This is a genomic window from Mesorhizobium sp. M0293 (assembly GCF_040321735.1).
GTDB lineage: Bacteria > Pseudomonadota > Alphaproteobacteria > Rhizobiales > Rhizobiaceae > Mesorhizobium.
The window spans coordinates 1-40,384 of the sequence record NZ_JAMYSA010000060.1; the positions used below are offsets into that span (position 1 = coordinate 1).

A 40,384-nucleotide genomic window follows, 5' to 3' on the forward strand; every position below is an offset into this window, starting at 1 on the left:
CAGCCCGGACTATCTCGAGCACCATGGCCGCCCCGAGCGCCTCGAGGATCTGCGCCACCATGCCTGCCTGCGCTTGCGCCGCTCGAACGGCGCCATCGCGCCCTGGTCCTTCGTCGACGGCAACGAGGCAATCGAGGCGATGGTCTCAGGCCCGCTGATCGCGCACGACTATCCGACGTTGCTCGGTGCGGCGATACAGGGCATCGGGCTGGCCCAGACGCCCCGACCCGTCGCCGAAGGTCCGATAGAACAGGGAAAACTCAAATCGGTGCTGGACGGCTTCGCCGCGACGACGCCGGGCGTCTTCCTTTATCATCCCGGTAAGCGCCAGGTCCTGCCGAAGCTGCGCGCCTTTATCGATCACCTCAAATCCGCAGCGTGAGGCTATGAGGGATGTCGCACCCTGCCCCCTCACGCCGTCTTCTGCGTCACCAATAGCAGCCGCCTCATTCGTGCAGTAATTGCCCGCTCGAACCAAAGCCTTCATGGTACAAATATAAGAAATAAATAAGTAAAAAATACCACGATATGAACCGTACCCGTCAAGAATGTTGTTCTTTCAGTACTAAAACTCACGTTGCATATGAAGAGCGCTAAAATCAAAAGCACTGTGTCAGTCGCTGGAAGCCCCAGGGTTAACCCTCTTCCCGTCAGCAGGCTGGCGGCTGCGACCGCCGGTATTGTCAAACCAATTGTAGCGCAAGCCGAACCCATCGCGACATTCAAACCGCGTTGCAGCTCATTGTTGAGGGAAGCGCGAACCGCCGAAATGGCCTCCGGCATCAAAACCAGCCCCGCGATCAACGCCCCCACAATACTGTCAGCCTGTGTCACCTCGTAGGTAACGAGCGTATTTTCAACACTTGCGGCGACTTGCTCGGCGAGCATTACAATGCCAATCAGCCCGATTAACAGGAGCAGAGTGCTGGCAGAGATGCTTTCGTGAGGGGCAGTCCGCAGCGAAACGCCGTGCGTCTGCCCTTCGACAAAGTCGTCTCGGTGCCGGACAGTTTGCGCGAACACAAAACTTGCATAGAGCAGCACCGAAAGCACGCTCACGAAACCAAGTTGAGCTGCTGAAAATGTGCCAGGATCGGTAGTTCGTGTGTAGGTCGGCAGAATAAGCGTCATGATGGTCAGCGCGGCCAGAACCGCCAGATATGCGCTGGTCCCTTGCCGAACGATTGCCTGCTTGCGATGGCGCCAGCCGCCAAGCGTGAGACACGTACCGACAACGCCGGTAGATGTAATCATCACCGTCGAGAAGACGGACTCACGTGCAAGCGTAGGGTTGTTTTCTCCATGCAGCATCATGGAAACGATGATCGACACTTCGATTGCCGTCACGGCAAAAGTCAGCACCAACGTACCGTAAGGCTCCCCTACACGCCGAGCTACCGCTTCGGCGTGGTCGAGCACCACGAAAATGGTGATAAACATGATCGCACTCGAAAGCGTTCCGACGAGGATCCTGACGCTCGGCGAACCTTCGTCTACCGACAGCCCGCTGGCTCTGACTGCGACAGCCATCACCAAGGCGGCCAACGGCATCGCATAAGAAGTCACCGATCGCGCGAAACCACTCATTTCAAGCCCCGTGCGTTTCTGCGAACCTTGCGGAAAGCCTATACTCACGCCGTCTTCTGCGTCACCAATCCCAGTTCCTCGACCATCGCCTGACGCATCAGGAACTTCTGCGGCTTGCCGGTCACCGTCATCGGCAATTCGCTGCGGAAGCGGATATGGCGGGGGATCTTGTAGTGGGCGATCTGGCCGGCGCAGAAGTTTTTGATTTCCTGCTCGGTGACGATCTGGCCGGGCTTGAGCACGATCCAGGCACACAGCTCCTCACCATATTTGGCGTCGGGAATGCCGAACACCTGCACCTCCTTGACCTTGGGATGGCGGTAGAGGAATTCCTCGACCTCGCGCGGGTAGACGTTCTCGCCGCCGCGGATGACCATGTCCTTGACCCGGCCGACGATGTTGCAATAGCCCTCGGCGTCGATGGTGGCGAGATCGCCGGTGTGCATCCAGCCGTCGCTGTCGATCGCCTCGCGGGTCTTCTCCTCGTCGTCCCAGTAGCCCTTCATCACGGAATAGCCGCGTGTGCAAAGCTCGCCCGGCGCGCCGACGGCGACGGTGGCGCCATCGGCATCGACCGCCTTGACCTCGACATGGGGGTGGATGCGCCCGACGGTCGAGACGCGCTTTTCCAGCGGGTCGTCGACGCCGCTCTGGAACGAGACCGGGCTGGTCTCGGTCATGCCATAGGCGATGGTCACCTCTTCCATGTGCATCAGCGACACCACCTTCTTCATCACCTCGATCGGGCATGGCGAGCCGGCCATGATGCCGGTGCGCAGGCTGGAGAGATCGAAGGACGGGAAATCCGGGTGATCGAGGAGGGCTACGAACATCGTCGGCACGCCGTAGAGCCCGGTGCAGCGTTCCTGCGCCACCGCCTTCAGCGTGGCGCCGGCATCGAAGCCCTCGCCCGGAAAAACCATGGTGGCGCCCTTCGACACGCAGCCCATCGTGCCCATCGACATGCCGAAGCAGTGGTAGAGCGGCACCGGGATGCAGAGCCGGTCGTCGACGGTCAGTTTGATCGCCGAGGTGACGAAATTGCCGTTGTTGACGATGTTGTTGTGGGTCAGCGTCGCGCCCTTGGGCGCCCCTGTCGTGCCTGACGTGAACTGGATGTTGATGGCCTCGCTCGGTTTCAGCCCCTCCGAGATGCGGTCGAGGCTGTCATGCTCGTCGCGTCCGGCCATGGCCAATACATCGCCAAAATTGAACATGCCGGGTGAGTTGTCCTCGCCCATGCGGATGACGATCTTCAGCGCCGGCAGTTTTTGCGCCTTGAGCTTGCCCGGCGTGGCCTTGGCAATCTCCGGCGCCAGCGTCTCGATCATGCCCAGATAGTCGGAGGTCTTGAACTTGGCCGCCGTGACCAGCGCCTTGCAGCCGACCTTGTTCAGCGCGTAGTCCAGCTCGGTCAGCCGGTAGGCCGGGTTGATGTTGACCAGGATCAGGCCGATGCGGGCGGTGGCGAATTGCGTCACCAGCCATTCCCATCGGTTGGGCGACCAGATGCCGACGCGATCGCCTTTTACCAACCCCAGCGCCAGGAAGCCGGCGGCCAGCGCATCGACGGTGTCCGACAGTTCGCTCCAGGTGAAGCGCTTGTCCTGATCGACGAAAACGGCGGCATCTTGCGTACCGTACTTGCTGACGGTGTCGGAAAGTAGCGCGGGAATCGTCTTGTCGAGCAGCGGCACGCTGCGCTCACCCGAGACATGCGCCTTGCCGTCGACGGGTGCCACGAAAACACCGCCATTGCGCGCTCCGCGTCCACGCAAATTGCTGGCGTTCTTTAGCTCGTCGAGATTGACTGGCATCGCTCTCTCCTCCCGGGACTGGCCGAGCCTATCAGCCCGAGGGGGTGGTGAAAATCCCGCCGATAGTCGTGGCAGAGCACCGATCCGGTCAACGATGCTTCGGAGACTCGCGTTGGCTGGCGAAGCATCAAAACGCAAAAACCCGCCTGGGCGGCGGGTCGCTGGCGCAAATCAGCACCATGGACAAATATGTACCATAGCTGAGGGCACGGAGTCAAGAAAAAATTCCTATCGCGAAGAAACTAACGGCACAAAAGCTGCTAACACTGGTCGCCGTCAGCTTTTTGTTAATCTGAGTTCGGAGCCCTGTGCCGCCGGGCTGGCCGCCGTCAGCTTTTTGTCAAGCTGGGTTCGAAGCCCGGGGGTAGTGGAGGTGTGGGAAGGCCCCGCCGCTATCCGACCGCTGCCGCTACCTTCGCAGCAATATCGCGCAGGATCGCTTCATCCGCCGCCGCCCGTGTCTTCCTCGACGCCACCAGACAGGCCTGCGAGCGCAGGACAAGGCCGTCGCCCAGCACCTTGAGATGATTGGCGCGCAGCGTCGAGCCAGTGGTGGTGATGTCGACGATGACATCGGCCAGCCCCGCCGCCGGCGCGCCTTCGGTGGCGCCGAGGCTCTCGACGATGCGGTAGACCTGGATGCCGTGTTTTTGCGAGAAGAATTGCTGGGTCAATCGCCAGTATTTGGTGGCAATGCGCAGCCGCCTGCCGTGGCGCTGGCGAAAGTCGGCGGCGACGTCGTCGAGGTCGGCCATGGTGTCGACGTCGAGCCAGATGTCGGGCACGGCCACCACGACATCGGCACTGCCGAAGCCGAGACGGGCGATGATTTCAGCGCGGGTTTCCCAGTCGGCGAGGTTTTCACGCACCAAATCCTCGCCGGTGATGCCGAGATCGATCGCGCCCTGGCCGATCTCGCCTGATATTTCGGAAGCCGACAGGAACACCACTTCGACATTGTCCAGGCCCTCGACGCGGGCGTGGTACTTGCGCTCATCACCTGGCAGGCTGACGGTGAGGCCGGCTTTGGCCAGCACGTGCAGCGCCTGCTCTTTCAGGCGGCCTTTCGACGGGATCGCCAGCGTGATCATGGCGCCATCTCGCGCAACGCCTCGATGCGGTCGAGCCAGACGGAAAAGCCGACGCCTGGGATCGGCGTTTTCGCGCCGAGCAAGGTCAGCAGCCGGTCATAGCGGCCGCCACCGACCAGCGGCCGGTCGCCCCGGTCGCCATTGTCAGCCGCGATTTCGAAAACCAGGCCGGTGTAGTAATCGAGCGGCCGGCCGAAAGCGGCATCGTAGCGGATTTTTCCGGCCGGCAGGCCGTGCGCCTCGATCGCCTGGGCACGGGCGGCGAACTTCTCCAGCGCAGTATCAAGCGAAAGCCCGGCAGCGCTGGCGAAGGAGGCCAGCGCCTCGGCCGCGCCGGCGAGCGGCACGTCGATCGCCAGAAAACCCTTCAGCGCCGCGAAGGCTTCATTCGACAGCCTCACGCTGCGCAGTTCGGCTTTCTCGATCAGCCGCCGCGCAATGTCGGATGGCGGGCGTCCGGCGGATGCCGACAGGCCGGCCTCTTCCATGCCACTGGCGATGTGAGCGGAAAGACCGTCCAGATCACCGTCGAGAACGAGAGCAGCGACCGCGCCGGGGAGCTGGCCGTTGCGCGGCGGATTGGCGAGATCGGCGAGTGCCGCCTCAAGCATCGGCGCTGAGCCGAAGGCGCGGGCAAGACGCATGCGCCAGCCGCGCGGCAGGCCAAGGGCTGCCAGCACCGCCTCGAAAATGGTCTGGTCGCCGAGCGTGATCGCCAGCGCCTGGCCGGGCAGCACCAAGGCAAGCAGCGCATGCGCATCGGCCAGCGAGCGAGCATCGGCTTGCGCCGTATCACGATCGCCAAGATCCTCGATGCCAGCCTGGAAGAACTCGTTGCCGCCTTCACGGCGCTGGCGGAAGACCTCGCCGAGATAGGAATAGCGGCGCGGCGTGCCGGCTTGCGAATGGATGTGGTCGAGGCAGACCGGAATGGTGAATTCCGGCCGCAGGCACAATGTCTGGCCCGTTTCGCTTTCGGTCAGGAAGATACGGCGGCGCAAATCCTCGCCGGCCATGTCGAGGAACGGGTCGGCCGGCTGCAATATGGCGACCTCGACGGCGTGCGTGTTGCGCGTGGCGAAGAGGTTGGTGATATCGGCTGCGATGGCGGGGTAGCGGGAGGTCATGAAGCGCCACCTTCCCTTCTCCCCTTGTGGGAGAAGGTGGGTTGGCGCGTAGCGCCAAGACGGATGAGGGGTGCTGGACGGAATAAGGCGTTGGTGTTCCCTGGAACACCCCTCATCCGACCTCGCTTCGCGAGGCCACCTTCTCCCACAAGGGGAGAAGGACAAGAGAGGCCGGCGCTCGTCACTTAGACCGTTCCTCGGCCTGCGCCGCCAAAATCTTCTTCACCTCCGCGACCAGCTCGCTTTCCGCCACCGTCACCTGCGCCGGGCGGGCGGCGCGCCATTCGGCGTTGTCGGTGATCTCGGCCGACATGCGCGCGCCTTCGATCAGGTCCTTGATCTGCAGCTCGCCCTTGGCGCGCTCGTCGCCGCCCTGGATGATTGCAACCGGGCAGCCGCGGCGATCCGCATATTTGAGCTGTGCTTTCATGCCGGCGCCGCCGAGGTACATTTCCGAGCGGATGCCGGCGGCACGCAGTTCCGAAACCATCTTCTGGTAGCGGCCGAGGCTGTCGGTATCCTTGTCCATCACCAACACCACGACCGGCGCGATTACATCCGCGCTGTCGAGCTTGCCGAGGTTCTTCAGCGCGGTCATCAGCCTGGAGACGCCGATGGAGAAACCGGTCGCCGGCACCGGCTCGCCGCGAAAGCGCGAGACGAGGCCATCATAGCGGCCACCGCCGCCGACCGAGCCGAAGCGCACGATCTGGCCGTCCTCGTTGGGGATTTCGGCCAGAAGCTCGGCCTCGAAGACCGGGCCGGTGTAGTATTCGAGGCCGCGAACGACCGAGCGGTCCATGGCAATACGGTCTTCGCCATATCCCGCCGCCCTGACCAGGGCCTCAATCGTCGACAGTTCGCCGACACCTTCCTGGTAGACCGCGTTCGAACTGACCATGGTATCCTGGCCGGCATGTGCATTCCTCGCTGTCGCGAGAAGAACCGCCTCGGCTTGTCCGCTGTTCAACCCGGCGCCCTTGGCGAAGTCGCCCTCGCCTTCCTTGCCGCCATCCCAGCGCCCCGGCCCAAGCAAAAGCTTCACCCCTTCCGGCCCGAGCTTGTCCAGCTTGTCGATCGCCCGCAGCACCGTCAGCCGGCGGCCGGTATTCTCCTCGCCGCCAAGGCCGATCGCCTCCAGAACGCCGTCCAGAACCTTGCGGTTGTTGACGCGGATGATGTAGTCGCCGCGCTTGATACCCAGCGCTTCCATGACGTCGGCCATCATCATCGCCATCTCGGCGTCGGCGGCCACGCCAGGCGTGCCGATCGTGTCGGCGTCGAACTGCATGAACTGGCGGAAGCGGCCAGGACCAGGCTTCTCGTTGCGGAACACCCAGCCGGAGCGATAGCTGCGATAGGGTTTTGGCAGGCGCTCGTAATTCTCGGCGACGAAGCGCGCCGTCGGCGCGGTCAGGTCATAGCGCAGCGACAGCCACTGGTCGTCGTCATCCTGGAAGGAGAATACCCCTTCGTTCGGCCGGTCCTGGTCGGGCAGGAATTTTCCGAGCGCGTCCGTGTATTCGATCAACGGCTGGTCGGCCGGTTCAAAACCATAAAGCTCATAGACCGAGCGGATCGTCACCATCATCTTCTCGACGGCGCGGATGTCCTCGGCGCTGCGGTCGGCAAAACCGCGCGGCAGTCGCGCTTTCGTCTTTTCCGATTTATCGGCCATGAGATGGGTACTCGGTGTTTCGTGGCGCTGTGCGATAGGAAATTTCCTATTTCCGCAGCGCGCGTGTCCTAACCGATGCAGCTTTGTGCGGCAAGGGTTTGCAGCCTTGCCTCTCCCTGCCGAGAGAAGGCGGAACCGAAGCACCCTGAAACAGAACCGCATCGAAAATGAAACAATCACGCCATGCGCGCGGCATCGTGCCGACACAATCGCCAGGGATAAACGCGCCGAAATGAGGGGGTCGCGGCGATGACCAGCACAGCAAGATTCCATGCCATCGACAGCGATGCAGGCGAATTGCCCGCACGCTTGCGCCCGGCCGACATTCATGCCCCGAAAATGGTCAGCCAGGCTGCCGGCCCGTTCGAAGTCCCGGCCGACACCGGCAAGGGTCCATCCATGCGCGACGCGTTGATGACCGGCCTGCTGGTGATCTATCCGACCGTGGCCACGGTGGTGGCGATTGTCGCCGGCCTGGTGCTGGCCAGCGCCAACGGCACCTGAAGTTACCCCCACCCGCCCCTTCGGCGCGACCTACCCACAAGGGCGAGGTGGGGAGCCCTATTTTGGTCTTTTGAAAGCCTTCCGCTGCTTCTCGACCTCTTTGCGGCAGACGCAGCCCTCGAGGTGGTCGTTGACCAAACCCATCGCCTGCATGAAGGCGTAGACGGTGGTCGGGCCGACGAAGCTCCAGCCGCGCTTCTTCAACTCCTTCGAAATCCGCACCGAGACGGCCGTGGTCGGGTTGGCGCGCAGGTGCGCGAGATCGACCGTCTCTGGCCGCTCATCCTTGCCGGGTTCGAACTTCCAGAACCAGGCGGCCAGCGAGCCGAATTCATCTGCCATTTCGCGGGCGCGCTTGGCGTTGTTGATGGTCGAGACGATCTTGCCGCGATGACGGATGATGCCGGCATTGCCAAGCAGGCGCTCGACATCCTTGTCGGTGAAGGCAGCGACCTTGTCGAATTCGAAATTGGCGAAGGCTTGCCGAAAATTCTCCCGCTTGCGCAGGATGGTCAGCCACGACAGGCCCGACTGAAAGCCTTCGAGGCAGATCTTTTCGAACAGCCTGCGGTCATCCGCCACCGGCCGTCCCCACTCATGGTCGTGGTAGTGCAGATAGTCGGGCAGATTGCCGTGCCAGAAGCAGCGCGCGACGCCGTCGGGGCCGGCGAGCAGGCCGGTGTCTTCCTTGTCCATAAGCCAAAATCCGTCCGTTAATGCGCTTTTGCGCTGCATTTACTGCGGCTTTACCAGATTCCTGAACCCGGCGGTAACCACACCAAAAGGTTTACCGACACTTGCGCATTTTACGCATTCCGATTCATGTTTCGGTTGCTGCTTGCGCGCCAATGATCGCCGAACCGGGAGGACGTTTCCACCCGTTTTGTATCAGACGATCAAGGTGCGTTCCGATGAAGACAGTACTGTTTCCCGTGCTCGGCGCCGTGGCTGTGTTTGCCGCCGGCGTCACGCCCTCAACCGCCGGCGATCGCTACGCCGACAGGCCGCCGGTGATGGTGAGCCCCGACCTTTCCGCCCCCTGGGTGCTGCAGCTTGGCCAGGCGCCCGGCATCGTGCGCCAGAACCGCCAGGTGGTGCAGCAACAGCCGCGCCTGCGCGCGGCGCAGCCCGACCGGGTGCGGACGGCAGCGGTGCAGGCACCGGCCAAACGCATGGCCATGCGCCCGCAGATCAACCCGATCTTCCTGCCGCAGGAGGTCGACTATGACGGCGCGCAGAAGCCGGGCACGATCGTCATCGACACCACGCAGAATTTCCTCTTCCTGATCGAGAAGAACGGCAAGGCGCGGCGCTACGGCGTCGGCACCGGCAAGCCGGGCTTCGAATGGTCGGGCACGCACAAGATCACCAACAAACGCGAGTGGCCGGACTGGCGCCCGCCGGCGCAGATGATCAAGCGCGAAGCCGCCAAGGGCCGCTATTTGCCGACCTATCTGGCCGGAGGCATGGAGAACCCGCTCGGCGCCCGCGCGCTCTATCTCGGCACGACCGAGTACCGCATCCACGGCACCAACCAGCCGTGGACGATCGGCGGCGCGGTGTCGTCGGGTTGCATCCGCATGCGCAACGAGGACGTGGTCGATCTCTATGAACGGGTCAATGTTGGAACCACGGTCGAGGTGATATAATTCCTGCGAATCACTTGGCCGGCAAAGCAGACCGCTTTTCGAGGTCAGTTTAGGGATAACGGGGGACGGGTCGTATGGGGATGCGGCCGGTCAGGAAGGGCAGCACGGGAAACCGCGCTGCCCTTTCCGTTTTGACCACGGCCTGAGGCGTAACGAAACACTGTTTCCCGGCGCGTCGCGCAAAAATCATGGTGGTTCGCTTTCGCGCTGCCATTGGCGATGTTCTTTTGCTATGTGGGCGGCAACCAGCAAAAGAGTTCACCCATGTCCCTGTCCGAAGACAGCCGTTATCTCAGAGGTGGCCCGGTCGCCCAGCGCATCATCGCCGCCGTCCGCGAGGATGCCGCGATTGCCAAAGCTGAGGGTTTTCCGCCCAAGCTGATCTCGATCACCGTCGGCGACACCGATGCGGTCGACGTCTATGTGCGCAACCAGCGCGCCAAGGCACAATTGGCCGGTATCGATTTCGAGGAAAGGCGCTTTCCTGCAACCATCACATCAGGCGAACTGGAAGCGGCGATCCACGGCCTGAATGCCGACCCGCGTGTCACCGGCATCATCATCCAGCGGCCGGTTCCCGCGCATATCCCGATCAGGACGCTGCAGGCGGCGGTGCATCCGCTGAAAGATGTCGAAGGCATGCATCCGTCCTCGATCGGCAACATCGTCTACAATCAGCTCGACCTCGCCCCCTGCACGGCGGCCGCTTCGGTCGAGCTGCTCAAGGAGACCGGCCTCGACCTCAAGGGGCTGGAAGTCGTGATCGTCGGCCATTCGGAAATCGTCGGCAAGCCTATCGCCTTCCTGTTGATGAGCGAAGGCGCGACAGTGACGGTCTGCCACCACATGACGCGATCGGTCGCCGCCCATGCGCGGCGCGCCGACGCGCTGTTCGTCGCCGTCGGCAAGCCGCGGCTGATCAAGGCCGACATGGTCAAGCCGGGTGCGGCCGTCATCGACATCGGCATCAATTCCGAGATCGGCCCTGACGGCTCCAGCCGCATCGTCGGCGATGTCGACACCGACAGCGTGCGCGAGGTCGCCTCCTGGATCACGCCGGTACCGGGCGGCGTCGGCCCGATCACGGTCGCCATCCTGCTGCGTAACACGATGGTGGCGCTCAGCCGCCAGCGCGCGCTCTACGAGGCGACCTACGGCACGGCGGACAGGCTGGCGGCGGAGTAACGCCGCGACAGGCAGGCTATTCCGCGGCGATCAGACTCTCGTCCAGAACACCTTCCGGCTTTGGCCCGCCATAGGCCCAGTCGAGCAGCTTGATCGTGTGCACGACCGGCAGCTTCGCGGCGGAAGCAATCTGCGTGATGCAGCCGATGTTGCCGGTAGCAACGATCGAGGCACCCGTCGCCTCGATGTTTTTCACCTTGCGGTCGCGCAGCTTGGCCGAAATCTCGGACTGCAGAATGTTGTAGGTGCCGGCCGAACCGCAGCACAGATGGCCCTCGCGCGGCTCGCGCACAATGAAGCCGGCCTTGGCCAGCAGTTCCTTCGGCTGGCGGGTGATCTTCTGGCCGTGCTGCATCGAGCAGGCCGAGTGATAGGCGACGATGGTGCCCGGCTTGCGCACCGGTTCGGGCAGCTCGAGACCAGCTAGATACTCGGTGATGTCCTTGGCCAGCGCCGACACGCGCGCGGCCTTGTCGGCATAGGCCGGATCGAGCCGCAGCATGAAGCCATAATCCTTGATGGTGGTGCCGCAGCCGGACGCGGTGATGACGATGGCATCGAGCCCACCCTGCTCGATGGCTTGTGTCCAGGCGTCGACATTTTGTCTGGCCGACGCAAGGGCAGCTTGCTCCCGCCCCATATGATGCACCAGCGCGCCGCAGCAGCCCTCGCCCGGCGGCACCACGACCTCGATGCCTAACCGGGTCAGCAGCGAAATCGTGGTCTTGTTGATGGCGGGATCAAGCACGGATTGCGCACAGCCGGTGAGGATGGCGACGCGACCCTTTTTCGCCCCCTGCCCGGCATGGATGCCTGGTGAGGCCATCGGCGAAGCCGTGGGGATCGAGGCCGGCGCGAGCTTGAGCATCGCGCCGAGCGGCTTCAGCGCCGGGACCTTTTCGAACACGCGAATGAACGGCTTGCCCAGCTTGGCCAGCCTGAGCGCGGCGCGAAAGCGCGCGGGATAGGGCAGCACCAAGGCCAGCATGACGCGGGTCAGGCGGTCGAGCAGCGGTCGCTTGTAGGTCTCCTGGATATGGGCGCGGGCATGGTCGACCAGATGCATGTAGTTGACGCCCGACGGGCAGGTGGTCATGCAGGCGAGGCACGACAGGCAGCGATCGATATGGGTGACGATCTGCTTGTCGGCCGGACGGCCGTTCTCCAGCATGTCCTTGATCAGGTAGATGCGCCCGCGCGGTGAATCGAGTTCGTTGCCGAGTGTCACATAGGTCGGACAGGTCGCGGTGCAGAAGCCGCAATGCACGCATTTGCGCAGGATCTTCTCCGATTCCGCGACATGCGGATCGGCAAGCTGGGCAAGCGAAAAATTGGTCTGCATCGCGTCGGATCCTAGGCCATTCGGCTGGGATTGAGGATGTTCTTGGGGTCGAATTCCTGTTTCAGCCGTGCCGACAGTTCCGCCAGCGCCGGTGCCTGCGGCTCGAAAACGGGCAAGGCAGCACGATGCGAAGGCGCCGCGCGCACCAGCGTCGCATGGCCGCCGCCATGTTTCCTCAACAGCCCGCGCAGCAGAACGGCTTCCGGGTCGCCCTGTTCCATGCGCAACCACACCAGCCCGCCCTGCCAGTCATAGAAGGCGCTGACGGCTGCCTGCATGCGCAGCGTCAGGACCATCTGGTGACCCTCTCCCGGCGTCATCGACACGCGCCAGACCGGTTTCTCGCTGTTGTCGGCGAAAGGCATGCAATCACGCACATCGCGCCAGATCAGCCGTGAAGCCTCACCGGCAATCTCCTCCAGCGGCCCGGCCTCGCCGAGCAGCGTTTTCAGCGCGGCGATGCGATAGGCGACGGAGGGGCCGAAGCCCTCGACACGCAGCAGCGTGGCGGCCTCGTTGCCAAGCGCACCCTCGGCGACGCGCGCGGCGATGCGCTCCGGCAGATGGGCGGCACTCGACACTTCAGCGCTCGAACCCAGCGCCATGGCCATGGCGGCGGCAGCCGCATCGTCGAGCAGGCCACGAATGGCGAACGTGACCTCGGTCTCGGCGGCCGGCAGCACCTTGAAGGTGACGTCGGTGAATACGGCCAGCGTGCCCCAGCTGTTGGCCATCAGCTTCGACATGTCATAGCCGGTGACGTTCTTGACCACGCGGCCGCCCGACTTGAAGGCCTCGCCACGGCCGGACACCACATTGATCCCCAGAACATGATCGCGTGCCGCGCCCGCCTTCAACCGGCGCGGGCCGGAGAGGTTCGCGGCAAGCACACCGCCGATCGTGCCTTTTCCAGGCTCGCCGCCGAGCAGCGGACCGTAATCCATCGGTTCGAAGGCGAGTTGCTGGCCGTTTTCCGCCAGCAGCTTCTCGATGTCGGCCAGCGGTGTGCCTGCCTTGGCCGACAGCACCAGCTCGGCCGGTTCGTATAGCGTGACGCTGGTGAGCCTCGACAGGTCAAGCGTGTGTTCGGTTTGCAGCGGACGGCCGATGCCGCGCTTGGACCCATGGCCAAGGATTTCGAGCGGCGTCTCTTCCGCCACCGCCCAGGCGACGGTGGACAGGACTTCGGCTGACGTGGTTGGCGTGAAAGTGGTCATGAGGAGCACGCGCCAGTCGCGAGTACCGAGATGCCGCGATCCTTGGCGCCCCCCTCTGTCCTGCCGGACATCTCCCCCTCAAGGGGGGAGATTTGCTGACGGCTTTGCTTTCGCCAATCCCCAACCGAGGCGGAAGAGCGAGACGTCGAAGCTGCCGATCTCCCCCCTTGCGGGCCTTGCGGGGGAGATGTCCGGCAGGACAGAGGGGGGTGTTCAAGCGCCGACATGTCCCTCAAAACCTCGGAATGTCCGGGAACGGCAGCTTGCCGCCGGAAATGTGCATGCGGCCGAGCTCTGCGCAGCGGCGGAGCTGCGGGAAGACCTTGCCGGGGTTGAGCAGATGGTTGGGATCGAAGGCGCATTTGACGCGCATCTGCTGGTCGAGGTCGATCTGGGTGAACATTTCCGGCATCAGGTCGCGTTTTTCCACGCCCACCCCGTGTTCGCCGGTCAAGACGCCGCCGACCTTGACGCAGAGCCGCAATATGTCGGCACCGAAGCTTTCCGCCTTGTCGAGTTCGCCCGGCACATTGGCGTCATAGAGGATCAGCGGGTGCAGATTGCCGTCGCCGGCGTGAAAGACATTGGCGACGCCGAGGCCGTATTTCTCCGACAGTTCGCGCATGCCGGCGAGCACGCGCGGCAGTTCCTTGCGCGGGATGGTGCCGTCCATGCAGTAATAGTCGGGCGAGATGCGGCCGACCGCCGGGAATGCCGCCTTGCGGCCGGCCCAGAAGCTTAGCCGCTCCTGCTCGGACTGCGAGATGCGGCAGGTGGTCGAGCCGTTCTTGTAGGCGATGGCCTCGACAAGGCCGATCAGATGATCCACCTCGACGCCCGGCCCGTCGAGTTCGACGATCAGCAGCGCCTCGACATCGAGGGGATAGCCCGCATGGACGAAATCTTCGGCCGCGTGGATCGCCGGCCGGTCCATCATCTCCATGCCGCCCGGAATGATGCCGGCGCCGATGATGTCGGCGACGCACTGGCCGCCCTGCTCGCTGGTCGGGAAGCCGATCAGCAAAGCGCGCGCCGTCTCCGGCTTCTTCAGGATGCGCACGGTGACCTCGGTGACGACCCCGAGCAGCCCTTCCGAGCCGGTCATGATACCAAGCAGATCATACCCTTCCGCATCAAGGTGACTGCCGCCCAGCCGCACCACCTCGCCGTTCATCAGCACCATTTCGATGCCGAGCACATTGTTGGCGGTGAGGCCGTATTTCAGGCAGTGCACGCCGCCGGAATTTTCAGCGACGTTGCCGCCGATCGTGCAGGCGATCTGGGAGGATGGATCGGGGGCGTAGTAGAAGCCCTCCTGCTCGACGGCGGTGGTGATGCCGAGATTGGTGACGCCCGGCTGGGCGACGACGACACGATTGGGAAAATCGATCGCAAGGATGCGGTTGAAGCGGCTCATGACCAGCAGCACCGCGTCTTCCAGCGGCAGCGCGCCGCCCGACAGCGAAGTGCCGGAGCCGCGCGGCACGACGCGGATGTTGCGGTCGTTGCAGTACTTCAGCACGCGGGAAACCTGCGCCACCGTTTGCGGCAAAACGACAACCAATGGCAGCTGCCGATAGGCGGTCAGGCCGTCGCTCTCGAAGGCACGCATGGAATTGGCGGCGTCGACGACGCCCTCGCCCGGCACGATGATGCGCATGTCGGCGACGATCTCGTCGCGCCGGCGCATCGTGGCGTCGTCTGGTTTCGGCATTGCCAGGCCGGACATCAACAGCCTCTTTTCGCTTGACTGGTCAAAATCTTTTACCAGTGAAGCGAGCTGGTTGCAAATGCTGTGGTGGTGGAGACCGTCACTCTACGGCCAGGACAAGCTTCCGCAGCGGCAATCTGCCGCTGTCTTACCCTCCCCCTTGTGGGGAGGGTCGCGAACGAAGTGAGCGGGGTGGGGGTGCGGCGCAAGGCCAGCACTCTATGAGCACCCCCACCCCGTTTCGCAGGTTTCGCTTCGCTCAACCTGCTCACCGACCCTCCCCACAAGGGCAGGGCTATCGCATATGGAATTCCTGAGATGTCTGCCCGGCACGGACCCCCACCCCTAACCCCTCCCCACAAGGGGGAGGGAGACTTCCGTTGGCGCTGACCCAGGAGAATCGCCTGTCTTTTCGGCGCCAAGAAGAATTAAACGCACGCGGCAGCGTTCCCTCCCCCTTGTGGGGAGGGTTAGGGTGGGGGTTCTTCTTCGCAAGAATTCATATGCGATAGCCCTGCCCACAAGGGGGAGGGTGAAGGCGCTACTCCCCAGCCAGCTTGCCGGGTTCGGAATGCAGCCGGCGTACGCGGCGCACGCCCCACCAGACCAGCAGGATGGCGACAGGCACCGAAGCAGCCGTGATGACCTCCGGCGCGAAGGCATGGCCGAAGATCGAGGCGCCCTTGGCGACATAGCCTATGAGGCCGACCACATAGTAGGAGACGGCGGCGACCGACAGGCCTTCGACGGTCTGCTGCAGGCGCAGCTGCAGGCGAGCGCGGTTGTTCATCGAGGCGAGCAGGTCGCGGTTCTGCTTCTCGACCTCGACATCGACCCATGTGCGCAGCAGCGTCGTGGCGCGGGTCAGTTTTCGCGACAGATTGGCCTGCCGCTCCTCGACCGAGCGACAGGTGCGCATGGCTGGTGCGACGCGGCGCTGCAGGAACCCGCCCCAGGTGTCGTACCCAGGCACGGCTTCTTCCTCGAGCGCTTCCAGCCGCTCGACGACAATGCCATCATAGGCGCGGCTGGCGCCGAAACGGTAGAGGCTCGACGCGGCGTCGGCTTCCAGTTCCGCGGCGAGTTCGGTGAGATCGGCCAGCAAGGTCTGGCTGTCACGAGTCTGAGCGACCTTCATCTCCAGCGTGGTCTGCGCCAGCCGGTCCTCGATGCGGCGGGCGCGGCCGGACAGGTTCAGCGCCAACGGCAGGCCGAGCATGGCCAGCGTGCGATAGGTTTCGATGTCGATCAGCCGTTGCGAAAGCGCGCCGGTGCGGGCCGGGGTCAGGCCGCGGTCGAGCACCAGCATGCGCGTCATGCCGTCACCGTCCTGGCGAAAGTCGGTGACGATGGCAGCATTGCCGCGCTCGACCAGCGAGTAGCACAGGCTGGTCGGATCGAAGCCGGCGATCAATCTTTCGCTGACCTGCGTCCATCTGCGGATTTCGAGCCGGATGCCCGAAATGACGGTTCCCGGCGGCGAAAACCCGTTGCCGAACGGCGAATCTTCCTGTGCCCTGCCGCTTTCGGAGAGCGGCCCTTCCCACAGATAGGTCGAGAATTCGGTGTGCCGTTCCCAGCGCAGCGAACCTTTGCCCCATTTCATGGCATGATGGCGAGCCTGTCGATCGGGCGCGGCGATGCCGAGGCGTCGCGACAGTTCGGAAAGCACCGCGTGGTCGACGCCGGAACCGCCTTCGGTCATGAAAGCGAGTTGCACCAGCACGCGCGGCTTTTCGATCAGCGGATGCGGCCGGGCATGGACCTCGCCGAGCGCGCCGGGCCGGCCCTCATGCGCGGGAAACCCCATGACGCTGCCTTTGGCGCGCGGCTGGAATTCGAGATTGGACGGGTCGTCTGACACGGCTTGTTCCCCGGGCTTCTTTGAACCCTCTTGCACTCGCGTCCCTCTAGACCAATAGCCTGATGACGCAAACAGCAAAGTTTAGCCCAAGACGATATGGCGCCGGGCGGCAAAATCGACACGCTTCGACCAATTGGATAAATAATTTGACCAGTTGACGACGCAGGCTTTATCCTGCGCGACACCGGTTCACCTTCCAGGCATTGAGTTGAGCGACATTTTTTCCAGGATCGAGCATTCGCGCACCGCCGACGAGGTGGTGCAGCAGATCGAAAGCCTCATCCTCGAAGGCGTCCTGCGCACCGGCGACCGGCTGCCGGGCGAGCGCGAGCTTGCACGCCAGTTCAACGTGTCGCGGCCGATCCTGCGCGACGCACTGAAGGGGCTCGAAGGGCGTGGCCTTTTGACGACAAGGCCCGGCGGCGGCACGCATGTCGCCGATGTCATCGGCCAGCTGTTCACCAAGCCGGTGACGGACCTGATCTCGATGCACCGCAAGGCTGTGACCGACTATCTAGAATACCGCCGTGAGATCGAAGGCGTAGCGGCCGAATACGCGGCGCGGCGGGCCACACCAGACGACATGGCGCTGCTCGACAAGATCATGGCACGCATGGACGATGCGCACCGGACCGGCGACTTCGACGACGAGGCTGAAATCGACGTCGAGTTCCACCACGCGATCTGTGAGTGCGCGCATAACATCATCCTTTTGCACACCCTGCGCTCCTGCTACCGGCTGTTGTCGGAAGGCGTTTTCCAGAACCGGCTCCTGGTGTTCAGCGTGCCCGGCGCGCGCGAGGCGCTGCTTGCACAGCATCGGGCGATCCATGCGGCGGTGAAGGCCGGCGACCCGGCTGCGGCCCGGCAAGCGGCGATGGACCACATCACCTATGTCGAACGGTCGATGGCAGAGGCCGAGCGCAGCGGCGACTGGCAGCGCGTCTCGCGGCTGAGGCTGAAACAGCGTGTCGACGCCACCGACACCGAACCTGCACGCAAACGCTCCTAGCAATCGAAAACGGGAACCCATGAGCCAGATCCTGACCATCGCCGATCTCAAGGACCTCGCGCGCCGGCGCGTGCCGAAGATGTTCTTCGACTATGCAGATTCCGGTTCGTGGACCGAAAGCACGTATCGGGCCAACGAAGAGGATTTCCATAAGATCAAGTTCCGCCAGCGCGTCCTCGTCGACATGGACAACCGTTCGCTCGCATCGACGATGGTGGGCGAGAAGGTATCGATGCCGGTGGCATTGGCGCCAACCGGCATGACCGGGATGCAGCATGCGAATGGCGAGATGCTGGCGGCGCAGGCGGCGGAAGAGTTCGGCGTGCCGTTCACCCTGTCGACGATGAGCATCTGCTCGATCGAGGATGTTGCCTCCGTCACCACCAAGCCGTTCTGGTTCCAGCTCTATGTGCTGCGCGACAAGGATTTCGTGCTCAACCTCATCGACAGGGCGAAGGCAGCGAAATGCTCGGCGCTGGTGCTGACGCTTGACCTGCAGATTCTCGGCCAGCGCCACAAGGACATCCGCAACGGGCTTTCGGCGCCGCCGAAGCTGACGCTGACGAACATCGTCGACATGGCCATCCGCCCGCGCTGGTGCGCCGCCATGGCCGGCACCAAGCGGCGGACCTTCCGCAACATCGTTGGCCACGCCAAGGGCGTCGGCAACATGTCCTCACTGGCATCGTGGACGACGGAGCAGTTCGATCCGCATCTGTCGTGGAAGGACGTCGCCTGGATCAAGGAACGCTGGGGCGGCAAGCTGATCCTCAAAGGCATTCTCGACAAGGAAGACGCGCTGATGGCGGCCAAGACCGGTGCCGACGCGATCATCGTTTCCAACCATGGCGGGCGCCAGCTCGATGGTGCATCGTCGTCGATCGGCGTGCTGGAAGAGATTGCCGATGCGGTCGGCGACACGATCGAAGTGCATATGGACGGCGGCATCCGTTCCGGCCAGGACGTGCTGAAGGCGCTCTGCCTCGGCGCCAAGGGAACCTATATCGGCCGGCCATTTCTTTACGGCCTGGGTGCGCTCGGCAAGGAAGGAGTTACCAAGGCATTGGAAATCATCCGCAAGGAGATGGACATCACGCTGGCACTGTGCGGAAAGCGTCTGGTCACCGACATGGGCAAGGACCAACTCCGGCGCTAGAGTTCCGTGACAGCCTGACCACGGAGACGACGAGACCTTGGCGGAACCCGGTATCCATTTTCTCGACGCGCAGGGGCCGGACGGTGTGCGTCTCTACGCGATTGGCGACGTGCATGGCCGGCTCGACCTGCTGGCTGCCATGCATCAGCGCATCAGGACCGAGATCGAGCAGCAGGCGCCAGCCGACTGGCGTGTCATCCATCTTGGCGACTATGTCGACCGCGGGCCGGACTCAAAGGGCGTCATCGACTTCCTGATCGAAGCGCGCGAGCGCGACCCGCGCCATCTGATGCTGGCCGGTAACCACGACATCGGTTTTCTCGATTTTCTCAAGGCCCCCGACCCGGACGGACTTTTCATCCGCTTTGGCGGTATCCAGACGGCGCAGTCCTACGGCGTGACGATCAATGACGGCACAAGCGTGTGGTTCGGCAAGGCCGAGTCCGCCGTGCGCAAAGGACATCAGGCCCTGGTCGAGGCCGTGCCGCAGGACCACATCGATTTCCTTCGGTCGCTGCCGTTTTCGGTGACACTGGGCGATTTCTACTTCTGCCATGCCGGCATCAGGCCGGGCATCCCCCTGGACAGGCAAAACCCGCAGGATCTGATCTGGATCCGCGACGTCTTCCACAATCACACCGGCCTCTATCCGAAGATCGTGGTGCACGGCCACACGCCGGTACCGGAGGCGGAAGTGATGGCCAACCGCGTCAATGTCGACACGCTTGCCTGGCAATCGGGCATGCTGACCGCGCTCGTCGTCGACGGTCCGGACAAACGCATCCTGACAATGACGATCAAGGAACCTTGGACAATTAAGGAAGCTTGAGCGCTGTGCGTCCGAGGACGCTCCGGCTCGTGGCGCAGCCCGGCTCTAGCGTAGCGAGGCGGTGACGCCGTAACCGTCGACGGCGTTGTGGTTGTTGGCTGCGTCGGCGGCATAGATGCCGAGTCCGCACAGCACGATGGCGGATACCATGGCAAAGGACAGAAGCGCTGCTTTCACGGACGTCATCTCTTGTTGAGCTTTCTGCATCTGTGCACGAGGCGGTTACCAATGCGTTGAAACGGAGAATTCGCTTCAAAGTTTCGACGATTTCGCGCTTCTAGGCATGTTCTGTATCAACGGTGTGTCGCGCGGGTCACACAAAAGGTTCATCGCGGTTGCACGGAAGATGCAGAGCGCGCGCCTTCTAGGATGGCGGGCGGACACAAGCCAAGGATGAAAGGTGTTTTCCCCAGGCGGATTCCCCGCCGCGTGCCAATTATGTCACGCGGCAGCGCACCGAGGGACGCTTAGATTGTCGCTACCCACGCACGTGCGATGGCCAGGCCCGCGGCATCCGCATCAGGCCCGTTGCGGGCCATTTCGCGATCGAGCTTGCCGGCCCAATCGGGATGGCGCACGGCGATGGTCGGGGCGAAGGACGTGCTCCAGTCCTGCACCATCGGCCGGTCGGCCTCGAAATGGAACTGGAAGCCGTAGACGGCGCGGCCGACGCGAAATGCCTGGTTCTCGGCGACATCGTTGCCTGCGAGCCGGACGGCGCTCTCAGGCAGCACGAAGGTGTCATCGTGCCACTGGAAGATCGGAAACTTTTCCGGCAGTGCGCCCAGCACCGGATCGGCCTTGGCATCCGGCGTCAGCGACACGCCGCGCCAGCCGAACTCGTTGGCGCCGCCGATGCGGTTCTCGCCACCGAAGGCACGAGCAACGAGCTGACTGCCGAGGCAGATGCCGAGCACGGCGCGGTCGTTGCCGGCGAAATCGCGCGTCAGTTCGAGCAGTGCCGGGAAATAGGGGTACTCATCGTCGGCCAGTGCATTCTGGCCACCGCCAAGCACCACCATGGCATCATGCCCGGCCGCGTCATCCGGCAGCAGATCGCCCTTGTAAGGGAGGCGTATATCGAGATCGGCGCCCGCCTCCGCAAGAGCGGCGCCGACCTGGCCAAGGCCGGTATTGTCGTAGTTCTGGACCACCAGCACCCGCATGAAAAACCCTGCTGACATGAAAATGATACGACGAGCGATATCATGCCGTCCGCATTGCAGCCAAGATGCGTATTCCGGGAGAAAACTATGCCACTGCAGAACCGGGTCGATCCGTTCGGCGCCATCCACGCCGTGTCCGAGCGCGGGCTGTTGACCGGCAATCGCGGCATCATCCACGATCCCGAGACGAAGACGCTGCTGAAAAAGCGCTGGGCGCTTCAGGCCTGGATCATCTGCGTCTGCCAATTCCGGGATGTGCGGCGCGAACCGATGGGCCGCAACCGGAAGGGCGGTAAAGCGGGCTGGACCGAGCTGTTCTTCCTCGACGAGGTCACGGCACTGGCGGCCGGCCATCGCCCCTGCTTCTTTTGCCAGCGCGAACGGGCCAAGGATTTTGTCGGCCGCTTCGGCGAAGCCTTCGGCATTGCCGAGCCGCGCGCGCCGCAAGTCGACAAGCGGCTGCACAAGGAGCGGCTGGCGTCGGGCGGCAAGCCGGTGACGGTGGCCTTTGACGAGCTTGCCGGCCTGCCGGACGGCGCCATGGTTGGGGATGGCGGCAACGCTTATGCTTTGCGCGGCGGCAGAGCATTGCGCTGGTCCTTTGCTGGATATGGCCCACCAGCTGATTTCGGCATGCTCAAAAGCAAGACGCTCTCGCTGCTGACGCCGGCCACGACGCTCGCCGTGCTGCGTCACGGCTTTCGCCCCGTATGGCATCCGTCCGCCGAGACTTGACGCCGGCGGTCGGCTCGCTCATTCCTCCGCAATGCGCGCCAATTACAAGATGCAACGTCTGTTCGTGCCCGACGATCTGCGGCCAGACATCGAGTTCGACGCCGGCCAACAGCAGAGCCACTATCTCCTGCATGTGCTACGGCTCGGCGAAGGCGCCGAAATCCTGGTGTTCAATGGCCGCGACGGCGAATGGTCGGCGGCCATCACGGCGAAGACAAAAAGGGCGGTGCGGCTGAAGGTGTCGGTGCTGCAACGGCCACAGCCGCCGCTGCCCGACCTTGTCTACTGCTTTGCGCCGCTGAAGCAGGGCCGGCTCGACTATCTCGTGCAGAAGGCGGTCGAGATGGGCGCCGGCATCCTGCAGCCGGTCATCACCCAGCACACGCAAGTGGCCAAGCCGTCGATCGATCGCCTGCGCGCCAATGTTGTCGAAGCCGCCGAGCAATGCGGCATCCTGGCGGTGCCTCAAGTGCTCGAAGCGGAAAAATTCGAGCGTTTGCTGACCGGTTGGGACAAGGAACGGCGGCTGATCTTCTGTGACGAGGACGCCTCGACCAACAATCCGCTGCCCGCGCTGCAGGCGGTGAAGGAAAACAGGCTTGGGCTGCTGGTCGGGCCGGAGGGCGGCTTTTCCGACGACGAGCGCAAGATGCTGCGCGCCCTGCCCTTCGTGACAGCCATTCCGCTCGGGCCGCGCATCCTGCGCGCCGACACGGCGGCGGTGGCCGCGCTCGCGGTGATGCAGGCAACTGTCGGAGACTGGTGAGACGTCATCCCTTGCAAGCGATGACAGGGCGGTAACGTTCAATTCCTGTTGACCTGTGGCTCAGGATTTTTCGCTTGCTCGTCTGCTGACATTTCGTCCATCTAGCGCCGGCGATCGTCCGATCGTCCTACAGCGTCCTTTGCGCATCCTTTCGGGCGCGCAAAGGACGCTGTAGCATTCCATTGGGCACATGATCCCCCAGCGAAAATCGAAAGCCGATTTTCGGGGTGATGTGCAGAGGGCTTACAAATGGCGCGCGATACTACCGATTTCCGCCCGATCGAAGGTGTCGACGAACTCGTCGAGCATCTGGCCGAAGGCAACAAGCCGCGCGACAAGTGGCGCATCGGCACCGAGCACGAGAAATTTCCCTTCTATGTCGACGGCAATGCACCGGTCCCCTATGGCGGCGAGCGCGGCATCCGCGCCATCCTCGAAGGCATGCAGTCAAAGCTGGGCTGGGATCCGATCATCGATGGCGGCCGCATCATCGGCCTGGTCGAACCGACCGGCCAGGGTGCGATTTCTCTGGAACCCGGCGGCCAGTTCGAGCTTTCCGGCGCACCGCTGGAGACCATTCATCAGACCTGCCGCGAGGGCAATGCCCATCTGGCGCAGGTGCGCGAGATCGCCGAACCGATGGGCATCCGCTTCCTTGGCCTCGGCGGCAGCCCGAAATGGTCGCTGGCCGAGACGCCGAAAATGCCGAAGTCGCGCTATGAGATCATGACGCGCTACATGCCCAAGGTCGGCACCAAGGGCCTCGACATGATGTACCGCACCTGCACGATCCAGGTGAATCTCGACTTCGAGAGCGAGGCCGACATGCGCCGCAAGATGCAGGTGTCGCTGAAGCTGCAGCCGCTGTCGACGGCATTGTTCGCCAATTCGCCTTTCACCGAAAGCCATCCGAACGGTTTGCAGAGCTGGCGCGGCGACATCTGGCGCGACACCGATAACCAGCGCTCGGGCCTGCTCGAATTCTGTTTCTCGCCCGATTTCGGTTTCGCCGACTATGTCGAATGGGCGCTCGACGTGCCGATGTATTTCGTCATCCGCGACGGCCACTATCATGACATGACGCACATCACCTTCCGCCAGTTCATGGCGGGCGCCGCACGGCATGAAATTCCCGACGGGCTGCCGACGATGGGCGACTGGGCAAACCATCTGTCGACACTGTTCCCGGACGTGCGGCTGAAGCGTTTCCTCGAGATGCGCGGCGCCGACGGCGGGCCATGGCGGCGCATCTGCGCGCTGCCGGCCTTCTGGGTCGGGTTGCTTTATGATGAGGCGGCGCTCGACGCCGCCGAGGCGCTGACCTCGAGCTGGACGTATGAAGAAACGCTGGCGATGCGCAATGCCGTGCCGGAACAAGGCATTTCCGCACCCTTCCGCAACACCACGCTGCGCGAAATCGCGCGCGACGTGATGGTCATTTCGCGTATGGGGCTGAAGAACCGTGGCCGCAAGAACCGCGACGGCTACGACGAGACCTCCTTCCTCAACACGCTCGACGAGGTCGTGGCACGCGGCACCACCAGCGCCGAGGAGATGCTGTCGGCCTACCACACGCGTTGGGGCGGCTCGATCGAGCCGGTATTCATGGAATATGCCTATTAACCCTCGGATTTGACGCGGCTGATCGATCGGCAAAAGCCGCTTCAATCGGAAGTCGAAACAAACTAGGCTTCTTCGGCGAGGATTTCCGGAGGAGACGCCGATGCCTACCTTGTTCGACATGCTGACGCAGGCCCAGAACGGCAACGGAATGCAAGCCCTTGCCCAGCAATACGGGCTTTCGATGCAGCAGACCCAGGCGGCGGTTGCCGCATTGCTGCCGGCCTTTTCGCAGGGGCTGCAACGCAACACCGCCGACCCCTATGGGCTCGGCGCCTTCATGACGGCGATGGCCAGCGGCCAGCATGCCAAGTATTTCGAGGACGCAACTAGAGCCTTCTCGCCGCAGGGCGTCGATGAGGGCAACGGCATTCTCGGACATTTGTTCGGCTCGAAGGATCTGTCGCGCGCCGTCGCCAGCCAGGCGGCGCAAGCGAGCGGCGTTAGTCAACAGATCCTCCAGCAGATGCTGCCGGCGATCGCCTCGATGGTCATGGGCGGGCTGTTCAAGCAAACGACAAATCAGATGCAAGCCGCCGGCGGCTTTGGCGGTGGCGGCAACAATCCGCTCGGCGAGATCATCGAGCAGATGATGCGGCAAGGTGGCGGCATGCAGGCCCCGGCGCCGCAGCCACGTCAGACGCCGCAGCCCCAGAACCCGATGGACAACCCGCTCGGCAAGGTCTTGCAGGACATGTTCGGGGGTGGAACGCCCCAACCGCAAAGCCAGCCGCAGCCGGCACCCAATCCCTATGGCGACAACCCGCTCGGCAAGGTGCTGCAGGACATGTTCGGCGGCGGTACGCCTCAGCCGCAGCCGCAAGGCCGGGCGCAGCCTCAGCAGACGCAGAGCCCCTATGGCGACAATCCGTTGGGAAAGATCTTCGAGGAAATGCTGCGACAAGGCGGCGGTGGCGGCTTCGGCGTCCCGGGCGGCCAGCCGGCGCCGCAACAGCCTCAAGCGCCCCCACAGCAACGTCAGGCACCTCAGCCACAGACCAATCCGAGCGGTCGGCCGAAGAATCCGTTCGACGACCTGTTCGGCAAGATGTTCGAGACCGGCGCCCAGCAGCGTGACGACTACCAGAAGGGCGTGGAAACGATCTTCGACCAGTTCAAGCGCGATATGGACCGGCGGTAGGTCGACATCCGTGGGTAAGAGACTGGAGCAGATGCGCCGCAACCCGCGCGGCGACTGGTCGATAGCCGATGTAAAGGCGGTTTGTGACGAGGCTGGTGTCCAATGCGTGCCGCCAAGGTCAGGCGGCTCACACTACAAGGTCTATCATTCGGCAATAACCGATATTTTGACCGTGCCTTTCAAACGGCCGATCAAACCCGTATATATTCGAAAGCTCGTGGCATTTATTGACGAGGCAAAGACACATAATGGACAGACTTGAATATCCGGTCGTCATAGCGCCACTTTCTGCAGAGGACGGAGGGGGGTTTTCGGCTTTGGTGCCTGATCTGCCAGGCTGCGTGAGTGACGGCGACACCCCTGAAGAGGCCATCGCGAATGTCCAGGACGCCATAGCGTCTTGGATAGAGGCCGCGCATGAGCTCGGCAGATCGATACCAAGGCCATCGCGAAAGCTGGCATTCGCCTGACTGCCAAAAGAAAAGCCCGGTCCTGGGAGGACCGGGCAGAGTGCAGGCGGGCCGGCGGGGATCCGGCAGGGAGTGGAGCCTGCATACTTTTCAGTCGCGCCGAACCTCTAAAAGGTTCAAAGCAACCTGAACAACAAGCGGCCGATCAAGCGACCTTGCGGGCGAAATCCTCAATCGTCTCGATGCGATCGCTGGCGATTTCGCGCAACATCGCCGTCGGGTCGCGGCCAAACGGCACGTCGATGGCGACATGGAGGTCGGCGCGCGTCAGACCGATATCGGCGAGTTCGGCATCCGACATCTCGCCAAGGCGGTAAAAGGCGCGGCGGTTTTTCCAGGCGCGGTAGATGTTGGAGACGGTATTTGCCACGCGCGTCGCAACGGCCGGACGCGAGGTGATGCGCGAGGTCTCGGTGGCGAAATCAAACGTGGTCATGTCGGTCTCCTTCAGACTCGAACGAGCAAGGCCAGCAATCGGCGCTGACAACAGCGACGGTTCCGGTCCCAATTCACATGCTTTCATGTGGACAATGCGAATTTGACATGATGCGATTGATTAATCCAACGAATGTTTCTAATCTTAAGCATCAACACTAGTGATGGATCAAATCGATGAAATCGCCTCTCGATCTCGATCAGTTGCAGACCTTCATCTCGATTGCCGACACGGGCAGCTTCACCAGAGCGGCCGAAGAGGTGCACCGGACCCAGTCGGCGGTGTCGATGCAGATGCGCCGGCTGGAAGAGCGGATCGGCAAGCCGCTGTTCGAAAAGGACGGGCGCACCAACAGGCTGACCGAGGAAGGCGACAAGCTGCTCTCCTACGCGCGGCGGCTGCTCTATCTCAACCGCGAGACGCTGGCCGCCTTCGACGACCGGCGGCTCGAAGGCACGATCCGCATCGGCACGCCTGACGACTATGCCGACCGTTTCCTGCCCGAGATCATGGCGCGGTTCACGCGCTCCAATCCGCGTGTCGAACTGACCGTCATCTGCGAGCCGACACCGGGGCTGGTCGAGCATATCAAACGCGGCAATCTCGACCTGGCGCTGGTGACGCACAACGACGTACGCGGCCAGTCGGAGGTGGTGAGGCGCGAACCGCTGCTGTGGGTCACCTCGGCCAACCATGCAACGCATGAGCAGGAAACGCTGCCGATGGCCTTTGGCCGGCCGAATTGCATCTGGCGGCGCGCCGCGGTCGATGTGCTCGACCAGCAGAACCGCGACTATCGCATCCTGTTCACCAGCTTCTCGGCCACCGTCATCACCGCCGCCGTACTTTCCGGCCTGGCGATCTCGGTGCTGCCCGAATGCGCGCTGCGGCCCGGCATGCGGGTGCTGGGCGAAGCCGACGGCTTCGGCGCCCTGCCCGATTGCCGCATCGGCATCATGCGCGGCCAGACGTCGCGACCCGAGATCGTCGATGCGCTTGCCCGCCATATTTCGGAAAGCCTGGACAATATTTCCGTGCCGATCAGCGAAGACACCGGGAGCTTCGATTTCGCAGCGCTCGCCTTCACCAAGCTGCGGCGAACCAAGCCGAACCAGATCCTGCCCGGCTGGTAGGCAGGGTCAGGCATGCGGGTTATGAACGGCTGGCCTGACTCGGCCACCTTGACGCGGGCGCCCAACCGTCCCCCAATCGGCCGATGAGCGACGCAGCATCCGAATCACGTACCAACGCCACCGAATACACGGTCAGCGAGATTTCCGGCGCGCTGAAACGCACGGTCGAGGACGTCTTCGGCAATGTGCGGGTGCGCGGCGAAATATCAGGCTATCGCGGGCCGCATTCCTCCGGTCATGCCTATTTCGCGCTGAAGGACGACCGCGCCCGGCTCGACGCCGTGGTGTGGAAAGGCACGATGAGCCGGCTGAAGTTCCGCCCCGAAGAGGGGATGGAGGTGATCGCCACCGGCAAGCTCACCACCTATCCCGGCAAGTCCAACTACCAGATCGTCATCGACAATCTGGAGCCGGCCGGCGCCGGCGCGCTGATGGCACTGCTGGAAGAGCGCAAACGGCGGCTGCAGACCGAGGGCCTGTTCGACACCGGCCGCAAGCGGTTGCTGCCGTTCATGCCGCGCGTCATCGGCGTCGTCACCTCGCCGACAGGGTCCGTCATCCGCGACATCATCCACCGCATCAAGGACCGGTTTCCACTGCACATCCTGGTCTGGCCGGTGCGCGTGCAAGGCGAGACGTCAGGCGCGGAAGTGACTGCCGCGGTCAACGGCTTCAACACGCTGGCCTGGGATGGCGCCATTCAGCGCCCCGATCTGCTGATCGTGGCGCGTGGCGGCGGCAGCCTCGAAGACCTCTGGGGGTTCAACGACGAGGCGCTCGCCCGCGCGGTTGCCGCCTCCGGCATTCCGGTGATCTCGGCTGTCGGTCACGAGACGGACTGGACGCTGATCGACCTCGTCGCGGATGTGCGGGCACCGACCCCGACCGGTGCGGCCGAGATTGCAGTGCCGGTGAAGGCGGACCTTGAAGCCACGCTTGCCAGCCTCGGCGCGCGGCTCAAGGCGGCGGTCTTGCGCAATTTCGAACGCAAGCGGCAGGCCGCTCGGGCAGCCGCCCGCGCGCTGCCCTCGCCCGATCAATTGCTGGCGCTGCCGCGCCGACGCCTCGATGATGCGACATCTAGGCTCGGCCGCGGCTTGATGGTCTCCACCGAACGAAAGCGGGCACGGTTCTTCGCTGTAAAGCTGACGCCGGCGATGCTGTCCCAGCGCATTGCCGAGGCGCGGCGCACCAACGAACGCAATCTTTTGCGCGCACAAGGGGCGCTACGCGCGTTGGCAAGAGCCCGGCGTGCGGAATTAAATCGTGCGGCGGACCAGTTGCCGAAATTCGCCAACGCATCGCTGCAGCGGCACAGGCAACAACTGGCTTTGCTGCAAGGCCGCATCACGATCGAGCCCACAGCGCGGCGGCAACGCGTGCAGAGGGATTTGCTGACAGCATTAACCAGACGCGGAACGCAAGCCGTGGTGCTCAGGCTGGAGCGTTTGCGCGACCGCGTTGTCCAAGCCGAAAGGCTGATGGCGACACTGTCGCACAAGGCGGTGCTGGCGCGCGGCTTTGCTCTGGTGAAGGACGCCGATGGCGCGGTAATCAAGCAGGCGGCCGATGTGTCATCGGGAATGGCGCTTTCGCTGGAATTCGCCGACGGCACCGCCGATGCCATTGCAACCAGCGGCACGGCAAAACCGAAAGCGGTGACCAAGCCGGCGGCCAAGACCAAAGAGCCTGGCAACCAGGGATCCCTGTTCTGAGATCATGACTGACAATCCGAACCATCTGGCAACGCCTTCCGGCAAGCCGCGTGCGCGAAGTTTTGGCATCGGCTTCGACGGGACACCCGGGCCATTCAACGCAATCACCGATGTGTCCGGTGTAGCGGTCGGTTATGCGACGCTGATTTCGGGCGATGGCGCGCTCGTCGTCGGCCAGGGACCGGTGCGGACCGGCGTGACAGCGATCCTGCCCAGGCCGCGCGCCGATCTTGCCACGCCGGTCTTCGCCGGCATCTTCAGCCAGAACGGCAATGGCGAACTGACCGGCTCGCACATCGTCGAGGAAACCGGCGCTTTCAACTTCCCGATCACCATCACCAACACGCATTCCTGCGGTGTCTCACGCGACGGCACGCTGCGCTGGATGCAAAGCGTGCTGCCGGCGGCACTCGACAGCGCTTGGGGGCTGCCGGTAGCGGCAGAAACCTATGACGGCTTTCTCAACGACATCAACGGCCACCATTTGACTTTTGAGCACGTCGCCCAGGCCCTTGACGGTGCGACCAGCGGACCGATCGAGGAAGGCAGCGTCGGCGGCGGCACCGGCATGATCACTTTCGGCTTCAAAGCAGGATCAGGGACGGCGTCGCGCGTCGTTGAACGACACGGGCGCAGCTATACGGTCGGTGCCTTCGTGCAGTCGAATTTCGGCAAGCGACACAATTTTACGGTTCGCGGTCTGCGCGCCGGGCCGGAACTCATCGAACCGGCGGTCCGCGAAGGCACGCCGCGCGCCGAAAAGGGTTCGATCATCGCCGTCATCGCCACCGATGCCCCGTTGCTGCCGCACCAGATGAAACGGCTGGCACGCCGCGTGCCGCTCGGCGTCGCCATGACCGGCGGCTTCGGCTATCACAGCTCAGGCGACATTTTTGTCGCCTTCTCGACCGCCAACGTGAGCGCGGCGCTGGCGCCATCCGGCAGCATCGCCAGTGCCGACTTCATTCCTGACACCGACATCGATCCGTTTTTCGACGCAGTGATCCAAGCCGTGGAGGAAGCGATCCTCAACGCGCTGGTCGCCAATGACGACATGACCGGTCGCGACGGCAATTTCGTGCCGGCGCTGCCGGAGGCGTGGCTGAGAGAAAAATTTGGCTGAAAACCATCGTTGAAACGAAAACGCGGGCCAGCAAGCCCGCGTGTTTCAGATGGAGTCCGCCCCCTATGCGGTCATTCCGCGGCTTTGTTGGACGCCTGCTGCTGCTCGTCGGCCTCGGCCGCTTCCTCTAGCCTGGAGGCGATGAGTTCCTTGATATCGCCGACTTCCTCCTGGATATCCTCCAGGGGTATGCCGACTTCGGCTGCCTTGGCAGCGCATTCCTTGGCCAGTGTCTCGGCCTGCTTCTCGATCCGGGCCTCTGAAGGCTGGCAGTGGACCTTTTCGCCGATCCATCCCCGTAAGAACTCGATCGCGTGTTCACTCATACTGCTGTTCCCTTGCGGCAAAGCCGGTTGGTAATCATAAACGTCGGCACCCCGCAAAGGATGCATGCCCCCATTCCAGCCGAGTCGCGGCCACTCGGCAAGCCGATGCCGTCCAAGGTCCACAGAGCCATAGGAAATCGAAGGGTCAAGAACATTTTCTGATTCTGGAGGAGTCGGTACCGTTGGCTGGGTCACACCCAGCGTTGCGCATTTGTTTCTATTTGCTTTTTCCGGTTTTCGGGCCGATTTTCGTCACAATAGATGGCGCAACACACAACACATTTACAGTCGCTTCGAGGTCGCTGCCCTCAGGCACGCGGGTCGAAGCCGCCGCTATATAGTGACATCCTCATGCAATGTCGACTCCGCTTGCCATGCTGCTTCTTTCCGCCGCGCCGAAGCGCTCCGCGAAGAACGCAGAGCAGGTGATGGACGGTGCGGGCGGTCCCTGCCGGAACCGCTCAGACGTGCACAGCCACGACCGCCGCGCAGTCGCCGGCCTTGACTAGGCCGGGGAAATGCCGCGCCGCCAGCATGCCCGACATTTTTGCCCGGATTTCCTGGGGGGCGATGCCGGTGCGACCGGTGGAATGAATGCGTGCCAGCACCGCGCCTTCTTCGACCGGCTCGCCAAGATCGACCATGGTTTCGATCATGCCGTCTTCCTCGGCGAACGAAAAACAATCGCCCGATGGCATGTCGAGCCACTGCGTCGGGCTCTTCTCGACCGCTCCGGCAACGATGCCGGCATGACGCAGCACATTGAGAACACCGCGCCGCGCAATCCGTACGGTTTGCGCGCGCGACGTGCCGCCGCCGCCAAGCTCGGTGCTGACAAAGACCTTGCCCATCTCCTCCGCAGCCGTGTCGTACATGCCGACAGCGTCGATCTCGATCATGCGCATCGAGAATGGTGCAGAAAATGCCGCCACCGCGTCGAAGGCTTTCTGCTCCAGCGCCTTGTCGGGCAAAGTGTGCGCGGCGCAGAACGGCACGAAGTCCAGCGTCCTGCCGCCGGAATGGAAATCGAACACGATGTCGGCGCGGGGAAGTAGCTCACGCTGGAAATAATCGGCGATCTTCTCGGTCACCGTGCCGTCCGGCCGACCGGGAAAGCTGCGGTTCATGTTGCCCTTGTCGATCGGCGACGTCCGCGTGCCGGCGCGGAAGGCCGGATAATTCATTGCCGGCACGATGATCACGGTGCCGCTGACATGCTTCGGATCGAGCGTCCTGGCGAGATCGTAGAGCGCCAGCGGCCCCTCATACTCGTCGCCATGGTTGCCGCCGGTCAGCAGTGCTGCCGGCCCTTTGCCGTTGCGGATGACGCAGATCGGGATCATCACCGAGCCCCACGCCGAATCGTCGCGGCTGTAGGGCAAGCGCAGGAAACCGTGCTGGACGCCGTCGCGGTCGAAATCGACGGTCGGCGAGATCGGGGAGGGGCGTAGACTGGACATCGGTTTCAATCCTTCACCACCAGCTTGCGCGGCACATTGGCCAGGCACTCTACACCGGTTTCGGTGATCAGGATGGACTCGGTGATCTCCAGTCCCATCGTTTCCAGCCACAGTCCGGTCATGAAATGGAAGGTCATGCCGGGCTTGAGCTCGGTGCGGTCGCCCGGTCGCAGGCTCATCGTGCGTTCGCCCCAGTCCGGCGGATAGGACAGGCCGATCGGGTAGCCGGTGCGGTTATCTTTGACGATGCCGTATTTCTTCAGCACGCCGAAGAAGCCATTGGCGATGTCTTCGCAGGTGTTGCCGGGTTTCGCCGCGGCCAGGCCCGCCTCCATGCCCTCCAGCGTCGCCTTCTCGGCATCGAGAAATTCTTGCGTCGGCTTGCCGAGGAAAACGGTTCGCGACAGTGGGCAATGGTACCTGTTGTAGCAACCGGCGATTTCGAAGAAGGTGCCCTCGCCGCGCTGCATCGGCCTGTCGTCCCAGGTCAGATGCGGCGCCGAAGCGTCGGCGCCCGATGGCAGCAGCGGCACGATCGCCGGATAGTCGCCGCCAATTCGCCCCTCTGGGCCGTCGACGCCGCGCGTGCCGGCATCATAGATCTCGGCAACGAGATCGCATTTGCGCATCCCGACTTCGATCTTGTCGACGATGCGCTGGTGCATCGCCTCGACGATGCGGGCAGCCTTGCGCATATAGTCGATCTCGGTCGGGCTCTTCACCGCGCGCTGCCAGTTGACCAGCGCGGTGGCGTCGACGAAGCGGGCATTGGGCAGATGCTTCTGTAGCGATGCGAAGGCAGCAGCCGAGAACCAGTAATTGTCCATCTCGACGCCAATGGTAAGCTTGCCCCAGCCGCGATCGGCAAGCACGCTGGACAGGAAGTCCATCGGATGGCGCTCGGTCGATTGCACATAGTGGTCGGCGTAGCCGACAATGTTGTCATGCGCGAGATAGGCGGTGCGTTTGGCGCCGTTGGCGTCCTGGCCGCGCCCATACCAGACCGGCTCGCCCGACGGCGGCACGATGACGGCTTGATGTACATAGAACGACCAGCCGTCATAGCCGGTCAGCCAGGCCAAGTTGGAGGGATCGCTGACAATGAGGAGATCGACGCCCCTTGCTTCCATGGCTTTGCGCGTCTTGGCGAGGCGATCCGCATATTCGCCGCGCGAGAATTTCAGGTTCGGTTGCATTGTTCTTGGTCCTCGTTTTGTTGGGCCTCGCGGCCAGCATCAGCTTTCGAAAATGGTCCCGGAATTGACTGCCCGCGCCCGGTCACGGGCGAGTGTGGCTATCGCCGTATCCTGCACGCCGGTGCCGGTCAGGTCGGCGATGGTGATGTCGCCAGCCGAACGCCGCCCGTGTTTTGCGCCGGCGATGATCTGGCCGAGTTCGGTCACCTCTGCATCTCCAGCCATCACACCCGCCGCAATGGCATGATGCAGTTCACCCAGTCGCCGCGTCTGGCGGGCACTATCGGCGACATAGAGATCGGCCATGCGCAAGATTGCCGGCGCGATCTCATTCTTGTGCTCGGCGTCAGAGCCCATCGCGGTGATGTGCTGGCCCGCAGAAACGAACCCCGCCTTGATCAGCGGCTCGGTCGACGGCGTGGTGGTGACGATGATATCGGCGCCGGCAACCGCGTTTGCCGCGTCGGGTTCGGCGCGTACGGCGATGCCGAGCTTTTCGCGCAAGGCAGCGGCGGTCATCTCTGCCTTGACGGCATCGCGGGCCCAGATGCGCGCCTCGGCGATTGGCCGCACCAGCATGAGTGCTTCGAGTTGCAGCCCGGCCTGGACGCCGGCACCAAAGATCGCGGCGACAGCGGAGTCGGGTCGCGACAGATGTTTGGCCGCGACCGCTCCGGCAGCAGCCGTGCGGACATCGGTGAGATAGCCATTGTCGAGCAGCAGCGCTTCGACCAGACCTGTTTTAGCCGACAACAGCACCATCATACCGTTGACGCTGGGCAGACCGAGCTTCGGATTGTCGAAGAAGCCGGGGCTGATCTTAATGGCGAAGCCGTCAATGCCCGGCACATAGGCGGTCTTCACGTCGACCTCGCCGCGATGCTCGGGAATGTCGAGCCGCAGGATCGGCGGCATCGCCACCGGCAGAGTGGCGAGCGCGCGGAAGGCGTTTTCGACGCAGGCTACGGCATCGAGATCGAGCGTCACGATCCCGCGCAATTCAGCTTCGGTGAGAATTGTCATCCGGCTCATGCTGCGCGCTCCTTGAGCGACGGTGCCTCGCCGCAAACGATCTTGCGGTGCAGGCCCATGTCGATGTTGCGGCCGGAAAGCAGAACAATCACCGGCCCGTCCGACCTGACCTTGCCGGCGAGCAGTGCGGCGATGCCGACCGCGCCGGCGCCCTCGACGATCTCGCGCTCCTGCGCATAGGCGTGGCGGATGCCGGCGGCGATCTCGTCTTCGCTTAGCAGAATAACATCGTCGAGCAGGTCGCGGCACATGGCGAAGGTCAGCCGGTTGTCGAGGCCGATGCCGCCGCCGAGCGAATCCGCCAGCGTCGGCAATTCTTCCACCAGCACCGGGTGGCCGGCATCGAGACTGGCCTTCATCGCCGCACCACGCGCCATCGAGACACCGATGATTTTTGTCCCGGGGCTGACGCCTTTGATGGCTGCGGCAACGCCGGAGGCGAGCCCGCCACCGGAGAGCTGGACCAGAACGAGAGCAGCATCCGGGACCTGCTCGATCATCTCCAGCCCAAGCGTGCCTTGCCCCGCGATGATGGACGGATGATCGAAGGGGGGCAGCATGACCAGTCCCTCCTGCGCCACCAGCCGTTCAACCTCCTGCTGGGCATCGTCCTGGCTGTTGCCGACGATGCGGACCTCCGCGCCAAGCCGGCGGATTTCGTCGAGCTTGTTTCCCGGCACCAGCCGCGACATGCAGATCACCACGCGCAGGCCTTCGAGCTTTGCCGCGTGCGCCAGCGCCCGACCATGGTTGCCGGTCGACGCCGCGACCACGCCGCGCGCCTTCTCGTCAGCGCTCAGCGAAGCGACAGCATTCGAGGCGCCGCGCAGCTTGAAGCTGCCGGTGATCTGGCGATGTTCGAGCTTGAGGTGAACCTGTGCGCCCAACTGCTCGGAAAGACTCGGGGATAGCGCGGTCGGCGTGCGCTCGATCTTGTTGGCGATACGCTCATGGGCGATACGGATGTCCGCTAGGGCGATGGCGCGCGTCATGGGGCGACCCCCTCAGGCCTGCCGGCCATCTCCCCCTCCAGGGGGGAGATCAGCAGCATCGACGCTGCCGCTCTTTCTGCAACGTCGATGATTGAGGACGGCGTAGCAGCAGCTAATCTCCCCCCTTGAGGGGGAGATGGCCGGCAGGCCAGAGGGGGTCGCTCGTGAATGTGGGACATTGTCTTACTGTCCGAGTGGCAGCGTCATCAGACGGCCGGATTCGGGATGGGCCGTGTCGTCGCCGCAAAGCCGCAAACAATTCCAGGCGGTCGCCTGGTTGCTGGTCACCACGGGACGGCCGATCGCCTTTTCCATGCCGGTGACCGCGAGGGCACCACGCAGCGCCGTGCAGGACACGAACAGCGCGTCGGCGCTCGTGTCGGTCGCCTCACGCGCCAGATCGACAAGCGCTGCCGGGGCGATGCGGGCCATCTCACGGTCGTCCTCAAAGCCGAGACAGGTGAAGCTGGCGATGTCGAAACCCTGCTCCGCAAAATAGGCCGCCATCGGCCTGGATGTCTCGACCGTGTAGGGCGTGAGAATGCTGATCCTGTTTGCACCCAGCGCACGCAGCCCGCGCACGCCCGCCATCGGCGGCGTGACGACGGGGACGCCGGGCTTGGCGGCCTGGATTGCCGCCTCGATCTCGGCATCGCCGATCACCACCGACGCCGAAGTGCAGGAATAGCAGAGCGCATCGAGCGGTTCGTCGGGCAGGATCAGGGCCGCGCCCGCCGTTAGCGCCGGCTGCATCTTGCGCAGATTTTCCGGTGTCGTCGGATTGGCGTAAGGAATGCGCGCGACGTAGACGCCGATCTTGTCGCTCGCCACCATGCGACGGAAATCCGGTTCGCTGGTGTGGTCGGTGGCCAGGATGATCAGGCCGACGCGCCGCTCCAGCGGGCGCGCCTCCAGTGGCGGCCGTTTCGGATAGACCTTTATCTCGGGCAAAGGTGTCATCGGCTACCTCTCGATCTTGCCGTAGCGGCGTTCCAGCCAACGCAGCAGAATGACCGAAAACAGACTGATTACGAGGAAGAAAGCACCGACCAGCGTGATCGGCTCGATATAGCGATAATAGGTGTTGGCAACGCTTTTCGCCTGGTTCATCAGCTCCAGCACGGTGATCGCCGACAACAGCGGCGTTTCCTTGAACATGGCGATGAAATAATTGGCCAATGCCGGGATCATCGGCGGGATGGCCTGCGGAATGATGATGTGGGTCCAGGTCTGCCTGGCGCTGAGATTGCACGCCTTGGCGGCTTCCCATTGGCCACGCGGCACATTGTCGATGCCGGCGCGGTAGACTTCCGCCGTGTAGGTGCCGTAGTGCAGCCCGAGCCCGATGACACCGGCGACCAGCGGCGGCAACAGGATGCCGATGTCGGGCAGCACGTAGAAGATGAAATAGAGCTGCACCAGCAACGGCGTGCCGCGAATGAACTCGGCCAGGAAGCCGACCGTGCGCGACAACGTCTTGTTGGGCGAGCGGCGCGCCAGCGCTATGCCCAGCCCAACGACCGCCGCCAGCACCGAGCCGAGCAGTGTTGCCAGGATGGTGATCTTCACCCCCTGGATCAGCGTGGGCATGATTTGCCAGACGAAATTCCAATCCCATTCCATCAGCAGGCCCAATTTATCAGAAGGGCATTGGCCATCAGACGCGCACCCCATCGAGGCCGCGCGCCATGCGGCGTTCCAGCGAGCGCACGCCCCATGAGATGAGCAGCGCCAGGATGAAATAGATGACGAGGATGGTGGTGAACGGCACCATGGTGTTGCCGGTCTGGGCGCGCACCACCTGCGCCTGGAAGGTCAGGTCGGTGAGCGAGATCAGCGACACCACGGCGGTCGCCTTGAGCAGTTCGATGGCGTTGTTGCCGAAGGTGGGCAGCATCACCAGCAGCGCCTGCGGCAGGATGATGTGGCGCATGGCTTGCCAGCGGCCGAGATTGAGCGCGATGCACGCCTCGTATTGCTCGCGGCCGATCGACTGGATGGCACCGCGCACCACTTCGGCGGCGTAGGCACCGACATTGAGGCCCAGCGCCAGCACGCCGGCCTGCAACGGCGTCAGCGATATGCCGATGAAGGGCAGCACGAAATAGGCCCAGAACAACTGCACGAAGATCGAGGTGCCACGGAAGAATTCGATATAGGCGGTGGCCAGCGCGCGCAGCACGAAGAAACGTGACAGCCGTCCCATTCCGGCGAGAAAAGCCATGATCAGGGCAAGCACCGACCCCATCAGCGTCAGCTCGATGGTGACAAGCGCTCCCTGCAATATCAGGCCGAAATAGCCGGACCACTGGGTCATTCGGTTTCCAACGTTGACGGTTCTTAGGTCCTTCTCCCCGTTCACGGGGAGAAGATGCCGGCAGGCAGATGAGGGGCAGCGCTAGCCCACCAAGGTATGCGCCGCCCCTCATCCGTCACTTCGTGACACCTTCTCCCCGTGAACGGGGAGAAGGAAGAACGCTCGCCCTACTTCGCCGTGCAGAGCTTGTCGCGGGTCGTCGACATCGCGGCCGCGGCCGAGAAGCCATACGGCTCGATGATCTTGGCGAACTCGCCCGATGTCTTCAGCTTGGCCAGTTCGACGTCGAAGGCATCGCGTAGCGCCTCGTCGCCTTTCTTAAAGGCGGCGCCGTCGCAATAGACCGGCGCGCCCTGCACCGGAGCGATGACTTCGAGGTTCGGATCGGCCGCCTTCTTGACCAAGTCGTTGATCGACAGAACGGGCAGCGAATAGGCATCGATACGACCGTCCTGCAGCATCTTCACGCCGCTCTGGCCGTCCGGCACCACAATGACGCGCTCGCGCGGCACGCCGGCATTGAGCGCAAGCTTCTCTTCGGTGCCGCCGCCGGGTGCGCCAATCGTCGCGGTCGTATCCTTGGCGATATCCTCGTAGCTCTTGAAGCCTTTCGGATTGCCCTTCTTCACCAGCATCGCCTCGGCGTCGCACAGCACCGGTTCCGAATAGGCAACGGCGGCGCAGCGCTCGGGTTTCATGAACAGGCCGGCGGTGACGACGTCGAAGCGCCCGGCCTGCAGGCCGGGGATCATCGCGCCATATTCCGAGATCGAGGCGACGATGTCGGCGACGCCGAGGCGCTTGAAGATCTCACGCGCCACATCGGGCGCCGCGCCCGAAACCTTGCCGTCGGCGGCGACCGCCGTATAGGGCGGCTCGTTGGCGATGGCGACGCGGGCAAAGCCTTGCGCCTTCAGTTGCTCGAGCTTGCTGTCGTCGGCCGAACCGGCGGTCGAGACGGCCAGCACCGCCGTCAATGCAAGACCGGCGACGCCGGCCAAAATGCCAAGTTTCTTCATTGTTCCCAACTCCTTTGTTTCTTGTCTTGCTTTTGTTCCGGATGGCCTCGCCACCCCTGGCATTACGGTCAGACGCGATGTCCGGCCGCGATGATCTTCTTCAGGAAGCCTTGCGTGCGCTCCTGTTTGGGATTGCGAAAAATCTCGTCCGGCTTTCCTTCCTCGACGATCTTGCCACGGTCGAAGAACAGCACCCGGTCGGCGAAATCATGGGCGAAACCCATCTCGTGGGTGACCAGCAGCATGGTCATGTCGGTCTCGGCGGCGAGCCTGCGCATGACGTTCATCACCTCTTCGACCAGTTCCGGGTCGAGCGCCGATGTCACCTCGTCGAACAGCATGATCTTCGGCGACAGGGCGAGCGCCCGGGCGATCGCCACACGCTGCTTCTGCCCGCCGGAAAGCTGTGCCGGCATGCTTTTGGCCTTGTCGGCCATGCCGACCATCTCAAGCAGTTCCATTGCCCGCTTTTCGGCGGCAGCACGCGGCGTGCCCTTGGTCAGCATCGGCGCCAGCGTGACATTGTCCATGACGCATTTGTGCGGAAACAGGTTGAACAGCTGGAAGACCATGCCAATCTTCTGGCGCATCCTTGTCAGGTGTCGCTCATCGGCGGGCAGCAACTGGCCATTGCGCTCCATGTGGTAGAGTTGCTCGCCGTCGATCTGGATATGACCGCCATCGATGCGCTCCAGCGTCATCAGGATGCGCAGGATCGTCGTCTTGCCCGAGCCCGACGGGCCGATCAGCGCCAGCTTCTCGCCAGGCATGACCTGCATCGACAGGCCGTCCAGCACTTTGAAAGTGCCGAAGCTCTTCGAGATGCCGTCAATCTTGATGATGGGCGCTGATGCGGACAAATGAATTTCCCCGTCCTGGAGAAGCCTGTGCCCTTTAACGATGCGGAACGCGCCAAATCATGTCAATCTGGAAAATAATATCATGACAATTATTCTGATTGCGCACATTTTCCGGTCAATTCGAGCCTAGATAGCGAGCAGCAAGTGCTCGGGATCTCCAAGCAGCAGCTTGGTAACAACGCCGAGGCCGGCGCGCAGTTCCCCCTCGGTGGTAGAACCCAGCGAGATGCGCACCGCCGGATGCCAGGGCGCATCCGAAATGCGGAAGGATGTGCCGGGCGCAATCGCCACGCCCTGAAGCCGAGCCTGGGCGACAAAGCTCTCCTCGGCGCGGTCGGCGGGCAGTTGCAGCCAGACATGCAGGCCGTCACGCCGGGCGCGATAGTCGACCCCGGCCAGCACCTCCGCCGCTATATCCAGCCGCCGCCGCAGCGCCGCGCGCTGCCAGTGGACAAGCTCCATCGCGGTGCCGTCGGTCACCCATTTGGTGGCGATCTCGGCCACCAGCGGGGTCGCCATCCAGTTCGAGACCAGATGCCGGTTGGCGACGGCGGCGACATAGCGATCGGGCGCGGCGAGATAGCCGATGCGCAGGCCAGGCACCACGATCTTGGTAAAGGAGGTGACGTAGAGCGTACGCTCCGGCGCAAACGCAGCGACCGGCGGCGGCCGGTCCTCGACCAGGGGACCGAGCACATCGTTCTCGATGATGGCGATGTCGTGCTTGCGTGCGACGGCGGCGATTTCTTCGCGCCGCCGCGCGTCCATCAGCGTCGCCGTCGGGTTGATTACCGAGGGCTGCACGAACACGGCGCGGATGTCGGAAAGCCGGCAGGCCTCGTCCAGCGCTTCCGGGATCAGGCCATTGTCGTCGATCGGCAGCCCCTCGAGATTGAAGCCGAGATAGCGGGCGAGCGGCACCAGCGTGTGGTGGCCGATCGCCTCGGTGGCGACCGTCGATCCCGGCGGCGCCACGCTCATCAGCGCTACCGTCATGCCGGCGGTGGCGCCGTTGGTCAGGCTGATGTTCTGCGCGGAGGTGTCGAGACCGCACAGTTTCAGCCATTCGACGGCGACGGCGCGGTGACGCGGAAACACCATGTTGGGC

At 63.5% G+C, this 40,384-nt stretch carries 39 protein-coding genes; 15 read left to right on the plus strand and 24 right to left on the minus strand.

Annotation, left to right across the window (positions count from 1 at the left end; translation table 11 throughout):
- A partial coding sequence (locus NKJ06_RS21645; protein ID WP_352810564.1) for a LysR substrate-binding domain-containing protein occupies window positions 1–382 on the plus strand: 382 nt, incomplete at its 5' end.
- A 101-nt stretch (window positions 383–483) separates the two neighbouring features.
- Here NKJ06_RS21645 and NKJ06_RS21650 read toward each other — a convergent pair.
- The 5 genes from NKJ06_RS21650 to hisS form a co-directional block, all read right to left on the minus strand.
- Window positions 484–1,440 (minus strand): calcium:cation antiporter, encoded by a 957-nt coding sequence (locus NKJ06_RS21650; protein WP_352629384.1) that lies wholly within the window; start codon window positions 1,438–1,440, stop codon window positions 484–486.
- Window positions 1,441–1,631: 191 nt separating this feature from the next.
- Window positions 1,632–3,404: an AMP-binding protein gene (locus tag NKJ06_RS21655; RefSeq protein WP_352629386.1), complete on the minus strand. Its 1,773-nt coding sequence runs from the start codon at window positions 3,402–3,404 to the stop codon at window positions 1,632–1,634.
- A gap of 392 nt (window positions 3,405–3,796) precedes the next feature.
- Window positions 3,797–4,495: an ATP phosphoribosyltransferase gene (hisG, locus tag NKJ06_RS21660; protein ID WP_352629388.1), complete on the minus strand. Its 699-nt coding sequence runs from the start codon at window positions 4,493–4,495 to the stop codon at window positions 3,797–3,799.
- Window positions 4,492–5,622: an ATP phosphoribosyltransferase regulatory subunit gene (locus tag NKJ06_RS21665; protein ID WP_352629390.1), complete on the minus strand. Its 1,131-nt coding sequence runs from the start codon at window positions 5,620–5,622 to the stop codon at window positions 4,492–4,494. Before NKJ06_RS21665 ends, hisG begins: the two co-directional genes overlap by 4 nt.
- A 181-nt stretch (window positions 5,623–5,803) precedes the next feature.
- Window positions 5,804–7,300, minus strand: a complete 1,497-nt coding sequence (gene hisS / locus NKJ06_RS21670) for a histidine--tRNA ligase (RefSeq protein WP_352629392.1) — start codon at window positions 7,298–7,300, stop codon at window positions 5,804–5,806.
- Between the two features lie 249 nt (window positions 7,301–7,549).
- Here hisS and NKJ06_RS21675 point away from each other — a divergent pair, with 249 nt between their 5' ends.
- A complete protein-coding gene (locus NKJ06_RS21675; protein ID WP_352629394.1) occupies window positions 7,550–7,804 on the plus strand; it encodes a hypothetical protein in 255 nt (84 codons plus the stop codon).
- Between the two features lie 57 nt (window positions 7,805–7,861).
- On the opposite strand, the gene NKJ06_RS21680 is transcribed toward NKJ06_RS21675, so the two are convergent.
- Window positions 7,862–8,500 (minus strand): DNA-3-methyladenine glycosylase I, encoded by a 639-nt coding sequence (locus tag NKJ06_RS21680; RefSeq protein ID WP_352629396.1) that lies wholly within the window; start codon window positions 8,498–8,500, stop codon window positions 7,862–7,864.
- 215 nt (window positions 8,501–8,715) lie between these two features.
- On the opposite strand from NKJ06_RS21680, the gene NKJ06_RS21685 reads away from it, so the two are divergent.
- Together NKJ06_RS21685 and NKJ06_RS21690 are read left to right on the plus strand one after the other, a co-directional pair.
- The gene (locus tag NKJ06_RS21685) at window positions 8,716–9,453 is read left to right on the plus strand and encodes a L,D-transpeptidase (RefSeq protein ID WP_352629398.1); all 738 of its coding nucleotides are present in this window, start codon (window positions 8,716–8,718) and stop codon (window positions 9,451–9,453) included.
- 264 nt (window positions 9,454–9,717) lie between these two features.
- Window positions 9,718–10,638: a bifunctional 5,10-methylenetetrahydrofolate dehydrogenase/5,10-methenyltetrahydrofolate cyclohydrolase gene (locus NKJ06_RS21690; protein WP_352629400.1), complete on the plus strand. Its 921-nt coding sequence runs from the start codon at window positions 9,718–9,720 to the stop codon at window positions 10,636–10,638.
- A 16-nt stretch (window positions 10,639–10,654) separates the two neighbouring features.
- Here NKJ06_RS21690 and glcF read toward each other — a convergent pair whose 3' ends face one another.
- From glcF to NKJ06_RS21710, 4 genes are all read right to left on the minus strand, one after another.
- Window positions 10,655–11,980, minus strand: a complete 1,326-nt coding sequence (gene glcF, locus NKJ06_RS21695) for a glycolate oxidase subunit GlcF (RefSeq protein ID WP_352629402.1) — start codon at window positions 11,978–11,980, stop codon at window positions 10,655–10,657.
- Between the two features lie 11 nt (window positions 11,981–11,991).
- Window positions 11,992–13,197, minus strand: coding sequence for an FAD-binding protein (locus NKJ06_RS21700; RefSeq protein ID WP_352629403.1), 1,206 nt, complete (start codon window positions 13,195–13,197; stop codon window positions 11,992–11,994).
- A 232-nt stretch (window positions 13,198–13,429) separates the two neighbouring features.
- Window positions 13,430–14,926 (minus strand): FAD-linked oxidase C-terminal domain-containing protein, encoded by a 1,497-nt coding sequence (locus NKJ06_RS21705; RefSeq protein ID WP_352629406.1) that lies wholly within the window; start codon window positions 14,924–14,926, stop codon window positions 13,430–13,432.
- 523 nt (window positions 14,927–15,449) lie between these two features.
- Complete coding sequence (locus NKJ06_RS21710; protein WP_352629408.1) at window positions 15,450–16,772, minus strand: DUF3422 family protein; 1,323 nt, start codon at window positions 16,770–16,772, stop codon at window positions 15,450–15,452.
- 208 nt (window positions 16,773–16,980) lie between these two features.
- Here NKJ06_RS21710 and NKJ06_RS21715 point away from each other — a divergent pair, with 208 nt between their 5' ends.
- The 3 genes from NKJ06_RS21715 to NKJ06_RS21725 are packed head-to-tail and all read left to right on the plus strand — an operon-like array spanning window position 16,981 to window position 19,769.
- On the plus strand, window positions 16,981–17,784 hold the full coding sequence (locus NKJ06_RS21715) for a FadR/GntR family transcriptional regulator (protein ID WP_352629409.1): 804 nt from the start codon (window positions 16,981–16,983) through the stop codon (window positions 17,782–17,784).
- Between the two features lie 19 nt (window positions 17,785–17,803).
- Complete coding sequence (locus NKJ06_RS21720; protein WP_352629411.1) at window positions 17,804–18,940, plus strand: alpha-hydroxy acid oxidase; 1,137 nt, start codon at window positions 17,804–17,806, stop codon at window positions 18,938–18,940.
- Window positions 18,941–18,977: 37 nt separating this feature from the next.
- On the plus strand, window positions 18,978–19,769 hold the full coding sequence (locus tag NKJ06_RS21725) for a metallophosphoesterase (RefSeq protein ID WP_352629413.1): 792 nt from the start codon (window positions 18,978–18,980) through the stop codon (window positions 19,767–19,769).
- Between the two features lie 45 nt (window positions 19,770–19,814).
- Here NKJ06_RS21725 and NKJ06_RS21730 read toward each other — a convergent pair whose 3' ends face one another.
- Both NKJ06_RS21730 and NKJ06_RS21735 read right to left on the minus strand, forming a co-directional pair.
- A complete protein-coding gene (locus tag NKJ06_RS21730; protein WP_274533732.1) occupies window positions 19,815–19,946 on the minus strand; it encodes a hypothetical protein in 132 nt (43 codons plus the stop codon).
- A 290-nt stretch (window positions 19,947–20,236) separates the two neighbouring features.
- Window positions 20,237–20,935, minus strand: coding sequence for a type 1 glutamine amidotransferase (locus tag NKJ06_RS21735; RefSeq protein ID WP_352629414.1), 699 nt, complete (start codon window positions 20,933–20,935; stop codon window positions 20,237–20,239).
- A gap of 87 nt (window positions 20,936–21,022) precedes the next feature.
- Here NKJ06_RS21735 and NKJ06_RS21740 point away from each other — a divergent pair, with 87 nt between their 5' ends.
- The 5 genes from NKJ06_RS21740 (at window position 21,023) to NKJ06_RS21760 (ending at window position 25,667) form a co-directional block, all read left to right on the plus strand.
- Complete coding sequence (locus tag NKJ06_RS21740) at window positions 21,023–21,670, plus strand: hypothetical protein (protein ID WP_352810566.1); 648 nt, start codon at window positions 21,023–21,025, stop codon at window positions 21,668–21,670.
- 31 nt (window positions 21,671–21,701) lie between these two features.
- Window positions 21,702–22,436 carry a 16S rRNA (uracil(1498)-N(3))-methyltransferase gene (locus NKJ06_RS21745; RefSeq protein WP_352810567.1) on the plus strand — a complete coding sequence of 245 codons (735 nt, stop codon included), beginning with the start codon at window positions 21,702–21,704 and terminating at the stop codon, window positions 22,434–22,436.
- 249 nt (window positions 22,437–22,685) lie between these two features.
- The gene (locus tag NKJ06_RS21750; protein WP_352810568.1) at window positions 22,686–24,059 is read left to right on the plus strand and encodes a glutamate--cysteine ligase; all 1,374 of its coding nucleotides are present in this window, start codon (window positions 22,686–22,688) and stop codon (window positions 24,057–24,059) included.
- 100 nt (window positions 24,060–24,159) lie between these two features.
- Complete coding sequence (locus NKJ06_RS21755) at window positions 24,160–25,197, plus strand: DUF937 domain-containing protein (protein WP_352810570.1); 1,038 nt, start codon at window positions 24,160–24,162, stop codon at window positions 25,195–25,197.
- A gap of 248 nt (window positions 25,198–25,445) precedes the next feature.
- On the plus strand, window positions 25,446–25,667 hold the full coding sequence (locus tag NKJ06_RS21760; protein ID WP_050589468.1) for a type II toxin-antitoxin system HicB family antitoxin: 222 nt from the start codon (window positions 25,446–25,448) through the stop codon (window positions 25,665–25,667).
- Between the two features lie 145 nt (window positions 25,668–25,812).
- On the opposite strand, the gene NKJ06_RS21765 is transcribed toward NKJ06_RS21760, so the two are convergent.
- A complete protein-coding gene (locus NKJ06_RS21765) occupies window positions 25,813–26,103 on the minus strand; it encodes a DUF1127 domain-containing protein (protein ID WP_013530339.1) in 291 nt (96 codons plus the stop codon).
- Between the two features lie 176 nt (window positions 26,104–26,279).
- On the opposite strand from NKJ06_RS21765, the gene NKJ06_RS21770 reads away from it, so the two are divergent.
- The 3 genes from NKJ06_RS21770 to NKJ06_RS21780 all read left to right on the plus strand — a co-directional run bounded on the left by NKJ06_RS21770 (window position 26,280) and on the right by NKJ06_RS21780 (window position 30,074).
- Complete coding sequence (locus tag NKJ06_RS21770) at window positions 26,280–27,236, plus strand: LysR substrate-binding domain-containing protein (protein WP_352662779.1); 957 nt, start codon at window positions 26,280–26,282, stop codon at window positions 27,234–27,236.
- An 83-nt stretch (window positions 27,237–27,319) separates the two neighbouring features.
- A complete protein-coding gene (gene xseA / locus NKJ06_RS21775) occupies window positions 27,320–28,951 on the plus strand; it encodes an exodeoxyribonuclease VII large subunit (RefSeq protein ID WP_352810571.1) in 1,632 nt (543 codons plus the stop codon).
- 4 nt (window positions 28,952–28,955) lie between these two features.
- On the plus strand, window positions 28,956–30,074 hold the full coding sequence (locus NKJ06_RS21780; protein ID WP_352810572.1) for a DmpA family aminopeptidase: 1,119 nt from the start codon (window positions 28,956–28,958) through the stop codon (window positions 30,072–30,074).
- Between the two features lie 71 nt (window positions 30,075–30,145).
- Here NKJ06_RS21780 and NKJ06_RS21785 read toward each other — a convergent pair whose 3' ends face one another.
- The 11 genes from NKJ06_RS21785 to ehuR all read right to left on the minus strand — a co-directional run.
- Window positions 30,146–30,400: a hypothetical protein gene (locus tag NKJ06_RS21785; protein ID WP_352629431.1), complete on the minus strand. Its 255-nt coding sequence runs from the start codon at window positions 30,398–30,400 to the stop codon at window positions 30,146–30,148.
- A gap of 461 nt (window positions 30,401–30,861) precedes the next feature.
- Entirely contained in the window at window positions 30,862–31,860 is a 999-nt protein-coding gene (gene doeB, locus NKJ06_RS21790) for a N(2)-acetyl-L-2,4-diaminobutanoate deacetylase DoeB (protein ID WP_352810573.1), read from the minus strand.
- Window positions 31,861–31,865: 5 nt separating this feature from the next.
- Window positions 31,866–33,056 carry an ectoine hydrolase DoeA gene (gene doeA / locus NKJ06_RS21795; protein ID WP_352810574.1) on the minus strand — a complete coding sequence of 397 codons (1,191 nt, stop codon included), beginning with the start codon at window positions 33,054–33,056 and terminating at the stop codon, window positions 31,866–31,868.
- A 39-nt stretch (window positions 33,057–33,095) separates the two neighbouring features.
- On the minus strand, window positions 33,096–34,088 hold the full coding sequence (gene eutC, locus NKJ06_RS21800; protein WP_352810575.1) for an ectoine utilization protein EutC: 993 nt from the start codon (window positions 34,086–34,088) through the stop codon (window positions 33,096–33,098).
- Complete coding sequence (gene eutB / locus NKJ06_RS21805; RefSeq protein ID WP_352662793.1) at window positions 34,085–35,080, minus strand: hydroxyectoine utilization dehydratase EutB; 996 nt, start codon at window positions 35,078–35,080, stop codon at window positions 34,085–34,087. The genes eutC and eutB overlap by 4 nt, the downstream gene beginning before the upstream one ends.
- A 183-nt stretch (window positions 35,081–35,263) precedes the next feature.
- A complete protein-coding gene (gene eutA / locus NKJ06_RS21810) occupies window positions 35,264–36,040 on the minus strand; it encodes an ectoine utilization protein EutA (RefSeq protein WP_352810576.1) in 777 nt (258 codons plus the stop codon).
- 3 nt (window positions 36,041–36,043) lie between these two features.
- The gene (ehuD, locus tag NKJ06_RS21815) at window positions 36,044–36,703 is read right to left on the minus strand and encodes an ectoine/hydroxyectoine ABC transporter permease subunit EhuD (RefSeq protein ID WP_352810578.1); all 660 of its coding nucleotides are present in this window, start codon (window positions 36,701–36,703) and stop codon (window positions 36,044–36,046) included.
- Window positions 36,704–36,737: 34 nt separating this feature from the next.
- Window positions 36,738–37,397: an ectoine/hydroxyectoine ABC transporter permease subunit EhuC gene (gene ehuC, locus NKJ06_RS21820; RefSeq protein WP_352810579.1), complete on the minus strand. Its 660-nt coding sequence runs from the start codon at window positions 37,395–37,397 to the stop codon at window positions 36,738–36,740.
- 167 nt (window positions 37,398–37,564) lie between these two features.
- A complete protein-coding gene (ehuB, locus tag NKJ06_RS21825; protein ID WP_352662805.1) occupies window positions 37,565–38,416 on the minus strand; it encodes an ectoine/hydroxyectoine ABC transporter substrate-binding protein EhuB in 852 nt (283 codons plus the stop codon).
- A gap of 68 nt (window positions 38,417–38,484) precedes the next feature.
- On the minus strand, window positions 38,485–39,276 hold the full coding sequence (ehuA, locus tag NKJ06_RS21830; RefSeq protein WP_352629449.1) for an ectoine/hydroxyectoine ABC transporter ATP-binding protein EhuA: 792 nt from the start codon (window positions 39,274–39,276) through the stop codon (window positions 38,485–38,487).
- A 126-nt stretch (window positions 39,277–39,402) separates the two neighbouring features.
- Window positions 39,403–40,384: MocR-like ectoine utilization transcription factor EhuR (gene ehuR / locus NKJ06_RS21835; RefSeq protein ID WP_352810580.1), on the minus strand; the 982-nt coding region annotated here is incomplete at its 5' end.

Bases quoted from the DNA above. Each gene is read 5' to 3' on its own strand.
- NKJ06_RS21650 (WP_352629384.1), bottom strand. From the start codon at position 1,440: ATGTTTATCACCATTTTCGTGGTGCTCGACCACGCCGAAGCGGTAGCT.
- NKJ06_RS21655 (WP_352629386.1), bottom strand. From the start codon at position 3,404: ATGCCAGTCAATCTCGACGAGCTAAAGAACGCCAGCAATTTGCGTGGA.
- hisG (WP_352629388.1), bottom strand. From the start codon at position 4,495: ATGATCACGCTGGCGATCCCGTCGAAAGGCCGCCTGAAAGAGCAGGCG.
- NKJ06_RS21665 (WP_352629390.1), bottom strand. From the start codon at position 5,622: ATGACCTCCCGCTACCCCGCCATCGCAGCCGATATCACCAACCTCTTC.
- hisS (WP_352629392.1), bottom strand. From the start codon at position 7,300: ATGGCCGATAAATCGGAAAAGACGAAAGCGCGACTGCCGCGCGGTTTT.
- NKJ06_RS21675 (WP_352629394.1), top strand. From the start codon at position 7,550: ATGACCAGCACAGCAAGATTCCATGCCATCGACAGCGATGCAGGCGAA.
- NKJ06_RS21680 (WP_352629396.1), bottom strand. From the start codon at position 8,500: ATGGACAAGGAAGACACCGGCCTGCTCGCCGGCCCCGACGGCGTCGCG.
- NKJ06_RS21685 (WP_352629398.1), top strand. From the start codon at position 8,716: ATGAAGACAGTACTGTTTCCCGTGCTCGGCGCCGTGGCTGTGTTTGCC.
- NKJ06_RS21690 (WP_352629400.1), top strand. From the start codon at position 9,718: ATGTCCCTGTCCGAAGACAGCCGTTATCTCAGAGGTGGCCCGGTCGCC.
- glcF (WP_352629402.1), bottom strand. From the start codon at position 11,980: ATGCAGACCAATTTTTCGCTTGCCCAGCTTGCCGATCCGCATGTCGCG.
- NKJ06_RS21700 (WP_352629403.1), bottom strand. From the start codon at position 13,197: ATGACCACTTTCACGCCAACCACGTCAGCCGAAGTCCTGTCCACCGTC.
- NKJ06_RS21705 (WP_352629406.1), bottom strand. From the start codon at position 14,926: ATGTCCGGCCTGGCAATGCCGAAACCAGACGACGCCACGATGCGCCGG.
- NKJ06_RS21720 (WP_352629411.1), top strand. From the start codon at position 17,804: ATGAGCCAGATCCTGACCATCGCCGATCTCAAGGACCTCGCGCGCCGG.
- NKJ06_RS21735 (WP_352629414.1), bottom strand. From the start codon at position 20,935: ATGCGGGTGCTGGTGGTCCAGAACTACGACAATACCGGCCTTGGCCAG.
- NKJ06_RS21740 (WP_352810566.1), top strand. From the start codon at position 21,023: ATGCCACTGCAGAACCGGGTCGATCCGTTCGGCGCCATCCACGCCGTG.
- NKJ06_RS21745 (WP_352810567.1), top strand. From the start codon at position 21,702: ATGCGCGCCAATTACAAGATGCAACGTCTGTTCGTGCCCGACGATCTG.
- NKJ06_RS21750 (WP_352810568.1), top strand. From the start codon at position 22,686: ATGGCGCGCGATACTACCGATTTCCGCCCGATCGAAGGTGTCGACGAA.
- NKJ06_RS21755 (WP_352810570.1), top strand. From the start codon at position 24,160: ATGCCTACCTTGTTCGACATGCTGACGCAGGCCCAGAACGGCAACGGA.
- NKJ06_RS21760 (WP_050589468.1), top strand. From the start codon at position 25,446: ATGGACAGACTTGAATATCCGGTCGTCATAGCGCCACTTTCTGCAGAG.
- NKJ06_RS21765 (WP_013530339.1), bottom strand. From the start codon at position 26,103: ATGACCACGTTTGATTTCGCCACCGAGACCTCGCGCATCACCTCGCGT.
- NKJ06_RS21770 (WP_352662779.1), top strand. From the start codon at position 26,280: ATGAAATCGCCTCTCGATCTCGATCAGTTGCAGACCTTCATCTCGATT.
- xseA (WP_352810571.1), top strand. From the start codon at position 27,320: ATGAGCGACGCAGCATCCGAATCACGTACCAACGCCACCGAATACACG.
- NKJ06_RS21780 (WP_352810572.1), top strand. From the start codon at position 28,956: ATGACTGACAATCCGAACCATCTGGCAACGCCTTCCGGCAAGCCGCGT.
- NKJ06_RS21785 (WP_352629431.1), bottom strand. From the start codon at position 30,400: ATGAGTGAACACGCGATCGAGTTCTTACGGGGATGGATCGGCGAAAAG.
- doeB (WP_352810573.1), bottom strand. From the start codon at position 31,860: ATGTCCAGTCTACGCCCCTCCCCGATCTCGCCGACCGTCGATTTCGAC.
- doeA (WP_352810574.1), bottom strand. From the start codon at position 33,056: ATGCAACCGAACCTGAAATTCTCGCGCGGCGAATATGCGGATCGCCTC.
- eutC (WP_352810575.1), bottom strand. From the start codon at position 34,088: ATGAGCCGGATGACAATTCTCACCGAAGCTGAATTGCGCGGGATCGTG.
- eutB (WP_352662793.1), bottom strand. From the start codon at position 35,080: ATGACGCGCGCCATCGCCCTAGCGGACATCCGTATCGCCCATGAGCGT.
- eutA (WP_352810576.1), bottom strand. From the start codon at position 36,040: ATGACACCTTTGCCCGAGATAAAGGTCTATCCGAAACGGCCGCCACTG.
- ehuD (WP_352810578.1), bottom strand. From the start codon at position 36,703: ATGGAATGGGATTGGAATTTCGTCTGGCAAATCATGCCCACGCTGATC.
- ehuC (WP_352810579.1), bottom strand. From the start codon at position 37,397: ATGACCCAGTGGTCCGGCTATTTCGGCCTGATATTGCAGGGAGCGCTT.
- ehuB (WP_352662805.1), bottom strand. From the start codon at position 38,416: ATGAAGAAACTTGGCATTTTGGCCGGCGTCGCCGGTCTTGCATTGACG.